We start from the raw sequence: 57,671 nt of genomic DNA, 5'->3' as shown, positions 1-57,671 counted from the left end.
GCAATTGCCTTTGGTTTTTCTACTTATTTGATTATTATTTTGGGAGTGGGACACAATGCTAAAGCCCATGCCATTGGGTATATGCCGATGGTTGTTGCTGGTTTTATTCTTGTTTTTCAACGTAAATATATTGTAGGTGGTTTGGTTACTTTATTTGCTACAGCCCTAGAAATTAATGCAAATCACTTTCAAATGACGTACTATTTGTTGTTGTTTTTGTTGATTTTGGTAGGGTATTATTCGTATCAGGCCATCAAAGAAAAACAATATCAGGATTTAGTAAAAAGTTTTGGGATTTTGGCGATTGCAGGGATAGTTGCAATTGGTGCCAATGCGACCAATTTATTAGCAACTTCTGAATATGCTGCTTTTAGTACGCGTGGGAAAAGTGAATTGACATTTAATCCAGATGGTTCTCCTAAATCGGGAGATAATGGGTTGACTCGAGATTATATTACAGAATACAGTTATGGTATCATGGAAAGCTTTAATTTGATTTCTCCAAGACTCTTTGGTGGTTCGAATAGTGAAGCTGTTGGGAAAGACAGTGCTATGTTTGAATTTATGGTGGGTCAAGGTGTTCCTGAAGATCAAGCTGCCGATTTTGCTAATGGATTACCAACGTATTGGGGTGATCAGCCAATTGTAGCAGCGCCTGCGTATATTGGAGTTGTGGTTTTCTTTTTAGGTATTCTGGCTCTTTTTATTGATGAACGAAAAATCAAATATGTTTTTTTTGGAGGAGCAATGTTTACTTTGATTTTATCTTGGGGTAAAAATTTTCCTTTGTTAACTGATTTCTTCATAGATTATATCCCAATGTACAATAAGTTCAGAGCTGTTTCTTCTATTCAAGTGGTACTCGAGATGTGCTTTCCTGTTTTGGCGATCATGGGGTTACAGTCTTTTTTTACTCTAGAAAAGCCACAACAAACTAAAGGAATTTTGCACACTGTACTATTTGGTTTAGGTGTTATGATAATTCTATTTGTTAGCAAAAGCGCATGGAATTTTGCCGGAGCAAATGATGGCTTGTATTTACAAAACTATGGTCCGGGATTTGTAGACGCACTAAAAGCAGATCGTATGAGTTTGTATAGTGCCGATTTATTGCGTTCATCTTTTTTTATTATTGTAGTAGCCGCTTTGTTGTGGTTGTATACCCAAAAGCGTTTGGCACAAAACACAGCCATAATTTTGGTCGGGATTTTGATGGTTTCAGATCTTTTCTTTGTGGATAAAAAATATGTTTCAGGAAAAGATTTTATGAATGGTAGAGAAGTGGCAGCTCCATTTCAGGAAACTCCTGCTGATATTCAAATTTTGAGAGATCCTTCTAATTATAGAGTTTTTGAGGTAAGTGGAAATCTATCAAGCGCAAGAGCTTCGTACTTTCATAAATCTCTGGGAGGTTATCACGCAGCTAAGCCTAGAAGAATTCAGCAATTATTCGATTATCAAGTCGCTAAAAATAATATTGAGGTTTTAGATTTTTTAAATGTAAAATACATCATTCAGACCGATAAAGAAGGCAAAGAATTTCCAACAGTTAATCCTAATGCGAATGGCAATGCTTGGTTTGTAAGTCAAATTAATGCAGTTTCTTCTGCTGATGAAGAAATGAAAGCTTTAGATAAGTTTGATTCTAAAAATGTGGCAATTGTCAATACAAAAGAGTTTGCTATTCAAAATAAAAACTTTGTAAAAGACACTTCAGCGGAAATAACTTTGGAGGACTACAAACCGAATCACTTAACGTACACTTCAAGTAATGCTAATGCTGGTTTAGCAGTGTTTTCTGAAATGTATTATGCTAAAGGTTGGAAAGCCTACGTTGATGGTAAAGAAACTCCAATTTACAGAGTAGATTATGTTTTGAGAGCTATTGAAATTCCAGCTGGGAAATACAAAGTAGAATTCAAATTCGAGCCACAAGTGGTTCAAACAGGAAGTATTATCGCCTTGGTAAGTTCTATTGGAATGCTATTGCTTTTGGTAGGAGGTATATATGTAGAGAGAAAAAAATCAAGAAAATAGAGTAAAGAAAGAGATGAAAACTAAAGCTAAAATCGATGCTAAAAAGGTTGAATTGCAAAAAATATATTTGGAGCGATTGGAACGATTTATGTCATTGGTCGAACTTTCATATGCTTTAAAACACGCACCTAGAGTTATACAGAAAAAATAATGCTTCCAGAAATAGTAAATATTTGGACAATATTCAACGAAAAAAATGTTCGTTATCTAACTATTGGAGGTCTTGCTGTAAATATTTATGGCTATACAAGAAACACTGGTGATATTGATATATTATTAGACGATACTACTGAAAACAGAATCAACCTTAGAGCCGCTTTTAAACAAATTGGAATAGGAGACTTTCCTCAAATTGAAACGATGCAATTTGTAGCAGGATATACAGATTTTACAATTTCGTATGATTTACGTTTGGATGTAATGACATCTATTAAGGGATTGGAAAATGCAAATTTTGATGAACTACTTCAAAATGCAACAATTGTTTACTTAAACGAAGTTCCTGTGTATTTCATTGATTATGATAGTTTGATACTGGCAAAAAAAGCGACTAATCGATTAAAGGATCAATTGGATATTGAGGAATTAAATAAATTGAATAACAAATAACTTGAAGAAAGATATCAAAAAACTCTTAATCATCACATATTATTGGCCGCCAGCCGGTGGGCCAGGGGTGCAACGTTGGCTTAAGTTTGTGAAATATTTGCCCGATTTTGATATACAGCCGATTGTTTATATTCCGGAAAATCCAACTTATCCCATAGTTGATGCTCATTTGGAAAAAGAAGTGTCGCAACAAGCCATTGTTTTGAAAAAAAGTATTTTTGAACCCTATCAATTGGCCTCTTTTTTTTCTAAAAATAAAACCAAAAAAATAAGCTCTGGAATCATTCCTAATCAAAAAAAGCAATCCTTTTTGGAAGCGTTTTTATTGTGGATACGTGGAAACTTATTCATTCCAGATGCCCGTGTTTTTTGGGTAAAACCTTCTGTTGCTTATTTAGAAAAATACATTGCTGATAATAATATCGATACCATCGTAACTTCAGGTCCTCCGCACAGTTTGCATTTGATTGGACTGGATTTGCAAAAAAAAGTAAACGTAAAATGGTTCGCCGATTTTCGTGACCCTTGGACGACTATTGGCTATCACAAAGCCTTGCGTTTGTCTAGTTATGCAGCCAAAAAGCATAAAAAATTAGAACATCAAGTACTGAATGCTGCCGATACGATAATTGTAACTAGCAAAACGACTAAGACGGAGTTTCAAGCCATTACTTCAAAACCTATTGAAGTTATTACGAATGGCTATGACACGGAAAATGTAGCGCCACAAACGTTAGATGCCAAATTCACATTGGCGCATATTGGCTCGTTTTTATCGGAACGCAACCCACTGATTCTTTGGGAAAGTTTAGTAGAGTTACTTGCCGAAATTCCTGACTTTAAAAAGCAACTTGAAATTAAATTGATGGGTGCTGTTAGTCAGGAAGTATTGGATACGATTACCCGATTTGGACTCAATGACTATTTGAATAATTTAGGCTACGTGTCACACGATGAAGCTGTAGCGCATCAGCGTAAATCACAAGTTTTATTATTAATCGAAATTGATTCAGAAGATACCAAAAGCATCATTCCAGGGAAACTTTTCGAATATATGGTTTCTGGAAGACCAATTATCGCTATTGGTCCCAAAGACTCTGATTTTGCCGAAATTATTACAGGAACCAATACTGGTGTGTTCTTTGAATATGATAAAAAACAGCAATTAAAAGCGACCATTTTATCCTACTATCAACAGTTTTTGGAAGGAAAATTGCAGTCGAATCCTGTTGGTTTACAAAAATATTCCAGAAAAAGTTTAACCAAAGAATTAGCTACTCTTTTAACCTCAAAACAGTAACTTCAAACCTCTAACTTCTAAATTCTACCTTCCAATAATGGGCATTGTTTTAAATCAATCATTAAAGAATACAATAATAACTTACATCGGTTTTGGAATAGGAGGGATAAGTACCTTATTTTTATTTCCACCTATTTTGGGTAAAACCTATTACGGTTTGTCAAATTATATTTTGTCTTGTGCTAATGTGTTGATGCCTTTATTTGCTATTGGTATGCAAAATACTTTAGTGAAATATTATTCGCAATGTAAAAACGAGGAAGAGAAGAATCAGTTTTTGTCTTTTACCATATGGTTTCCGCTTTTGTTAAGTATACCATTGATTTTGATAGGGTTGTTTTTCTATGATGAAATTTTGTTTTTTGTCACCAAGAAAAACCCAATCGTAAAAGACTTTATTTGGTTAATTCCGTTTGTAGGTTTGTCTATGGCGTATTTCGAAATATTTTATGCGTGGGCAAGAGTACATATGCATTCTGTTTTTGGAAATTTCATTAAAGAAGTAGGACTGCGTTTGTTTTCTTTATTAGCTCTTTTGGCTATGTTCTTCAAGTGGATAACGGCAGTTGAGTTTATTTATCTTACGGCTGGAATTTATTTTATTGCTTTTTTGGCGACCATGTTTTATGCGTTTCGAATCAAGAAACCTGTTTTTCAATGGGTTATTCCTGAAAATGCGAAAGGAATTATTGAATATTCCTTTTATATTATCCTCTCAGGAAGTGTAGCCAATTTATTGCTTGATGGAGATAAAATCATGCTCAATCAATACCTTGATATTGGCGATATTGGAATTTACTCTGTTGCCACCTTTATAGCGTTGGTAATATCGGTTCCCAGTCGTGCCATGCATCAAATTGTGTACCCTATTACGGCCAAATTAATGCATGAAAACAAATACGGTGAATTGAATGGTTTGTACAAAAAAACATCGATTAATCTTCAAATAGTCGGTGGTTATGTCATGCTTGGTATTTTTGTAAATATCAATCAGTTGTATGAATTGTTACCCAAAGAATTTGCTGGTGGTATTTTGGTAGTGTTTATGATCGGAATTTCTAAGTATTTCGATTTGATTTTAGGAAACAACAACGCGATTATTTTCAATTCTAAGTATTATCGAATGGTCTTGTTTCTTGGTGTGATGCTTGCTGTACTGACGTTTTTATTGAATTGGTTATTTATTCCACTTTACGGAATCATTGGTTCCGCTTTTGCCACATTATTGTCGATTACAGCTTACAGTTTGGCCAAATTATTTTTTGTAGTAAAGCGTATGCATTTGTATCCATTTAGCAAACAAACGCTTGAATCTATTGGTGTTTCAGTAGTTATTTTTGTGTTGTTTTATTTTTGGCAATTTCCCTTTCATCCTTTACTTGGGATTGCTTTAAAGTCAATATTACTTACAGTGGTTTATGTTTATGTTAATTATAAAATGGTCATTTCGCCCGAAATCAATCAGGTTATCGATACGCTTTTTATTAAATTAAAAATAAAAAAATAGTATTCACTCCGTTTAAATAGTAGAAATTCTGTTAAAAGTATGTTGTTTTGTCGTTATATTTGTTAAGCAAAATTTCATAAAAAATAATGTTTAGGAGCAGTGATCAAAGGATTTTTTGGTCACATCGTCCCGCCATCCGCTATATCTTTGCTTTTTTGGCAGCAAAAAAGCAAAGGATGCCGCTGCTGTCGGGGCTAAAAGGAAGCATTTGGCTTTCTTGTTTGCATTACAATGAAATTACATAGTTTAATTCAAAGACATTCAACTACTATGAATCGCACGAAAGCCTTTAGAATTCTTTTCATTTCATTCATTTTTACTACCATTTTGTGGGGTCAAAATTCAATATCACAACCTGATGTAAAGACCGCTACAACCATTAATTCAGATGTTGTTTCGACTATAAAAGAGCGTTATCCAGTAGCTCCTTTTAAAGACACGCTTTTTTATATTCATAACAAGATTGGTGCTTTCACACCCGAAAAAAGAGCTAGAGCGATTGAGGATCGTATCCGTCAAATTTATAGCGATCCATTATTTGAAGCCGATTCTTTAAAAATTGCTCCTGCTGATATTTCTTTGGATGTTGTTTATAAAGAAAATTTTGTAATACTTTCAATTACCACAACCGATGCAAGTATCGAAAAGATGGATGCTGAAGCGTTAGCTAAAAAAAGAAAGGCCATCATCACTACCGCTATTCAAAATGAAAAGAGCAGTAATACTTCCTTAATATGGCTAAAGCGTATCGGACTTGAAGCATTATTTGTAGGTTGTATTGTATTGCTTTTATATGCAATTAACGTGGCATTTAAACGGTTCATGTTTTATCTCATGAAAAACGATGAACGATTTTTTAAAGGCGTACTTTTAAATAATTATCATGTTTTAACACCTAGAAACCAACTCTTTTTTACTTTAAAATTGATAAAAACGCTTCGTTTGGTGTTTTACGGTTTAGTTTTCTATCTGTCGATTCCCTTACTTTTTAGTGTTTTTCCTTCAACGGAAGGTTATGCCACAAAGTTGATGTATTGGATTTTGAAACCTGCAAAATATTTTGTTTCTAGTTTTTTAGCATACCTTCCTAATTTGTTTTCAATATTGGTAATCTTTCTGGTATTTCGATATTTGGTAAAGATTTTACGTTTTTTTGTAATTGAAATTCAAAAAGGCAAAATTCAAATTAATGGGTTTTATAGTGATTGGGCGCAACCTACCTTCAATATAATTCGTGTTCTTTTATATGCGTTTATGTTGGTGATTATTTTTCCCTATTTACCGGGTTCAGATTCTCCTATTTTTAAAGGAGTTACTGTTTTTGTAGGGGTGTTGTTTTCCATCGGTTCGTCTAATGCCATTGCCAATATGGTGGCTGGATTGGTTATCACATACATGCGACCTTTTAAAACCGGCGATTTTATAAAAATTGGAGAGGTAAGTGGCGAAGTTATTGAAAAAACAGCCTTGGTTATTCGGCTGAGAACTACAAAAATGGAAGATGTAACGATTCCAAATGCCACAGTTTTATCGAGTTCTTCTATCAATTTTTCTTCAAATACGGATAAGAATACATCGGGTTTGGTGATTCATAGCACGGTGACGATTGGTTATGATTGTCCTTGGCGTGAAGTTCACAAAGCCTTACTTGAAGCAGCAAGCCGAACAGAATTAATTGAAAAAGATCCTATTCCTTTTGTATTACAAACTAGTTTGGATGATTTTTACGTGTCATACCAAATTAATGCTTTTACAAAATCGCCTAAAAAACAGCCCATAATTTATTCGAGTTTGCATCAAAATATTCAAGATTGTTTTAATGAAGCGGGCATCGAAATTATGTCACCACATTACAAAGCCCTTCGTGATGGAAATCAATCAACAATTCCTGAAGCGTATTTAACAGAACACTATAAACCCACTTCTTTTGGAGTAACTATTGAAGATAAAAAGCAACAAACCGAGTAAATGAATTTTTTGTAATAATGAACTTTGTAATTTCTTGTTTTTTTCTAAAATATCACTAAAAGTGGGTATTGTTTAAGCGCTGTTGTTATGGTAGATTTGCGGTATAAAATTGCTATGTACCGAAACAGAAATACAAAATTAACCAACCTATGAGTGCGCAAGAATTAGCCAGATTTACCGAGTCTATCAACTCTAAGTTAGAGCAAGGATTTGTTTTAGAAGAAAAAAATGATACGCTACCTTTTGCCGTTTTATCTAAAAAACGTAAAAGAGTAAACCATAAATTTAACTTTAGATTGTCTTGTTTAACGCTTGGCGTTTGGTCTTTCGTTTGGTTGTATTTGAGCCATATTTCTAAAGCCAAGAAAATTGTAGTGGGTATGGACGAAGATGGCAATATTTTTCAGGAAAACTGTTATATGGGATCTTAGTTAATTATACTTGTAGAAGAGTAAGCCACGAATTGAGATATGTTGTATCTGAATTCGTGGCTTTTTATTTAGAATACTATTATTTCAATTTGTCTTTTAAATATTTAGCTGTAACCGATTTTTTGTTGGTAACGATTGCCTCAGGTGTACCAACTGCTAATAATTGCCCTCCATTTTCGCCACCTTCAGGTCCCAAATCAATAATCCAATCGGCACATTTTATCAAATCGAGATTGTGTTCGATCACCAAAATCGAATGTCCTTTGTCAATCAAAGCTTCAAAGGAAGCGAGTAGTTTTTTGATATCATGAAAGTGTAGTCCAGTTGTAGGTTCATCGAATACAAACAACGCTTTTTCTTTGGTAGCTCCTTTCACTAAAAACGATGCTAATTTGATGCGTTGTGCTTCGCCACCTGACAAAGTCGAAGAAGATTGCCCCAATTGTACATAGCCCAAGCCAACATCTTGCAAAGGTTGAAGTTTTTGCATGATTTTGCTTTGTTTGTGTTGGGTGAAAAAGGAAATCGCATCATCGATGGTCATCGTTAAGATGTCATGAATGCTTTTTCCTTCGAAGGTAACTTCTAAAACCTCTTTTTTAAAGCGTTTTCCATTGCAGGTTTCACAAGGCAATTGTACATCGGCCATAAAGACCATTTCTACATTGATGCTGCCTTCTCCTTTGCAGGTTTCGCAACGACCGCCATCCACATTAAAAGAAAAATGTTTGGCTTGGTAGCCTCTTACTTTGGAAAGCTTTTCTTTGGCAAACAAATCACGAATGTCGTCGTAGGCTTTGATGTACGTTACAGGATTAGAACGAGAACTTCTTCCTATCGGATTTTGATCCACATATTCAATGTGTTTGATGTGCGAAAAGGAGCCTTTTATTTCGGTAAATTGACCGGCTTTTTCGCCAATGTTTTCCAGTTTTTTTTGCATGGCCGGAAACAGTATCTTTTTGATTAAAGTACTTTTGCCACTTCCTGAAACCCCAGTAATCACGGTCAGTACATCAAGTGGAAAAACAACATCAATGTTTTGAAGATTGTTTTCTCTAGCGCCAATAATTTCGATATAATTTTTAAAGGGTCTTCGTTTTTTAGGCGTCTCAATAGTTTTGGTGCCACTCAAATAATGAGCAGTTAAGGAGTCCGCTTGTAAAATTTCAGTATACGTGCCTTGAGCTACAAGATTTCCTCCCAAAGTACCGGCTTCGGGACCAATATCAATAATCATATCGGCGGCTTTCATGATATCTTCGTCATGTTCTACCACAATCACGGTATTTCCTAAATCACGTAAGGAAAGTAAAACGGTAATTAAGCGTTCAGAATCTTTAGGATGCAAACCAATGCTAGGTTCGTCCAAAATATACATGGAACCCACTAAACTGCTTCCGAGCGAAGTAGCCAAGTTAATACGTTGTGATTCTCCTCCCGATAAGGTAGACGAGTTGCGATTTAAAGTTAAATAATCCAGCCCTACCTCGGTTAAAAAGGCCAATCGATTATTGATTTCAATAAGTAAACGTTTGGCAATTTGTTGTTCGTAACTATCTAATTGGATGTTTTGGAAAAAGGCTACCAGATTTTTAATGGGTAAATCTACCAAGTCTGAAACGGTTTTGCTATTGATTTTAACGTAGGATGCTTCTAGGCGTAAGCGTCTTCCTTTACACGTTGGACATTTGGTTTTTCCTCGGTAGCGAGAAAGCATGACGCGATTTTGTATTTTATAATTCTTTTCTTCTAACTCTTTAAAGAAGTCATTCAACCCTTGAAAGTATTGATTTCCTGTCCAAATGAGTTCCTTTTGTTCAGGAGTTAATTGAAAATAAGGTTTATGAATCGGGAAATCAAATTTGTAAGCGGTATTGACTAATTCATCTCTAAACCAACTCATACTTTCGCCACGCCAAGGATAAATGGCATTTTCGAATACAGAAAGTGTGGTGTTGGGTACGACTAAATCTTGATCGATACCTATTATATTGCCATAGCCTTCGCAAGCCGGACAGGCGCCATAAGGATTATTAAAACTAAACAAATGCACATTGGGCTCTAAGAATGAAATGCCGTCCAATTCAAAATTATTCGAAAAAGAGATTCGATGGGTTTGATTTAGTTCTTGTAAAAAGCATTCGCCTTTTCCTTCATAAAATGCAGTTTGGACAGCATCAGCCAAGCGATTATAGAATTCCTCTTCGTCTTTTACCACGATACGATCAATTACCAATTCGATGGCTAATTTTTCTACTTCTTTTGGTTTTTTATCGGCAATTGAAGCTATGAAATCGTCTAAACGGAGCATTTCATGATCGACTAAAACCCTTGCGAAGCCCTGTTGCTGTAGTATTTTTAATTTATCGTCAATTTTTCTTCCTTCTTCCACATGTAAAGGAGCAAGTAGCAGCCATCTGCTGTCAGGCGCCAATGTTTTAACACTATTAACGACGTCGGTTACTGTGTTTTTTTTGACTTCTTGTCCAGAAATTGGAGAATACGTACGACCAATTCGGGCATACAATAATTTAATATAGTCATAAATTTCAGTAGAAGTTCCCACAGTAGAGCGTGCATTAGTAGTATTTACTTTTTGCTCAATGGCAATAGCAGGTGCTATACCTTTGATATATTCCACTTTGGGTTTGTCTAACCTACCAAGGAATTGTCTGGCGTAGGACGATAAACTTTCTACATAACGGCGTTGACCTTCGGCGTATAAGGTGTCAAAAGCCAAACTTGATTTACCAGAACCTGAAAGACCAGTGATGACCACCAATTTATTTCGAGGAATCACCACATCCACATTTTTTAGATTATGAACTTGAGCGCCTTTGATAATTATATTTTTTTTGGGGTCTAGTGTAGTAAGATCAATCGACATAATAAAAATGAATTTGTACAAAAGTAAACAATTTTGGTTGGGATGCTGCTTTAGAAAAGTTCGGTAGCGGTACAAAATGATCTTTTTTTAAACTATTGATTTTTATTTGTATTAATATTTTTTTCTTTTCTTATAGCTCCTTTTTAATCTTATTAAAGGTTTTTATGTATAATTTTACAGAAATCATACTACTATGCGTTTACTTCAAAAGATACTGTTGCTTACTTTTTTTACTTTTTTAAATGTATCTGCACAGGAACTTCCACCCATTATAAAACATTCTCCAATAAGTTATGGAGGAGGTAATCAAAATTGGATGATTGCTCAAGATCAAAATCAATATTTGTATTTTGCCAATAATGAAGGTTTGCTCACTTTTGATGGTTCAAAATGGGACTTGTATCCTTCTCCCAACGAAACGATTTTCCGATCAGTGAAAGTAATAGGTGAGCGAATCTACACGGGCTGTTACATGGAATTTGGATATTGGATTCGACATAAAAACGGTCGCTTACTGTATACTTCGTTAAGCAAGAAAGTTTTTAGTAAAATTCAATCGGATGAGCAGTTTTGGAACATTCATAGTTATGATCATTGGGTTGTTTTTCAGTCTTTGAACAAGATTTTTATTTTTGATACTAAAAAAAATACATTTAAAATAATCCATCCAAAATCGGGTATTTTAAAATCGTTTAGAACTTCTAGTGCTATTTGTTTTCAAACGAACGATAATGAATTGTATGAAATTGTAAGTGGTAAAGCCATTAAAATTTCTAATGATCCTATCTTGAAGCGCAATAAAATTATTAATGTTTTTGCCATAGAGAAAGGGTTGTTGATACAAACTCAGGACCAAGGTTTTTATACTTTAATTGAAGGTACGGTTTCTAAATTTACAACTTCTATTGATGCGCAATTGTTTTCTAGCAAAGCTTATAGTAGTTGGAGGTTGTCCAATGGAGCAATTGCCATCGGAACCATATCGAACGGTGTTTTTATCATTGATAAGAATGGCGCATTGCAACATCACATCAATCAGAGTAACGGATTAAGTAATAATACCGTTTTGTCGTTGTTTGAGGATAATGATGCGAATTTGTGGTTAGGTTTGGATAATGGTATCAATTGCATCAACTTGAATTCACCTGTTAAAACTTTTTCAGATAACTCGGGTGTTTTGGGAACCATTTATGTTTCAAAGAAAATAATCGATTTTTTGTATGTAGGAACCAATCAAGGTCTTTTCTTTAAAAAATACAATTCTAATGATTCTTTTAGGTTTGTTTCTGGAACGAAGGGTCAGGTCTGGTCCTTGTTTGCTTGGAATGGTGAATTGTTTTGTGGACATGATTCAGGGACATTTGTAGTGAAAGGCGCAATTGCAGTTCCTATTTATAGAGGTTCAGGTACTTGGAAGTTTAGTACTATTCTCAATAAGAAAGATGTTCTTTTACAAGGTGATTATAGAGGTATTTCAGTACTCCAGAAAATCAATAATCAATGGGTGTATAAAAATAAAATTGAAGGATTTAATTATTCGGCTAAGAATTTTGAAATCACTCCTTCCCTTGAGGTGTATGTTAGCCATGAATACAAGGGAATATTTCGATTACAGTTGGATCGGCAATTGACTAAAACCAAGTCTTTTTATACGTATTCCTCGCCTAAAAAAGGAAAGAACGCAAGTTTGATTAAATACAATGGCGTTATTTACTATGCCTATAAAGAGGGAATCTTTAAGTTAAATCCAAAGACCAAACAATTTGAAAAAGATGCTTTCTTAAGTGCTATTTTTAAAAAAGAAGAATATACTTCCGGAAGAATGATAGTGGATGATGCCAACCGTTTATGGTTATTTACTAAAAATTATGTTCATTATTTGTCACTAAGCAAACTCGATGCACAATTAAAAGACAATGCCTTTCCAATGCCTTTAAACATCACCAATTCTATGGTGGGTTACGAAAATTGCACGCAACTCTCTAATTCTGTTTATTTATTTGGTACGGTTGACGGTTATTATACTTTAAATTTAGATGACTTAAAGCTAAAGAAATACAAAGTAGCCATTACTAATATTACAGTGAATCGGTTGAATGAAGAAGCTGAAGCGTTTTCAACAGAGGCTGAAGGAGAATATAACCACAAACTCAATAATTTTTTATTCAATTATACTGTACCTGAGTATAATAAGTTTATGAAAGCTGAATACCAATATATGTTGGAGGGATTGGATGCGCGTTGGAGTAGTTGGAGTGCTAAATCTTCAATAAATTTCAAAAATTTACCACCAGGTGATTATGTTTTTAAAGTACGTGCTAAATTTTCGGATAATAGATTGGGAACGACTGCTCAATATAAATTTTCAGTTTTAAAACCATGGTATTGGACTAATTTAGCTGTATTCATTTATTTCATTTTGGCCTTGGTCATGGGCTATTACATTCATGCTGCTTACCAAAAAAATTACGCTAAACAAGAAGCAAAATTAATTGAGGAAAACAATTTTTTACTTGAAATTAAAGAATTGGAGAACGAAAAGGAATTAATGCGCGTTCGAAATGAGCAACTATCACAAGATGTAGATTCCAAAAGTCGTGAATTGGCTGTTTCCACCATGAGTTTGAATAATAAGAATGAATTGTTAGAATTTATCAAAGAAGATTTAAAAAAGTCTGCATCCCATTCTACCTCAAACATACGTACAGTGATTTCGACTATTAATAAAAATATTACTAAAGATGATTCTTGGCATGTGTTTAAAGAGGCGTTTGATAATGTAGATAAAGATTTTCTAAAGAAGGTAAAAGTATTGCATCCAACATTAACGCCAAACGATTTAAGACTCTGTGCTTACCTTAGAGTGAACTTGTCCTCTAAAGAGATTGCTCCTTTGTTAAATATATCGGTACGTAGTGTGGAAATTAAAAGATATCGTTTGCGTAAAAAAATGGACTTGTTACATGAACAAAGCTTGGTAGATTATATTTTGAAAGTTTAAAATGTTAATTAAATCTAAAAATTACCTATACAACACCTCAACATTTATAAAATGCGAGGTGTTTTTTGTTTCCGGATGCCGGATGATTTAACTTTTGTAAGGCTATTAAATACAAGGCTTTCCGTTGTTTTTTTTGTTTTTTTTAGGATTGTATGTTTTTTGTTGAGGTACTTTTTGGAACTACAACGTGATAGTTAGCTAATTTTAACAAATCAATAAAAAAAACAAAGTATGAAATCGAAACTACTATTTATTTCATTTATGTTGCTATCCATTTTAGGATATTCGCAATCAAATGAAATCAGCGGAACTGTTTTAGATGCCAAAACGGGATTAGCACTGCCAGGTGTTAATGTTAAGGTAAGCAACAGTAATCAAAGTACCTCAACGGACTTTGATGGAGGCTTTAAATTATTTAAAGTGGCTCCAAAATCAACTCTAATCTTTAGTTATATAGGTTATGTTGATTACAAAGTTACCGTTTCAGGTAACGAAAAATTAGTTATTAAAATGAATGAAGAATCCAATGCCCTCAAAGAAGTAGTGGTTATTGGATACGGAAGTCAAAAGAAAAGAGAAGTAACAGGAGCCGTTTCGGTTTTGGATGCTAAATCTCTGGATGTGATTAAACCTATTAAAGTAGAGCAAGCTTTACAAGGAACGGTTTCAGGAGTAAACGTAACGGCACAATCAGGTGCGCCTGGAGCTGGGTTAGACATTCGAATTCGTGGTATTGCTACAAACGGTGAAAACAGACCAACTACCATTATAGATGGTTACATTGGTGAGTTAGGTTTACTAAACCCAAATGATATCGAAACCATTACGGTATTAAAAGATGCTCAAGCAGCGATCTACGGTACGATTGGTGCTAATGGTATCATTTTGATTACTACCAAAACAGGTAAAAAGAATGCTAAAACAAAAGTAAACTTCAACACTTATGTTGGTTTTCAAGAAGCCTCAAGATTATTACCTACTTTGAATGCCACAGAATATGCTTTGTTACTAAACGAAAGCTACGCTAATGGCGGACAAACCATTCCTTATCCAAATGTATCTGGGTTAGGAAAAGGAACTAACTGGCAAAAAGAAGTTATCAAAACGGGTGTTCCAATTATCAACCATGATTTTACCATCTCTGGTGGTGCCGAAAAAATGACGTATGCCATTAGTGCTTCTCATTTAGACCAAGAAGGTATCGTAGGAAATGATAAATCTGGGTTTTTAAGAAACACTGCTAGAATTTCTCTTGGTGCAGATTTAACTGATAAATTAAAGTTGAAAACCAATGTTATTTATACCTATTTCAATAGAAAAACATTAAATGAGAACGGTTTAGGATCTGTATTGTTCAACGCTTTGAACGTTCCTTCTACTTTAAAACCATATGATGCTCAAGGTGATTTTACACTTGTTCCAAGTACTGCAGGATTAGGAAATGAAATTATTAATCCGCTTGAGCAAATTGACAATACATACAATGATTACAATTTCAAAAAATTGAATGGTAATTTTGGTTTAGATTACAAAATGTTTGACGGATTTGTACTTTCTGCTACAATGGGTTTCAATACCGCTCATAGCGATTCTAGAAACTTTGCCAAACAAGTAAGCTACGGTGGAAAAGTATTTGATGTAGTGCGTAGCTCAGTAACACAAGGAAAAGTAAATGATAACGATTACTCTTTCGATATTTATGGTACGTACACTAAAAAAATTGGTGAAGATCACAACTTAGTAGCTACCTTGGGTAATACTATTTTTAAACAATGGGGAAGCGGATTATCTGCTACAGGTTACGATGTACCAAACAACTCTTGGGATTTTGCCGATATTTCATTGACTACCGGATTTTTGGCAGCAAAAACCAATAGTTCTTATGTGTATGATGAGCGTAGATTGTCTTATTTTGGTAGAATGCAATACGACTACAAAGGAAAGTATTTATTATCTGCGATGTTAAGACGTGATGCTTCTACTAAATTTGGCCCTAACAATAGAGTAGGTTATTTCCCTTCTTTTACTGCAGGATGGATTATCTCAGATGAAGGTTTCTTTGGTGAGCCAAAAGCATTCAACTTCATGAAATTAAGAGCGAGTTATGGTACTTTAGGTAACGATCAAATTCCTAACAATGGATATTTAGGATTTTTAAATGGTGAGGCTTCTTATGTTTTTGATGGCATATTAACCAATGGTACTGCCGTAGGACAAACCCCTAATTCCGACCTAAAATGGGAAGAAGCACGTAAATTTGACGTAGGTTTGGATTTCAAATTTTTAGACAATAAATTATCAGTTATTGCCGATTATTTTATAGATACTCGTAAAGATTTATTAATTCCAAATATTCCAGTTTCTGGTATTATTGGTACCAATGCGCCAGGTGCTAGTTCACCAACAATCAATGCTGGTACCGTTCGTAACTCTGGTTTAGAAATGTCTTTTGATTATAAAAAAACATTTAGTAATGATTTATCTTTAAGTGTTGGGTACAATGTTACTTTCTTGAATAATGAAGTATTAGAGGTAAACAACGGTACAGGTTTTATTGAAGGAGGTTCATTTGGAGTAGGTCAACCCGCTCCGTCAAGAATGGAAGTAGGAAAACCAATTGGCTATTTTTATGGATATAAAACCGATGGTGTTTTTCAAAATCAAGCCGAAGTTGACGCACATCCATCTCAATTAGCTCTAGGTGCTAATGCTGCTCCTGGTGATATTCGTTTTGTAGATAACAATGGCGATGGTGTGATTGATACTAAAGATAGAACCAATATTGGTGATCCAGTTCCTGCTGCAACCATGGGATTCAATGTGCAATTGAATTACAAAAATCTTGATTTTGCTGTGTATACTTTTGCTTCAGTGGGTAATGATATGGTGCGTAATTACGAAAGAACATTATCTGATGCCAACCGTTTGAATTATGTTTTAGACCGTTGGACTGGCGAAGGTTCTACCAACACAACGCCAAGAGTAACAACTGGTGCTACTTCTAACAATGTTTTCTCTGATTATTTCGTAGAAGATGCTTCGTATTTAAGAATTCAAAATATTCAAATAGGGTACTCGTTAAGTCCAAATTTTACTGAAAAAATCGGAATCTCAAAATTCAGGTTGTACACAGGAGTAAACAACTTATACACCTTTACTAAATACAAAGGTTATGATCCAGGAGCGTCTGATGGAAAACCTATTGGAGGAGGAATTGATTACGGGTTTTACCCAATACCAAGAACCTATTTGTTAGGGTTAAACATTAATTTTTAATTGCCATTACAATGAAAAAATATCTTTTTATATCGATTGTAACACTTATCGTTACTTCGCTCTCCGTTACTTCTTGTACGGATGAGTTTGTAGATCGTCAGCCAGAATATTCAATTGATTCTGAAAATTATTTTAATTCTAAAGAAGAATACGACAGAGCTTTAATTGCAGCTTATGACTTATTGCAATCTTCGTATGTGAATGTTTTATTAGGTGAAATTGCCTCTGATAATACATTGGCAGGTGGTGAAAGTCCAACAGATGTCATCGGTTTTCAACAAATTGACGACATGATTCATACTCCCGTAAATAACAACCTACGTGATATTTGGAATTGGATGTTTGCTGGAGTGCAAAGAACTAATTATATCCTAGAATTTAAGGACAAAACTAATTTTACTGGGAAAGAGCAAATTATTGCTGAAGCTCGTTTTTTAAGAGCATATTACCATTTTGAGTTGGTAAAATGGTTTGGTGGAGTTCCAATGAAAGGAGATGCTCGTTTTAAAATTGGAGACGAAAAAACCATCAAAAGAAGCACACCAGCAGAAGTATATGCTGCTATTGAAGCCGATTTGATCTATGCTTCTCAAAACTTGGCAGCCATTCCTTCTGAAAGAGGAAGAGCCACCAAAGGAGCAGCATTAGCATTATTAGGAAAAGCGTATTTGTATCAAAACAAATTTTCGCAAGCAGCTACAACTTTAGAGAGTTTAATTACTACCAATACGTACTCTTTGGTTACAGATTACAACTCTATTTTTGAAATGGCAGGAGAAAACAACGCTGAGTCTGTTTTTGAAGTTCAGTATACTGATATTAAAGGTGCTGGTTTTGGATGTTTACAATGTAGTGAAGGTAACGTAGCAGTAGGGTTTAATGGTGTGAGAAACTACTCAGGTGGTTTATTCACTTCAGGGTTTAGCTTTAACGTTCCTACTAAAGAGGCTTTTAACGCTTATGAAGGTGGAGATAACCGAAAAACGGTTGCCATTCTTGATATCGAAGCTTGGGCTGCAAGTACTGGAGCTACTTTTGGAAAAGGAAACGAACACACAGGATATTTTAATAGAAAGTATTTACCAAGAAAACGTAGTGCTGATGCTGCAGGAGATTTGAACTTGACTAATCCAAACAATTACAGAGCGATTCGTTATGCCGATGTGTTGTTAATGGCAGCCGAAGCCTTTAACCGTGGAGGAATTGATGATACCAAAGCAAGATTGTATTTAAATAAAATACGTCAACGTGCTTTTGCGGATGATAATCACAATATTACTGCTTCTGGTGCAGCATTAACTGATTTCATTTACAGAGAAAGAAGATTAGAATTATTAGGCGAAGGGCACCGTTTCTTTGACTTGGTACGTACTGGAAAAGCAGCAGGAGCCATTCCAAACTTTAAAGCTGGAAAAAACGAAATTTTCCCTTTACCTATCGAAGAAATTCAATTTTCAAACGGCAATTGGGAGCAAAACCCTGGATACTAAACAATAAATATTATGAAAAAAATAGTATATGTTATAAATATGTTAGTGCTTGCCATCATGGTGGGTTGTACTAACGAGAATGATGTAGTCGATATCAATGGATTGGAAAACCCAAAGAACATTTCGGCATTAACCACCGTAACACAAGACAATACGGGATTGGTTACCTTCTTGCCTCGCGGGGAAGGAGTTACACGTTACGAAATTTATTTTGGGGACGGTACCAAAGAACCTGCTTATGTTGTGCCAGGTGGAACGGTTGATCACAAATACAAAGAAGGCGTTTATGATGCTAAAATTGTGGGTACTACTTTAAATGGAAATAAAACTGAAACCATTCAAAAAGTAGTGGTTTCGTTTAAAGCTCCACAAAATTTGGTGGTGACAATTGAAAACGATAAGCAAGTTTCCAAAAAAGTAACCGTTACTGCCAAAGCTGATTTTGCTTTGTTCTATGATGTTTATTTTGGAGAAGCTGGGAAGCCTAATCCAATTTCTGGAAACAACGGAGAAGCGGTTTCTTATACTTATGATCAACCGGGTGTGTACAAAATTCGTATAGTATCCAAAAGTGCTGCTATTCAAACCACGGAGTTTAGTCAAGATTTTACAGTGACGGTAGTTAACAAGCCTTTTGCTGCTGCACCAACACCTCCAAACCGTCAAGCTGGAGATGTGATTTCTATTTATTCTGCCAAATATACCAATTTAGCGGGTACTGATTTCTTTCCAAATTGGGGGCAATCTCAAGCGGGTTATGCTGCTACTGAGTTTGATTTAAATGGCGACAAAATGCTAAACTATATTAACTTGAGTTATCAAGGTACTCAATTTGCAAACAATGTTGACGTTTCTGGTATGGAGTTTCTTCATATGGATGTTTGGACTGCGGATGTTCAAAAATTCACGACTTTCTTAATCAGTAAAACTAGTGGTGAAAAACCAGTAGTTAAAGATCTTGTAGCAGGCCAATGGACTAGTATCGAAATTCCAATTACTGCCTTCACGAGTCAAGGTTTAACAGTGAAAGATATTTTCCAATTCAAGTTTGAAGGAACTCCTTCTGGAAAAGGATCAGTATTTATTGATAACATCTATTTTTATAAAACTCCGGGTGCTTTATTAGAATTCCCTATTGATTTTGAGTCTTCATTGTTGACTTATGGATGGGAAGGTTTTGGAGGTATTGAAGGAAAAGCAAAAGTAATTGCTAATCCTGATAAGTCTGGAGCTAATGTATCAAATAAAGTAGTATCTATTGAAAAACCTTCTGGTGCTCAAACATGGGCTGGTGCTACTATTGAGTTGGATTCTAAAATTGATTTCTCCAAAGGAACTAAAGTAAAAATTGCCGTATGGTCTCCAAAAGTTGGTGCAACTATTTTATTCAAAATGGAAGATAAAACCAACGGTGGAATCAATTTTGAGGTAAAAGCAACAACCACCGTTGCTAATGCGTGGGAAGTGCTGACCTTTGATTTGGCAGGTAAATACGATGCTACTAAAACGTATAACAAGGTAGCTGTTTTTCCTGATTTCGATGTGGCAGGAACAGGAGCGACTTATTATTTCGATGATTTGAAACAATCTAATTAATTCAAAAGAACATGAAAAAAATATTTTTAAATATAATAGCGTTCTTCAGCTTACTAGCTTTAGTAAATTGTCAAGACGATAACGTAGAGTTTGGCGCTTTGGGCGCACCTACTAACTTGGCTGTAACCTTTGATATAGTTGGTAAAACGGCACAAACTCCAGATGGAGATGGCTCAGGAAAAGTGAAATTTACAGCCAAAGCTGATAATGCAATTTCTTATAAATACGTTTATGGAGACGGCGTTTCAGAAATTGCTCCTTCAGGAACGGCAGAACATGGTTTTACCACGGTAGGAATCAATACCTATACCGTTACTGTAATTGCCAACGGTAAAGGCGGTGTAACTTCTTCTGTCACTGTAGATGTAAAAGTATTCAGTAATTTTAGTGATGAAAAATCTACTACTTTACTTACTGGCGGAACGGCTGCTGGTAAAAAATGGTACATTGCTGCTAACGAAGCAGGGCATTTTGGAGTAGGCCCCAATAGTACAGATGAAAAACAAAATTATTTCCCGCTTTGGTATAGTGCTGGTCCTTTTGAAAAAGGAGCTACTTGCTTTTATGATGGAGATTTTACTTTTGCTCTGGTAAATGGCAAAATTCAATACACTCAAGACAACAAAGGCAATACGTTTTTCAATAAATTATATAAGAGTGTTGGCGGTGGTACTAATGGTGGTGATGATCAATGTCTACCTTTCAATTCAGCAGGGACTAAAGTTGTTGCTTTAGCACCATCTACTTCTTTTGTTACTAAAAACAAAGAAGCAGCGACACAAACTACAGGAACAGTGATGAACATTTCTGACGGAGGTTTTATCGGTTATTATGCTGGTGCCACACAATTCGAAATCCTTTCTATCACAGAGAATAGAATGGTTGTTCGTTTTGTGCATGGAAGTGTACCTGCAGAAGCATGGTATTTAATTTTGACCACTACAAAACCTACACAAGCCCCCGTGGATAATTTCAACAAATTAATCTGGGAAGATAATTTTGATACTGCTGGTGCACCTAACACGGCTAACTGGTCGTATGAATTAGGTGCTGGAGGTTGGGGCAATAGTGAATTGCAAACCTATACCAATAAAGCTGAAAATGTAAAAGTTGAAGGCGGAATGCTTAAAATTACAGCAATAAAAGACGGTTCTAATTACACCTCTGCTAGAATTAAATCCGAAGATAAAGTTAAGTTCAAATACGGTAAAGTTGAATTTAGAGCCAAAATGCCAGCAGGTGTAGGTACTTGGGGAGCAGTTTGGTCGTTAGGACAAGATCATAAAACAGTAGGCTGGCCTAATAGTGGCGAAATTGATTTCTTAGAATATGTTGGAAAAAATCCAAATGAAGTAATCGGTGCGTTCCATTTTCCTGGCAATTCAGGAGGCAATGCTATTGTAGGTAAAACGACTATTTCTAATGCAGCTACTGAGTTTCATGTGTACAAAGCTATTTGGACTGAGACTTCTATCAAATTGTATGTAGATGATAAATTGTATAGCTCATTAGACAACAATGCTGCTACTGTTTACAACAAAGATTTCTTCTTAATCTTGAATGTGGCTATGGGTGGAACTCTTGGAGGACCTGTTGAATCCTCATTCACTCAGTCTACCATGGAAGTAGATTATATTAGAGTATATGGTAAATAATAGTTTTTAAGTAATCAATAACGAGTAAGTTGTACAAGCAGCTTACTCGTTTATTGATACTATAATCAAAAGCAGTTTTGTGTTTAGTTTTGACACCTGTTTTTGAAGCTTTTTTTATAATGTAGTACGATACAATACTGCTTAAATCATATTTTCCAACCATTTTTTTTAATGCTTTTTTCAATTTCTAAGGATGTTGAGAAAAACATTGCAATAAAATATCAAAAAATTACATGAACAAAATTATTGTAGTAGTTGTTTTTTTAATCGGCTCATTATCTTTTTATGCTCAAAATAACAAGGTAGTTGTACATCAAGACAAGACAGGTTTAGCACTTCAAGTAGATGGAAAAAAATTCATGGTCAATGGCATGAATTGGGATTACTTTCCAATAGATAAAAATTATTCCTACATCTTGTGGGAACAACCCGAAGCTTTTATTGTTAAGGCTTTGGATCATGAAATGGGGCTGTTAAAAAACATGGGTGTAAACACCATTAGAGTGTACACTGGAATCCCCAAAAAATGGATAGAATACATTTATTCAAAGTTTGGAATTTATACCATGCTCAATCATTCTTTTGGTCGTTACGGCGTGGCTGTGGATGGAAATTGGATGCCAAATACCGAGTATGCCGATACTAAAGTTCGGGAATCACTCCTGAAAGAAGTCCAACAGTTAGCCCTAGAATATAAAGACACCAAAGGATTGTTATTGTATTTATTGGGGAATGAAAATAATTATGGTCTTTTTTGGGAAGGTGCCGAAACCGAGAATATTCCCGTTGAAGACAAAAAATCAACCAAACGCGCTAGAGCCATGTATCAGCTTTTTAATGAAGCGGCAGTTGCTATGAAAGCGGCAGACGTAGCGCATCCAGTTGCTATTTGTAATGGTGATGTGTTGTTCCTTAATATGATTAAGGAAGAGTGTACAGCCGTTGATATATTAGGCATCAATGTCTATCGCGGCATTTCTTTTGGTGATTTGTTTGAAACAGTCAAATCATTCGGAAAACCGGTAGTATTTACCGAATTCGGATCGGATGCTTTTAATGCCATCACCCAAAAAGAAGACCAAAAAGCTCAAGCCGAAATTCTAAAAGGCAATTGGAAAGAAATTTATGAAAATGCCGCTGGAATGGGAAAAAGTCAAAATTGTATTGGCGGTTTCACTTTCCAATTTAGTGATGGTTGGTGGAAAATGGGACAAACCACTAATTTGAATGTGCATGATACCCACGCATCATGGGCCAACGGAGGATATGTTTTTGACTTCGAAAAAGGAAAAAACAACATGAACGAGGAATGGTTTGGGATTTGTGCCAAACAAAAAGCTGCTGACAATGATGTCTATGGACTACAACCGAGATTGGCCTATTATCTTTTGAAAGAAATACACCAAATTAATCCGTATGCCAAAAACTTCTCGAGGGCAAAACTTCAAAAGAAGATGAAAGCCATTGAAGTCAATAAAATAAAAATAAAATAATTGGAATAATACCAGAAGTAATTTGTTTCTGATATCCAAAACAATTGAACTAAATAGATAATAAATTAAAAATAATATCTCATGACTCTAGTAGAATTAGAAGGAGAAAAATATTATAAAATAGAAAATAGCGACGAGTTAAGACCGTTTTTTATGAGCATCGTTAGCGATTCCGATCACTGGATGTTTATTTCCAGCAACGGTGGTCTAACCGCAGGTAGAAAAAACGCCCAATTTGCTTTGTTCCCTTATTATACCGATGATAAAATTACCGAATTAGTAGATACTACCGGAAGTAAAACGATTGTTCAAATGCATTTGGACGGACAAACGCAACTTTGGGAACCTTTCAGCGATCGTTTCAACGAAAAGTACACTTTGACCAAAAATTTGTACAAAAGTTTCTATGGCAATAGCATCATTTTTGAAGAAATCAATACCGATTTGAAATTGACCTTCCGTTACCAATGGAGTTCTAGCGATCGTTTTGGATTTGTAAAAAAATCATCTGTTATCAATAGCTCGGATAAAGAGTATCAAATTACCGTGTTAGACGGTCTTCAAAATGTCATGCCATATGGGGTGCATAGCGATTTACAAAACAGCACGAGCAACTTGGTAGATGCCTACAAACGTTCCGAATTGCACGCAGAAAGCGGTTTAGGTATTTTTGCCTTAAGTGCCATCATTGTGGACAGGGCCGAACCTAGCGAGGCGCTGAAAGCCAATGTAGTATGGTCATTAGGTACTGAAAACCCAACGTACTTAGTGTCTTCAAAACAATTGCCTGCTTTTAGAAAAGGGCAAAAAGTAACTCAAGAAACCGATAATAAAGGTGAAAAAGGCGCTTATTTTGTAGTAAGTGAACTTTCAATAGCCGCGAATGCTACCAAATCTTGGAAGTTCGTGACCAATGTGAATCAAAATCAAGCACAAGTAGTGGCCCTTTGCGAAGCGATTACTACCGATGCTTCGCTAGAAAATCAGTTGGACCAAGATGTCGTGTTGGGTACCCAAAATTTAATGGCGCTCAATGCCGCCTCTGATGGCTTACAATATACCGCTGACAAACGTTCCGATGCGCGTCATTTCTCTAATGTACTGTTCAACTGTATGCGTGGCGGAATTTTTGACGAAAATTATCTGATCGGAAAAGACGATTTTGTGTCTTATTTTGAAAAAGCCAATGCCGAAGTTTTTGCCAAAAACCAAGCTTTCTTTGATAATTTAGGACAAGAATTCAATTATACCGACTTATTGCAAAGCCTAGAAAATCAAGAAGATCAGGATCTAGTGCGATTGTGTACCGAATATTTACCGTTAAAATTCAGTCGTCGTCATGGCGATCCAAGTCGTCCGTGGAATAAATTTTCCATTAACACCCGCAACGAGTCAGACGGTTCCAAAGTACTAGATTATGAAGGCAATTGGAGAGATATTTTCCAAAACTGGGAAGCCTTAGCCTATGCCTATCCTAATTTCATCGAAGGTATGATTCATAAATTCTTGAATGCTTCTACTTTTGATGGCTACAATCCGTACCGTGTGACCAAAAGTGGTTTCGATTGGGAAGCCATAGAACCCGATAATCCTTGGTCCTACATCGGCTACTGGGGCGATCATCAAGTGATTTACTTGCAGAAATTTTTAGAATTTGCCGAAAAATACTACCCTGGAAAACTACAAGAGTATTTTGATAAAAATTGCTTCGTATATGCTGCCGTGCCGTATACCATCAAACCTTACCAAGACATTTTAAAGAATTCAAAAGAGACCATCGATTACAGTCACAGTTGGGAAAAAGTAATTCTCGAGCGTAAAGCCCAATTAGGAGCTGATGGCGCTTTGTTGGTGACGGCTAAAAATGAAATTCATCATGTTAATTTCATCGAAAAGATGTTGGCGATGATCTTAGCCAAATTATCCAACTTTATACCCGAAGGTGGAATTTGGATGAACACACAACGTCCAGAATGGAATGATGCCAATAATGCTTTAGTGGGGAATGGCGTGTCTATGGTGACCCTGTATTATTTACGTCGTTTCATGACTTCATTCGGTACGATGTTGGCTGCTTATCCAAAGGAAAGTGTAGCAATTTCTAATGAATTGTTGCAGTTTTTTGCTGGTATTTCAGAATGTTTCATCGAAAATGAAAAGGGGCTGGCAGGAAAAATTGACAATGTACAACGCAAAGCCATCTTGGATGAGTTGGGTGAAGCCGCTTCAAAATACCGTTTGCACATTTATAGTTTTGGTTTCTCTGGGCAAAAACACGCCTTGCAAGTGTCGGAATTAGTAGATTTCACGGCTTTAACGTTACGCTTTTTAGATCATACTATCAAAGCCAATGAACGTACAGACGACTTGTACCACGCCTACAATTTGATGTCTATCGAAAATGAAGGCGTAACGATTTCTTACTTAAGCGAAATGCTAGAAGGGCAAGTGGCGGTTTTAAGTTCGGGCTATTTGAGTTCAGAAGCGGCGCTAAAAACGATTGATGCAATGCGAAACAGTGCTTTGTATCGCGCAGATCAAAACACCTACATGTTGTATCCGAACAAAGACTTACCTAAGTTTTTAGAAAAAAACTGTATTCCAGCACAAAGCGTTCAAAAATCAAAATTGCTTTCCCAATTATTAGCCGATGGAAATGGGGCTATTGTGAATCAAGATAGGAAAGGGGTGTATCATTTTAACGGTAATTTCCATAATGCCGATGATGTGAAAAAATCCTTAGCACAACTTCAGAAAAAGGAGCAATACAGCGCTTTAGTGGCACAAGAATCGGCACTGATCTTTCAAATTTTTGAAGAGGTATTCAATCATAAAGCTTTTACAGGACGCTCCGGGACATTCTTTGGTTATGAAGGTTTAGGTTCTACATTCTGGCACATGATTTCGAAACTGCACGTAGCGGTTCAAGAAGTGCTGCAAAAAGCCACCGAAGAACAAAAAGAACCAACGCTAGTTGGGGCTTTACGCGAGCATTATTATGGAGTGAAAGCCGGAATTGGCGTACATAAAACCACGAAATTGTATGGTGCGTTTACCACCGATCCGTATTCGCATACACCATCACACCGTGGCGCACAACAACCGGGTATGACGGGACAAGTAAAAGAGGATATTTTGACCCGAAAAGGCGAATTAGGATTGCAAGTCAAAGCTGGTGTTTTGTCATTTGCTCCTACCTTTTTAGATAAAAATCAGTTCTTGACGCAAACGGAAGAAGTAACGTTTTATGATCTTCATAATGAGAAATACACCCTGACGTTACACCCTGAAAGTTTGGCTTTTACGGTGTGTCAGGTGCCTGTAGTGTACCAATTGGCGGAGCAAGAGGCAATCGAAGTACATTTTAAATCAGGAGCCAAAGAAAAGTGGGACGGTACTACCTTGACCCACGAGTTAAGCCAAAAAATTGCCAACAGAACTGGTGAAATTAGGCTGCTTACGGTTTCTTTAAAGTCCATTTAAAATGAAAAAAAACAGCCCAATTATTGTAGTCCTACTGCTAACGATGGCTTTTTTGAGTTGTAAATCCACCCAAACTTCCTTACCCAAAGAAGTTTCGGCGGCAACGCTCTTGGGCAATCCCAACTACCAAGCCATGTGTTATGGTGGGTACCGAACCAATTCCAGAGAAGTGGTGCCTACGTTGGCGCAAATTGCAGACGATTTGAGGATACTTTCGGCTATGAATGTTAAAGTCTTGCGCACCTATAATGTGCATTATGCGGAAACGGCCCGTCTGTTAGAAGCCATTCGATTGCTCCGAAAGGAAAACCCAGCTTTTGAAATGTACGTGATGCTAGGCGCTTGGATTGATTGCAAGAATTCATGGACCGATCAGCCTTTGATTCGTAATCAAGACAGCGAACGTAATCCTATCGAAATTGCCGAAGCCGTTCGCTTGACAAAATTGTATCCCGACATCATCAAAATAATTGCCGTGGGCAATGAAGCCATGGTCAAATGGGCCTACGCCTATTATGTAGAACCCAATATTATTTTGAAATGGGTGAATCATTTGCAAGCCTTAAAGCAAAAAGGCGACCTACCCAAAGACCTTTGGATTACCAGCTCCGACAATTTTGCCTCTTGGGGCGGGGGCGACAAAGAATATCATGTGGAAGACTTGACCCAATTGATGAAAGCGATAGATTATATTTCAGTGCACACCTATCCGATGCATGATACGCATTACAACCCACAATTTTGGGGAGTGCTGCCAGAGGAAGCGAATCTTTCTGAAAAAGAAAAAATTAACAAGGCGATGGAACGCGCTCGAGACTATGCCATTTCGCAATTTTCGAACGTAAAAAAATACATGACCTCCTTAGGCATCAACAAACCAATGCATATTGGCGAAACAGGTTGGGCCAGTGTGTCGAACGAGTTTTATGGTACCGAGGGCTCCAAAGCTACCGACGAATACAAAGCCGCAGTCTATTTCCAACTTATGAGAGACTGGAGTACAACCACAGGCGTGTCACTTTTTTACTTTGAAGGGTTTGACGAACAATGGAAAGATAGCAAAAATTCTTTGGGGTCTGAAAATCACTTTGGATTGATCAATTTACAAGGCCAAGCCAAATATGCACTATGGAATTTAGTAGATCAAGGCGTTTTTAAAAACCTTACCCGTGATGGAAAGTCCATTACAAAAACTTACGATGGAAACGAAGCAGCGTTGTGGAAAGAAGTTAAAACTCCCGCAATGAAGCATTAATTAAAGTAACGAAAAGTAATGGAATGTTGATGAGGTAAAACTGCTTCGATATGATAGCTCATTACTTTTTTAAATAAAAAAAATATGAATAATACTAGTAAAAGCTTGGTCAATAAAGTACCGATGGGACAAAAAATAGCTTTTGGATTGGGGATGTTAGCCAACCAAATGTTTCCTGCGGCACTGGGTATATTTATGGTGGTTTTGGTAGAGAATTTAGGCATGCCCTCTTGGATGTGGGGAGTATTGTTTTTTGTACCACGAATTGTCGATGCGTTTTTCGACCCTATCATGGGATTTATTTCAGATAATACCAAATCAGTTTGGGGCAGAAGAAGACAGTATGTTTTTTTGGGTTCCATAATTATGGGGATTTCATTTATAATTATGTGGCAGTTATATCGAGAAGATAGTGTGTTGTATAATTTTACTTTTTTCCTGATTTGGTCGCTTATTTTTCACATCGGACTATCTATTTTTAGTGTTCCTTATGTAGCCATGGGGTATGAGATGAGCGATGATTTTCATGAGCGTACATCCATCATGGCTGTTTCACAATGGATTGGTCAATGGGCATGGGTAATTGCGCCTTGGTTTTGGGTAATTATGTACGACCCTTCATGGTTTCCTAATGCCGATACTGCGACTAGAACTTTAGCAGTTTGGGTGGGTATTGTGTTCATGATTTTGGCTATGGTACCAGCTATTTTTATCAAAAGTAAATCCACACAATTTGATGATAAATTAGAGCCATTAACCTTCAAAACCATTGGAGGAAGTATGAAAGAAATCTTGTTGAATTTTAAAGAAGCCTTTCGTAATAAACCGTTTAGAAAGTTGTGTATTGCTACCTTCTTTATCTTTAATGCCTTTAATACAGTAGCAGGATTTACTTTTTTTATTGTGGTCTATTATTTGTTTAATGGAGATACCGCGGCTTCGGGTATTTGGCCTACACTTTTTGGTTGTATTGGGGCATTGTCGACCACTTTTATCGTCATTCCGATTGTAGCCTGGATGTCTAAGAAAATCGAAAAAAAGAAAACCTTTTTAATTTGTCAAGGTATTTCCATTTTTGGCTATATTTTGCTTTGGTTTCTCTTTATTCCAGGTAAACCTTATATGTTTTTGTTTGCCTTGCCTTTCTTCTCCTTTGGTATCGGAAGTTTATTTACCATGATGATGTCTATGACAGCCGATGTGTGTGATATGGATGAATTAGCTTCAGGAAAAAGAAGGGAAGGAGTGTTTGGAGCTATTTACTGGTGGATGGTAAAGTTTGGTTTTGCTATTGCAGGGCTTTTAACAGGAGTAATTATGTCGGCTGTGGCCTTTGAAGCAGGTGCTGCTACTCAATCAGAAGGCGCTGTTACTGGTTTACGACTTTTCTTTTCAGGAATTCCTATATGTGGGACCTTGATCGCCATGTGGATCATGAAAGACTATGATTTGAGCGAAGAAAAAGCCAAAGAAATTAAACAAGCATTGGATCAAAGGAAAGCCTTAACAAAGTAGGAAAACATACTTCATTTAGTCAAAAAAATGATAAAGTTATAGTGCTGCTTCCTTTATTTGTAAATTATTCGTTTTTTTGTTCAAGGAGCAAAGAAAAAAAACAATACTATGCAAGTAGTATTGTTTTTTGCATTTAAATAAATAAAAGTTTGTTGTAAGATGTGACTTCGGATGTATTCTACATGATTTACAATATTTGGAACACTAATAAACTTGGAAAGAAATTGAATCTAATTAAATATAAACAAATGAGAAAAAAACAAATACTATTGATACTTATGAGTTTGATACTGCAAATTAGTAGTGTTTTGGCTCAAAATAAATCCAAATACACTGCGGTTAGTTTAGACAAAAAGGTGTCAGGGTTATTAAAAAAAATGACACTCGAAGAAAAAGTGGGACAATTGAACCAATACAATGGTTTTTGGGATGTTACAGGACCCAAACCACAAGAGGGTAAAGCGGCCAAGAAATATGACGATTTAAGAAAAGGCTATGTTGGCTCGATGCTTAATGTTAGAGGGGTAAAAGACGTGCGTGCCTTGCAAAAAATTGCGGTAGAAGAAACCCGTTTAGGTATTCCTTTATTATTTGGTTTTGACGTGATTCATGGTTACAAAACCATAAGCCCTATTCCATTAGCGGAAAGTGCGAGTTGGGATTTAGAAGCCATTAAAGCCTCGGCGGCCATGGCTGCGGAAGAGGCTGGAGCCGTTGGTATCAACTGGACCTTTGCGCCCATGGTGGATGTTGGTAGAGACGCGCGTTGGGGACGCGTAATGGAGGGAGCAGGAGAAGATCCTTATTTAGGTAGTTTAATTGCCAAAGCTAGAGTCGAAGGTTTTCAAGGCGATTTCAGTTCGAATAAAAACATTTTGGCCTGTGCCAAACATTTTGCTGGCTACGCTTTTGCCGAGTCTGGTAGAGATTATAATACGGTAGACATTGGCGAATCAACGCTTCACAATATAGTGATGCCTCCTTTTAAAGCAGCGGTAGATGCAGGAGTGTTGTCGTTTATGAATTCATTCAATGAACTCAACGGAATTCCTGCAACGGGTAATGCATATTTACAACGTAAAATTTTAAAAGGCGATTGGGGATTTCAAGGATTTGTCGTTTCTGATTGGGGATCTATTCTAGAAATGCAATTGCACGGTTATGCCAAGGATTTAAAACAATCAGCCGAATTTGCTCTAAATGCTGGATCGGATATGGACATGGAATCCTATGCCTATGTTGATCATTTGGCACAATTGGTTCGCGAAGGAAAAGTAAAAGAAAGCTTGGTAGACGATGCGGTGAAACGTATTTTAAGAACCAAATTTTTATTAGGCCTGTTTGATGATCCGTACAAATATTGTGATGAAGCGCATGAAGCCGCCACGGTAGGGAAACCCGAATTTCAACAAACCGTTTTGGATATGGCCAAAAAATCTATTGTTCTATTAAAAAACAATAATGAGTTGTTGCCTTTGAAAAAATCAGGTCAAAAAATTGCTTTAATTGGCGCTTTGGCTTCGGATAAAACCAGTCCGCTGGGCAACTGGCGCTTAGCTGCTGACGAAAATTCAGCTGTATCGGTTTTAGAAGGAATGCAAGCCTATACCGAAAATGAATTGATTTTTGCCAAAGGAGCTGAGGTAGTGACCGAAGAACCTAAATTTGTTTTTGAAGCCAAACTTAATACCACTGACAAAAGTGGTTTTCCAGAAGCCATTGCGGCTGCCCAAAAAGCTGATGTAGTGGTGATGGTTTTGGGCGAACACGGACTACAATCAGGTGAGGCGAGAAGCAGAGCCGATATTACCTTACCAGGTGTGCAACAAGAATTATTAGAAGCGATTTATGCAGTCAACAAAAATGTTGTTTTAGTATTACAAAACGGACGTCCTTTGGCTATTCCTTGGGCAGATGAAAACATTCCAGCCATTGTTGAAGCTTGGCAATTAGGAGCTCAAAGTGGGAATGCCATTGCACAAGTGCTATACGGTGATTACAATCCGAGTGGAAAATTACCCATGACCTTTCCACGTAGCGTAGGCCAAGTCCCAATTTATTACAATCACAAAAACACAGGACGTCCTTATGCATTAGATCCTGGTACCGTTTTTTGGTCGCATTTTATTGACGAAAAAAACACGCCTTTGTACCCTTTTGGCTATGGTTTAAGTTATGCTAAGTTTGATTATGCGGATTTGAAATTATCTGCTCCTACTTTAAAATCAAATGGAACAATTGAAGTGTCTGTTGTGGTAACCAATTCAGGAAAAGTAGCAGGAAAAGAAGTGGTACAATTGTATATTCATGACTTATTTGCCAGCGTAACGCGTCCAGTACTGGAACTAAAAGGTTTTGAAAGGATTGAATTACAACCTAACGAATCCAAAAAGGTAACCTTTACCATTGACGAAAAAATGTTAGAATTTTATTCTGCCAATAATAAATGGGAAGCTGAAAAAGGGGAATTTAAAGTGTTTGTAGGAGGCAACTCGGCTCAAACGTTACAAGCTGATTTTCAATTAATCAACTAGTATTTAAATAGGGGCATTCAATAAAACCGTCTTAAGGAAATCTCAGGATCAAAGGTTGATCGCGATATTTTCTTAAGACGGTTTTATATTTTTATTATTTCCTATTAGGCTTTTGTTGCAATGGGAATAATTATATAAATAGGAGAATTCATAAACTACTTTTTTGATGGCAGTACTTGTATTGTTTCAAAGAATTGCTTTTTATTAAAAAAGTTAAAAAAAACAGTTTGTTTTTGGGAAAAATAGTTAAATTTGACACAATTAACCAACCAAAATTTTGTAGAGCCTATAGCATAAAATTACTTTTTTAGAAAATTCCCCAAATTTAATTCAACTAAAAAGTATAGTTATGGCAACTAAAAACTTCACAGACGCATATTTAGTGCAAGCTTATGTTTCAGGCAATGAAGCAGCATTAGAATTGTTAATTAAACGCCATGAATCAAAAATATTTGGATTCATCTATTCCAAAATTCCCGACAGAGACTTGGCCAATGATATCTTTCAAGATACCTTCATGAAGGTAATTCGAACCTTAAAAACAACCACATACAACGAAGAAGGGAAGTTTCTGCCTTGGGTGATGCGTATTGCCCATAACTTGATTATAGATCATTTTAGGAGAAATAAAAAAATGCCATTATTTCGTGAAACAGAGGATTTTTCAATCTTTTCCATCATGTCAGATGATAGCTTGACAATCGAAAATCAATGGATAACTAATCAAGTAGAAAGAGATTTGAGACGTATTATTGAAGAACTTCCAGCAGATCAAAAAGAAGTCGTGATGATGCGCATGTATCAAGACATGAGTTTCAAAGAAATATCAGAATCTACAGGAGTTAGCATCAACACAGCACTAGGAAGAATGCGCTATGCCTTGCTTAATTTGAGAAAAGTGATAGACAAACATCAAATTATTTTAACGAATTAATACTAAAAGCTAATTATTGTCGTTATTTTAGAGTTATTTAATTTTTTAACTCATAATTATTGCAATATATGGCAAAACTTTACTCTAAAAAAAAGGCAGTTATCCAAGAAATGAAACCGAAGGCAACCGTAGTTTCTTTTCTTTTAGATTACTCCAAAGCCCTTAGCGTTGTAAAAACCGCTACAAAAAGCTATCAAATTCTAAAGAATTAAAATCCTTATTCCAGAGAGGTGGTCTATAAACAGACGACCTCTTTTTTGTTTTATCAACGAATATTCAGATCATTATTTTCCTTTATAATAATCTTCAAGAACGGATTTGCGCCCAATCGTTTTTGTGATAATGTCTTTTTCCATGTCCCATCCTCTTGCGGGCGAATATTGCCGACCGTACCAAATAATTTGTAAATGCAAATCATTCCATCGCTGTTTTGGAAACAAGCGTTTGGCATCTTTCTCCGTTTGCACTACATTTTTTCCGTTGGTCAAATTCCATCGGTACATCAAACGATGAATGTGCGTATCTACGGGAAAAGCCGGTACACCAAAAGCCTGAGACATCACCACACTGGCCGTTTTATGTCCCACAGCAGGCAATTCCTCCAGCAGTTCAAAACTCTCAGGGACTTGCCCATTGTGTTTTTCGATCAAAATCTCCGATAATCCGTAAATACCTTTTGATTTCATGGGCGACAAGCCACAGGGGCGAATAATTTCTTTAATTTCCTCCACCGAAAGTTTTACCATATCATACGGATTATCGGCTTTAGCAAACAAAAGGGGCGTAATTTGGTTCACTCTCACATCCGTACATTGTGCCGAAAGTAGTACAGCAATCAATAATGTATACGGATCTTTATGATCTAATGGAATGGGAATTGTAGGGTATAAATCTTGTAAAGTTTCAATTACAAAGTCAACTTTCTCCTGTTTGGTCATAGTACTATTTTATAAAAAATAAGGTTTTATCCTTAATTGTGTGGTTTTTAAAAAGTAATAACTTAATTTTCTTAGTGGTAGAAAAAAAAATCACTTCTATTTCCTGCCCACTTAATTCGGAGTAAAAACCAAAAGTAAAAATAGTCTATTTTTTATAATGTGCCTAATCCAGCTATCCGTTACAAGTCCTCCCTCCAAACTGTCTTTTTCTAAGGCCCAAAAGGAGCTTCCGTTGGTCGCTCTTTTGAGCCAAGAAAAAAGGCAGTTTGGAGGTCCGGGCTTTCCACTACTATCTGGGGCATAATAGAAGAACGAGAAGCAAAGTGGATAGAAGAACGATCTTTAGGGGACGCATTTGACGAATCAATCCTCCTAGAGCAAAAGTACTTTTTTAGTATATTTACCAATAAATATTTTAAACAATCATGAAGTTAGACATACTAGCCTTTGGCGCACACCCCGATGATGTGGAATTGGGCTGCGCGGGAACCATTTTAAAAGAAATAGCTTTAGGAAAAAAAGTAGGTATTGTAGATCTTACCCGTGGCGAATTAGGCACGCGAGGATCAGCTGAAATTCGCGATCAAGAAGCCACTGCAGCCGCCAAAATATTGGGTGTTTCCGTACGAGAAAATTTAAGTTTTAGAGATGGATTCTTCATAAATGATGAAGCCCACCAACTCGAAGTCATAAAAATGATCCGAAAATACCAACCCGAAATCGTACTTTGTAATGCCGTAGACGACCGTCATATCGATCATGCCAAAGGGAGTCAGCTGGTTTCAGACGCATGCTTTCTGTCGGGTTTGGTGCGTATCGAAACTACTCTTGATGGGCAATTGCAAAAAGCTTGGCGCCCTAAAGTGGTTTACCATTACATCCAGTGGAAAAATATCGTGCCAGATTTTGTAGTAGATGTTTCAGGTTTTGAAACGGAAAAAACTGCCGCTATTTTGGCTTATCGTTCTCAATTTTACGATCCAAATTCTAAGGAACCGGAGTCACCCATATCAAGTAAAAACTTTTTAGAAAGCCTAAATTATCGCTCCCGCGATTTAGGTCGCTTAACAGGCGTAGAACATGCTGAAGGTTTTACAGTCGAAAGGTATTTGGCAGTCAATAGTTTAAGTGATTTGAAGTAATTTTATTGTATTTTTTTTCAAAAAACCTTTGCAGAAGCAAACAATTGTTCTATATTTGCAACCGCTAAGCAAAAATGGTGGTTGTAGCTCAGCTGGTTAGAGTAGCGGTTTGTGGTGCCGCGGGTCGCCGGTTCGAACCCGGTCAGCCACCCAGAATAAAAGCCTTGAAGAAATTCAAGGCTTTTTTTGTGTCTTTATTTTTTTACTTCTTTTTGTAGGGTTTCAAATAATAGGGGATCATTCGGATTAAGACATAATTCTCAAAAAAAATCACGGGTATTTATTCAAAAATCTTGTAAACTCTTTGTAATGTTGGGTTTCTAAAAATAGCAAATGATCGCCTTTCATTTTTTGGTTATATGTGCTATATTGCATGAAAATCCAAAATTGGTTTATGGTTGAGCAAAATACTTATAACGAAGACAATATACGTTCACTCGATTGGAAAGAACACATCCGAATGCGTCCTGGAATGTATATCGGGAAGCTGGGAGACGGTTCGTCGCCGGATGACGGTATTTATATCTTATTAAAAGAAGTTTTAGACAACTGTATTGATGAGTTCGTAATGGGCGCTGGGAAATCTATCGAAGTGACCATTAAAGACAAAACGGTTGCGGTTCGCGATTATGGCCGAGGTATTCCTTTAGGAAAAGTAATCGACGTGGTTTCTAAAATGAATACTGGTGGAAAATATGACTCTCTGGCCTTCAAAAAATCGGTAGGATTGAATGGAGTAGGAACCAAGGCGGTGAATGCTTTGTCCAATTATTTTAGAGTTGAATCGGTTCGTGATGAGAAGCAAAAAGCGGCTGAGTTTTCAGCAGGGAATTTGGTTTTAGAAGAAGATATTATCGAAACCACCAAACGTAAAGGAACCAAAGTTACTTTTATCCCCGATGAAGCCATTTTTAAAAACTATAAATTCAGAAATGAATATATAGTCAAAATGCTAAAAAATTATTGTTACCTAAATACTGGGCTAACAATCATCTATAACGGTGAAAAATATTTTTCTGAAAATGGATTAAAAGATTTATTAGATGAAAATATTGCCGAGGAAGATATGGTGTACCCTATTATCCATCTCAAAGGGGATGATATTGAGGTAGCCATGACCCACAGTAAATCGCAATACAGCGAGGAATACCATTCTTTTGTAAACGGTCAAAATACGACGCAAGGTGGAACGCATCTTGTAGCTTTTAGAGAAGCCGTAGTCAAAACCATACGTGAATTTTACAATAAAGCCTTCGACCCTTCGGATATTCGTAAATCCATTGTGAGTGCGGTTAGTATCAAGGTGATGGAACCTGTTTTTGAATCCCAAACCAAAACGAAATTAGGTTCTACAGATATGGGTTCTGAGCCAGGAATGGCATCGGTTAGAACGTTTGTGAATGACTTTGTGAAAAATAAATTAGACAATTTTTTACACAAAAATCCAGAAACAGCCGATTTGTTGCTTCGAAAAATTCTACAAGCCGAGCGCGAGCGTAAAGAATTATCAGGGATTCGAAAATTAGCGAAAGACCGAGCTAAAAAAGCCAGTTTGCACAATAAGAAGTTGAGAGACTGTCGTGTGCATTTACCAGATATCAAAAATCCAAGATATTTAGAAAGTACGTTGTTTATCACCGAGGGAGATTCGGCTTCGGGGTCGATTACCAAATCGCGTGATGTGAATACACAAGCGGTTTTTAGTTTGCGTGGTAAACCTTTGAATTCTTACGGAATGAGTAAGAAGATTGTGTATGAAAATGAAGAATTCAATTTGTTGCAAGCGGCTTTGAATATCGAAGAAGATATGGGTGACTTGCGTTACAACAATATTGTAATTGCAACCGATGCTGATGTCGATGGAATGCACATTCGCTTGTTGTTGATTACCTTTTTCTTGCAATTTTTCCCTGAATTAATCAAAGAAGGGCATTTGTATATTTTGCAAACGCCACTTTTTAGAGTTCGAAATAAAAAAGAAACCATTTACTGCTACTCTGATGAAGAGCGCAGGGATGCCATTGAAAAATTAAAACCCAAACCAGAAATTACGCGATTTAAAGGACTAGGGGAAATTTCGCCAGATGAGTTCAAAAATTTCATTGGAGAAACCATCCGATTAGATCCTATTATGATGGATAAAAATACCTCAATTGAGCAATTATTGTCTTTTTATATGGGTAAAAATACACCAGATCGACAAGATTTTATCATCAAAAACTTGAAGGTAGATTTGGATGTGATTGAGAAAGAGTAATATTTTAGAAATGAACAAGAAAACAGTAGTACTCATTATATTAGCTTTTGCCCTAGGTTTTGGTGGGACATTTTTTATTATCAGAAGCAATGATCATAAAGAATGTGGAATAGTTACCAAAAAAGTGAAAGACAAAAACGGAAATTTGGTGACCACAGAAGAACATATTTGCAAAGAAAAGTATTCTTTTTAGTGAACTTCAATTTAATTTTTTTAGTTGTGACAAATGACTCCAACTAGATAAAGTTCCAATAATAAAATTTTGTTTCTGTTTAATGGAAGACATTGAAAATATATCAATTCAAATAGAGAATATTCATTCTTATTTCAGCGATTACGCAAATCGTCAGGTCAATTATGCGTATACATTGCGTAATTGGTTGATTGGTATGTATTTGTTTCAAATTGAACAAAAGGGAAAAGAAAGGGCTGAATATGGTGAAAAAATATATAAGAATTTAGCAAAAAAATTAAAAGAGAAAAACATAAAGGGTATGTCCTTTATGATGTTGCATAGTTTTAAAAACTTCTTTTTGACCTATCCCTCAATTATTCAATTAGTCACTGAGCAGTTTCAAAGTTTTGAAAATGAAAAGCTTGTAATTATCCAATCAATGATTGGAGAATTCAATTTAGAAAAAAAAGCCATTCGACATTCAGTAATTGAACAAACTAGAAGTAAAGAAGAGGTAAAATCTATTGCAGTCGAAAATCCGGGTCTATTCATTAGTAAAATAAGTTTTACACATATATTAGAGTTTATTAAAATAGAAAATGCTTTACAAAGAAGTTTTTATGAAATTCAGACTGTAAAAAACAATTGGACGGTTAGACAACTTCAACGAGAAGTAAATTCACTGCTCTACGAGCGAATTGGATTGAGTACCAATAAAGAATTACTTTTAAATAAACTTAAAAATGATCATTTTAGTACTTTTTCTGACATAGTAAAAAATCCTTATATTTTAGAATTCTTGAATATTCCTGAGATATCCTCTTATTCAGAAAATGATTTAGAACAAAGTATTATCAATCATTTACAACAATTTCTGATAGAATTGGGACGCGGATTTTGTTTTGAAGCGAGGCAAAAAAGAATTTCATTCAATAACAAGCATTACAGGATAGATTTGGTTTTCTATCATCGAATACTAAAATGCCATATATTAATTGATTTGAAAATCGGAGAGTTTGACCATTCAGATGCTGGACAAATGAATCTTTATTTGAATTATTTCAAAGAAAATGAAAGGACAGAAAACGATAATCCTCCTATAGGTATTATTTTATGCAGTCAAAGAGATGCTGCTTTGGTACATTATGCTACGGGTGGATTATCACAAGAAGTTTTTGTAAGCAAATATAAATTACAACTTCCAACAGAGGATGAACTTAAAGAATTAATTAAGAGCGATGTGGAATCTTTTCAAAATAGCGATTAAATATACCATAAATGAAAGACGAAGAAGAAGATAACATCCTTTCCAACGAAGACGAAAACAACGACGCCAGTTTTGATGCTAATGATCAAGAGGGTTTTGATGACATTTCGACTTCAAGTGGGATGCACCATTTTTACGAAAATAATGCAGACGAGCACGATACCATTACCAAAGTTACAGGAATGTACAAAGATTGGTTTTTGGATTATGCTTCGTATGTAATCTTAGAACGTGCCGTACCCGCTATCGAAGACGGATTCAAGCCGGTACAACGCCGTATTATGCATTCGTTAAAAGAATTAGACGACGGTCGTTATAACAAAGTAGCGAATGTGGTGGGACACACTATGCAATACCATCCTCACGGGGATCAGAGTATTGCTGATGCAATGGTGCAAATTGGTCAAAAAGATTTATTGATTGACTGCCAAGGAAACTGGGGGAATATTTTAACGGGAGATGGAGCAGCTGCTTCTCGTTATATCGAGGCGCGTTTGTCCAAATTTGCCTTAGAGGTATTGTATTCGCCTAAAATTACGGATTGGGGCGTATCCTATGACGGTCGTCGTGCAGAACCGAACAATCTTCCAGTGAAGTTTCCGTTGCTTTTGGCACAAGGAGCTGAGGGAATTGCGGTGGGACTTTCTACTAAGGTTTTGCCTCATAACTTCAATGAATTAATCGATGCTTCCATAAAAATTCTGAAAGGAAAGCCATTTACTTTGTATCCAGATTTTATGACACAAGGTATCGCTGATGTGTCCAATTATAATGACGGAATGCGTGGTGGACGCGTAAGGGTACGAGCCAAAATAGCGCAGTTGGATAAAAATACCTTGGTGATTACACAAATTCCGTTTTCGACCAATACATCTAGTTTGATTGATAGTATTTTGAAAGCCAATGAAAAAGGGAAAATCAAAATCAAGAAAATCGAAGACAATACTGCTGCCGAGGTTGAGATTTTAATCCATCTTTTCCCAGGTGTTTCTCCAGATAAAACCATCGATGCCTTGTTCGCTTTTACCGCTTGCGAAACGTCTGTGGCGCCATTAGGTTGTGTGATTGAAGACAACAAACCGCTTTTTATCGGGGTTTCGGATATGTTGAAAATTTCGACAGACCGCACGGTAGATTTATTGCGTCAAGAACTCGAAATCCAATTAGAGGAATTAAAAAACAAATGGCATTTCTCTACTTTGGAGAAAATTTTCATTCGTGAAGAAATGTACATTGACTTCAAATTGTACTCAGATAGAGAATCGCTGTACAAATATATGTATGATCGTTTTGAGCCTTTCAAAGCGTCCTTTGTGAGAGAAATTAACGATGATGATTTGCAAAAACTAACGCAAATCCCAATGATTCGTATCACACGTTTTGACTCAGATAAAGCCGATGATTTCATTGCGAAATTGGAGGACGAAATGAAGGAAGTACAACATCATTTGGATCACATCATCGATTTTGCGATAGCTTATTTTGCCAAGCTTAAAGAAAAATACGGTAAAGGAAGAGAACGCCAAACCGAACTCCGCATTTTTGATGACATCGAAGCGACCAAAGTGGTTTTGCGTAATACCAAATTATACGTCAATCGCGAAGAAGGATTTGTGGGTACTAGCCTTAAGAAAGATGAATATGTAGTAGATTGCTCTGATATCGATGATGTAATTGTTTTTCTACGTAATGGAACGATGATGATTACCAAAGTCGATGCTAAGACATTTGTTGGTAAAGACATTATTCACGTTGCTATTTTTGACAAAGGCGATAAACGCACGATTTACAATTTGATTTATCGTGATGGTAAATCTGGACCTTCTTATATTAAACGATTCAATGTTTCTGGGGTAACTAGAGATAAGGCCTACGATTTAACCAATGGAGCTACAGGTTCGCAAATTCTTTATTTTTCATGCAATCCAAATGGTGAAGCTGAGGTTATTAATATTATTCTGCGTCAAGTAGGAAGTATTAAAAAACTGAAATTTGATATTGATTTTGCCAAATTAGCGATAAAGGGACGCGCCTCAAAAGGAAATTTGGTCAGCAAATATCCCATCAAAAAAATTGAATTAAAAGAGAAAGGGATTTCTACTTTATTACCTAGAAAAGTTTGGTTTGACGATACCGTTCAGCGCTTAAATGTCGATGGAAGAGGCGAGTTGTTGGGCGAATTTAGACCAAGCGACAAGATTTTGATTATTTCTCAAGCGGGAAAACTCAAAGTCATCATTCCTGAACTCTCTACTCATTTTGATGAAGATATGATTGTGTTGGAAAAATGGAATCCCCAAAAACCAATTTCTGCTCTTTATTTTGATGGCGAAAAAGAGCGCTACTTTTTAAAACGTTTCTTGGTGGAGGTAGAAAATAAAGAAGAATCGTTTATTACGGATCACCCCAATTCAAAATTAGAAATTGTTGCCACCGATTATCGTCCGGTAGTAGAGTTGATTTTTGCTAAGGTAAAAGGTGTTCAAAAGGAAAGACAAGAAATCGACGTTGAAAGTTTTATTGCTGTTAAAGGCTTTAAGGCCCTAGGGAATCAAGTGACCTCCGACAAATTGAAACAGGTTAATTTGTTAACCCCTTTACCTTATGAAGAACCAGAAGAAGAACAGCCCGAGCAGACGAAATTAGATAGTGATCCAGTAGATGATGGAGCGATACAATTAGAAGACGATGGGCAAGTGACCTTATCTTTAGAGTAAATAAAAAGCCGTTTCTTATTGAAACGGTTTTTTTTAAACCTGATTTTTATCGTGTTTTATGTTTTGAATTTGGTTTATTTTTGCAGAATAAACAAAAACTAATTCAATTAGTATGAAATTATTTCCTTCAGATATAGAAATTGCTCAAAAAAGCAAGATTTCTTTAATAAAAGACATTGCGCAAAAACTACAAATAAACGAAGACGATTTGGAGTTGTACGGTAAATACAAAGCCAAATTACCATTACACTTGCAAAAAGAGCAACCTAAAGGAAAATTAATTTTAGTTTCGGCTATGTCGCCAACTAAATATGGTGAAGGCAAAACCACCATGACAGTGGGATTAACAGATGGGTTAAGTAGCCTTGGCAAAAAAGCAATCGCAGTTTTACGTGAACCTTCTTTGGGACCTGTTTTTGGTTTAAAGGGAGGAGCTGCTGGAGGAGGTTATGCTCAAGTTTTGCCTATGGAAGATATTAATCTTCATTTTACTGGTGACTTTTCAGCCATTGAAAAGGCCAATAATTTGCTTTCTGCCATCATTGATAATCATTTACATAATCCATCACCGGAATTAGATTTAGATCCTAAATCTATTGTTTGGAAACGTGTTATGGATATGAATGATCGTGTGTTGCGACAAATCATAGTTGGTGTTGGTGCCAAAGGAAATGGCGTGATGCGTGAGGAAAATTTCAATATTACTCCTGCCTCTGAAATTATGGCTATTTTATGTTTGTCCAAAGATATAGCTGACCTCAAAAAACGTTTAGGGAATATTTATGTGGGAAAAACGGTAGAAGGTACTCCTGTTTTTGCCAGTGATTTGAAAGTGGTAGGGGCAATGGCTGCTTTGTTGAAAGATGCTATTAAACCTAATTTGGTGCAAACTATCGAAGGAAATCCAGCCATCATCCACGGAGGACCTTTTGCGAGTATTGCACAAGGAACCAATTCGGTGATTGCTACCAAAATGGGATTATCTTTGGGGGAATATGTGGTTACCGAGGCAGGTTTTGGAGCCGATTTAGGTGCTGAAAAATTTTTTCATATCAAATGTGAACAATCTGGGTTGCGACCGGATGCAGTGGTTTTGGTAGCTACCTTAAAAGCCATAAAGCATCACGCAGGTTTGACAGCAGAAGAATGTAAAGCACCCAATGTTGAGGCCATAAAAAAAGGCTTTTGTAATTTAGAAAGACATATTGATAATATTCAAAAGTTTGGCATACAACCTGTGGTTTGTATCAATGCTTTTCCTACTGATACACAAGAAGAATACGAAGTGTTAATGGCATTATGTGCTAAAAAAGGAGTTAAGGCAGCTGTGAGTACTGCTTTTACAGATGGAGGCAAAGGTGCAGCTGCATTGGCTGAAACTGTATTGGCTGAAATAGATGGCAATTCGGCAAATTATAAAGCTTTATATCAAGTATCTGATGCTATTGAATCCAAAATTGAAACGATTGCAACTGAGATCTATGGTGCTGCTGAGGTAGATTATTCGACAAAAGCCAAAAAACAATTGCAGACAATTAAAGAATTAGGTTTTGGTCATTTTTCAATTTGTATGGTCAAAACGCCCGCTAGTTTTTCTGATGATGAAAAAATGATAGGAAGCCCCACGGGTTTTACAGTAACCGTGCGGGAATTTGAATTTGCCAGTGGTGCTGGTTTTGTAATTCCATTGCTAGGCGATGTAATGCGCATGCCAGGCTTACCAAAATTGCCCAACGCTACCCGAATTGATATTGATGATGCCGGAGTGATTTCTGGCTTGTCATAAATTTTATAGAACTAAAAAAGAGAGGCTGTATTTTGTCATACAGCCTCTCTTTTTATTATTTCTTTTTGGTTTTCATATTCAATATTTCGACGAATAGAGAAAATGAAATAGCAAAGTACAAATAGCCTTTAGGTACTGGCGTCACGTGACTTCCGAAGATTAAGGCATTGGATAAATGAGCACTTTCTGTCAATAGCATAAAGCCAATCAAAATCAAAAAGGATAATCCCAAGATTTGAATAGAGGGATGTTTGTTTACAAAATTACCTACCGGAACAGCAAATTGCATCATGATGAAAACCGAAACAATTACAGCTGTTATCATAATGTAAATTGCACCAGGAACGCCATTGGTCATCCCAACTGCGGTAAGAATACTGTCGAAAGAAAAAACCAAATCAATCATAATAATTTGTAGAATGACACTTTGGAAAGATTTGGTAGCTGCTTTGCCGAGTTCTTGTTCTTCATGTCCTCTTTCATCTACTTTTTCACGGATTTCGTTGGTGCTTTTATAAATTAAGAATAGGCCTCCTAATAATAATATGATACTTTGTCCAGTAATTCCTGCTTGAAACCATCCCCAATCGATAGTGAGCCAAGGCTTTTTCATCTGAATCAACAAATTGATTCCAAACAACAAAGCGATTCGCATAAACATGGCCAAAAACATTCCAATTTTGGTGGCTTTTTTGCGTTTTTCTGGGGCCAATTTGCTGGTCGCAATCGAAATAAAGATAATGTTATCTATACCTAAAACAATTTCTAGAAATGTTAGGGTCAATAAGGCAATCCAGGCATCAGGATTTAGAAATACTTCCATGTTGGTTAAAATTTAGTTTTTTTTTGAATTAAATTAAAGTTTCGTAACGGTTCCTGTTTGTTTCGCATCGGAACCTACCATTCCGAATTCGAAAGTGTAGGAATTAGCAGTTGTGGTTAAAATTTTCATTTGAATGGCTTTTTCTTCTGCCATGTTTTTAGGCTGCTTTTTTTGTAAAATATACTCGCAATCGTTGACCCATCGAATAGTGGCTGTATCGGTTTTACCTTCAAAAGTCTCAATTTCTATGCTGTCTTTGCGTTCAAAATAGGTGGTTTTTTTTATGCCATTTACTTCGTATTCAAACTTGAATTTCCCAGTTTTAAAATCGGAGCATTTTCGTTCTACATTATAACAGGAAAACAAAAGTAAAAGAGGTGAGAGGTAAAGTATTTTTTTCATGTGTAGTTCAATTTTTATTCAATTTTAATATCGTATTTATCCAAAAGGCCCACGATTCCTTGTGTAGTAAATTTAGCTTTTTTCATCGGATTGAATTCGGGGTCGATGCTGTAATTGTAGGCGGTTCTAAAATCGGCTCCTGCCAATTGAGTATCATTAAAAATCGCACGGTCAAGATTGCAATTATCAAACACACTATTGTTCAGTTGTGTCCCAATGAAAGTTACTTCTTTGAGCGAACACCCTGAAAATTGGGTTTTCGGCATTTTTTTATTGGCAAAAGACGCGTAATCCAATACGCTATCTTGAAAACCCACATCGAATAAAAAATCGTCACATCCTTGAAATTGAATGCCCAAGAGTTTACAGTTTTTGAAACGAACGGTTTTTAAACTACTGCCTGCAAGTTGTACCATAGATAAATTGCAGTCTATAAACTCGCAATCCATAAAGGTGTTGTTGCATAAATCACTATTGGAGAAATCACAGTTTTTAAATACACAATCTTCAAACTCGCGATGGTTTATTTTTTGATCAACAGCAATGATTTTTTCGAAGGTTTTTTGAACGTTAATTAGGTTTTCCATGGTAATTTTTTAGATTTTCTAGCAGTATGTCTTATCCGAAGAATTTGAATGGTTGAGTCGGATATTCTATATGAAATGCTGTAATCATAAATGTAATATACTCTAAAGGTTCCGTCGTTGTTAACTTTGTTGCTGTCGAGTTTGTAAATTTCGGGTTGAGTTTTTAAAATTTCCGTACTGTCAAAAATGGTTGCAATTACTTTATCTGCAATGTGAATCGATTTACTTTCAAAGAAAATGTAAAAATGGATATCCTCTAATTGTTCTAAAGCATTTTTTGACCAAATTATTTCCTTCCCCATTTTTTTGCAAGATTTTTTGCGTCTTCTTGAGTGTAGTATGCACCATCATTGATGCTTTTTAAAGCGGCATCGATATCTGCATTGTATTCAGCAGCAGTAGCTTCTTTGGAAGTGTTGATTGTTTCTAAAAGATGTTTTATTTTTTCAATAAAATTAGGGTCTTTTACCTTATCGATTTCTTGATGAATCCAGTTTATGTCAGCACGAATATCCATATGATACAATTTTTGTAAATATACAATTTATCTTTATTATTCAGTATTTTGAGAAAGCCCCTTTTTTTAATAAGGCTCTAACTTCTTCAATCCTTGAATAAAGCTTTCATAATCCATCTAAGGCCTGTGAAGATTAAGTACATCGATGCCAAACACGCTATAATTCCTATACCGAGCACCAAATAATGCCAATTCGTATGTTGGTTCATAAAGGCGTTATAAATGATAGACGGACCAAGGAAGAGTAGGGGCAAAGCTCCCGATAAATATTTGATTCCTTTGGATAAAAAGTCTTTGTTGGTTGCCATTTAAAGTTAGAAGTGAGAGGTTAGAAGTAAGAATTTAATTTTGAGGGTTGAAGTTGTCTACCGCTTTTCGGACACTTCCGTATTTGGCCAATAATTCGGATGCTTTTTCGTAAGAAACAGGAATTTCTCCCATAATCATTTTAACGCCACGGTCTACCAACTTGGCGTTGCTTAATTGCATATCGACCATTTTGTTGCCTTTTACTTTGCCTAGCTGAATCATAGTAGCCGTCGAAATCATATTGAGAACTAATTTTTGAGCGGTGCCTGCTTTCATTCTCGAACTTCCTGTTACAAATTCTGGACCGACAATGACTTCGATTGGGAATTTTGCGGTTTGTGACAACGGACTTCCTGCATTGCAAGAAATACTTCCAGTACTGATTTGTTTCTCGTTGCAGGCTTTTAAACCGCCAATTACATATGGAGTTGTGCCAGAAGCAGCAATACCTATGACCACATCGTTTTCATTGATGTTGAATTGTTGTAAATCTATCCAAGCTTGTTCTGCGTCATCTTCGGCATTTTCTACGGCTCTTCGGATGGCTTTGTCACCACCCGCTATGATGCCTACAACTAAATCAAAAGGAACTCCAAAAGTAGGTGGACATTCCGATGCGTCGACCACACCTAATCGTCCAGAAGTCCCAGCTCCAATATAAAAAAGGCGTCCTCCTAGTTTCATTTTGGTTACAATTTCGTTTACCAAGGTTTCGATTTGAGGTAAGGCTTTTGCAACTGCTAAAGGAACTGTTTGGTCTTCTTGATTGATATTGTGTAGCAATTCCTGAACCGACATTTTTTCTAAATGTTCGTATTTTGAGGATTGTTCGGTGGTTTTAGTGAAGGTCATAATTAAATAAAACTTTTTCGTGTAAAAATAGGAATTTATTGGATACCATTTTCTTTTGTGAGGGATTGCAGCTAGCTACCGAAGTAGCGCGGAAAGACCGACCCCATAGCGCAAAGGGGCTTTATAAACGGCGTTATAAGTAAGCCCCTTTGCGCTATGGGGGCACGCCCAAATTATTTTTTAAATGAAAAAAGCTAGGGCAATTCCTAGAATAATCATTGATATTTTGGCGACGTTGAATTTGTGTCCCTCGCTACTTTCGAAAATGATGGTGGAGGAGATGTGAAACAAAATTCCAACCACGATGGCAGTGATTTCGGTGGTGTATTCTTGTAATTCAGGGATAAAGTCGGAAGCCAATGTGCCTAAGGGTGTCATCATGGCGAAGGTTATCATAAAGGCAAAAATGGCTTTGGGATGGAGTTGGGCTTGTACGAAAAAAGTAGTCAAAATAATAGCAATAGGCAGGTGGTGAATAGCAATTCCGATGGCTAAGTCATGATGATGCCCTATTGGAAAGCCTTCTAAAAAGGCATGTATGCAAAGGCTGATGAACAACAACCAAGGTATTTGACTCATTTTGTCATGACCATGTACATGACCATGTTCGGCTCCCTTGGAAAAAAATTCTAAAATGATTTGAAATAAAATCCCCATCATAATAAATATGCCGATAGACTCATTATGATGATGATAGATTTCGGGCAAAAGATGAATTACAGTAATTGACAGCAAAAATGAGCCGCTAAAAGCCAATAAGAGTTTTAAATTGGATTTCTTTTTCGGTTTGAAAACTAAAGCCAAGACATAGCCAAGGATTACTGCAATTAAAGGCAAGAGGTAATTCATTTTTGTTATTTAAAATGTTTAAAAGTTTTTAGAATGAACTATTTGAAAATCATAATCAAACGTTCACTATCGGTTTTATGGAATTTTTTGAGTTTATAATCTCCAAAAATATCCAACAAATATATGCCAGCTTCATCCATTAGCTCTTGGAAATCTTTTAAACTAAAAGCTCTTACTTTTTCGGTAAAATGGAAGTGCTGTCCTTGGTCTTCAAAGCTGATTTCTTTGTAAATATGTCCTTCTTTTACATATCGCTTGATGTGAAAATCGATTTGGTCTACCGTTTTAACTTCTTCAGGAACTAGCGTTTCAATCACTTGATTCACATTCATAAAATCAATTACAGCAAAACCTGTTTCGGATAGGCTTTCTTTGATAGCAATTAAAGTTTTTAGATTATCGGCTTCGTCTTCAAAATAGCCAAAACTGGTGAATAAATTGAAAATAGCGTCAAATTTTTCTTCAAAAGGTTCGCGCATATCGTGCACTTTGAAGGACAAATGAGTGTTGCTGTTTTTGCTCGCCTCAGCAATGCTGTTTTCGGACAAATCCGCTCCCAAAACGTTGTATCCTAATTGGCTCAAGTAAATAGCGTGTCGTCCTTTGCCACAGGCCAAATCTAAGACTTTTGCATTATCAGGTAAGTTGAGATACTGCGTCAAATTATCCATAAAAACCTGAGCCTCACGGTAGTTGCGTTCTTTATAAAGAATATGATAGTAAGGTGTATCAAACCATGATGTGAACCAGTTTTTGGTAGAAAGCTCTAGGTTATTTGTTGCGGGTTTTTGGTCTTCAGACATTTATTCGTTTTCAATTAATTTAAGTCCGGCAAAATTAGTGTATTTTTGCAGAAAATATACTATTTCAAATCGTTTGGAGTTTGGAATTTAATACTTGGAATATAGCATAGCAATGGAGAATTTTAAAATGGTAGCCAAAACCTTTTTTGGTTTTGAAGAAATATTGGCCAAAGAGTTGCGTCAATTGGGCGCTCAAGAGGTTGAGCAAGGCATACGAATGGTGAGTTTTAAGGGAGATAAAGGATTTATGTACAAGGCCAATTTGTCTTTGCGTACTGCATTAAAGGTGTTAAAACCAATTTATTCTTTTAGAGCCAATAATGAAGCAGCTTTGTATAAAGGTATTGCAAGTGTGAATTGGTCAAAATACCTTAATGCCAATCAAACGTTTGTGATTGATGCAACGGTGCATTCGGATCATTTTAACCATTCGGAGTTTGTGTCTCAAAAGTGTAAAGACGCGATTGTGGATCAGTTTAGAGAACGCACTGGGCAACGTCCAAGCATTGACAAAGCTTTTCCTGATTTACGAATCAACATTCATATTGGCAAAGACCAAGTTTCGGTGGCATTAGATACTTCTGGAAATTCCTTGCACCAACGTGGTTATAGAACAGCGACGAATATTGCTCCTATCAATGAAGTTTTGGCAGCGGGAATTTTATTATTATCAGGTTGGGAAGGACAAGGGCACTTTTTGGATCCGATGTGTGGTTCAGGAACATTTTTGGCCGAAGCCGCAATGATAGCTTGTAATATTCCAGCCAATATCAACCGAAAAGAATTTGCTTTTGAAAAATGGAAGGATTGGGATAATGATTTGTTTGACCAAATTATGGACAGTTTGCTGAAAAAAGTAAAAGAGTTTCATTACACGATAACAGGCTATGATAAAGCGCCAAGTGCGGTTCAAAAAGCCAAAGACAATATCAAAAATGCCAATTTAGACGAATACGTAACGGTTGCTGAAGAAAACTTTTTTGATAGCGAGAAAACTACTGAAGGCAAATTGCATATGGTTTTCAATCCGCCGTATGATGAGCGATTGGATATTCACATGGAAGAATTTTATAAAAATATCGGGGATACGTTGAAGAAAAATTATCCAGCAACCAATGCTTGGTTTATTACTGCGAATTTAGAAGCCTTGAAATTCGTTGGATTAAAACCTTCGAGAAAAATAAAATTGTTTAATGCTAGTTTAGAAGCACGTTTGGTAAAATATGAAATGTATGAGGGAAGCAAAAGAACCAAGTTTAATAGCCCTCTAACCCCCGAAGAGGGAATATAGTCCTGCAAGTAAAGTTGAAAAAGATTTTTATAAATTAGATAGTCAAATATAAAAACCTATTTACCCCTAATAGGATTTCTCGCCGCGCGGGATAGGGGACAGATATGACGAAATTACAAGTAAGAGCATTTTTATATCAATTGGGTTGTTTTGCTATTTTGTTTATTGGTTTTCGTTTTCTAGTGGAAAACTACACTAGTTTAACTGGATTTTGGATTCCATTGACAGCCTTTGCGGTGGGGACTATTTTAGCTCCAAAATTTCAAGCTGTTAAAACCAAAGACGGCGAAAAACTTTTTATGTCTTGGATTTTTTTAAAAGGGGTACGACAAATAGGGTAACACTTTATGGTTTTAATAGTTTCTTTCAATTTGAATTAAAAGAAAGTAATAGAAGAAAAATTGATTAGGAGCTCGTCTTTCAGATGAGCTCTGTTTGTTTATTATTACACTGGTGTTCACTTAAAATAAGTTGAATAGTGTATAAAATATAGACCGTAATCTCAAGAAATAGTTGAAGTTTATTACCAAATAAACAAAAACAAAAGCCGGAGTTGTATGTGAAACAAAGGTAAAAGTACCAGAGCCCGATTCTAACCACTACAATTACCCTACAGCGACTTAAGAAGAAAGGCTATCATCAATGTTGGAGATTTACATGGAACTCAACCCATCACTTTGCGAACCGCCGTATACTTGATTAGCGGTTCGGCATTCATTTCTGTCTTTAATTTTTATTAGTTTTAAGTTTAGCGTAAATATCCAAACTTATAAATTTCCCGTTCTTAATTTCACAGTCTCTCATTGTACCTTCGGATTGAAAGTCAAGTTTAGTCATTGCGTTTTTAGAATTAATATTTTCGGCTGCTACAAAGCCTTCAATTCTGTGAAGTCCGAGTTTGTTAAAACCAAAGTCACAGATTTGTGGCATTGCTTCTTTCATTATTCCTTGTCCCCAATAGTCGGGCAACAACCAAAAACCAATTTCAGTTTTTTTATGTTCCTTGCTTATACCGTTAAGTCCGCCTGCACCAAAAAAAAAATTATTGTCTAACAAACAAACAGCAAACCACATTCCAGTTCCACTTTTTTCAAGTTCAGAAAACCAAGCCATTTGTTCTTTAGTTGACTCTAAAGTGTCAAAACTAATTCAGTAATGTTTTATAATTTTCGGGTGAGAAAGACCTTTGAATACATTTTCAATATCGCTTTCCACGAATTGTCTAAGCAGAAGTCTATTTGTTTTTATTGCTGTTAATTCAGTTGTCATTTTTACTCAATTCATTTTGTCTGTTCGCGTGTCGTTTTATGCTGACCGCTAACATTCCGACGATTAGCGTGGTTGCGAACTTCGGAACCGATTATTATCTATAAAAGATGAAATTTCTTGCGAAATGTAAATGTGTATTTACCACAAAATTCGCAATCTTGCTAAACACCTGTTAGTCGTTCGCCTTTTTCAATTCTGTCAATTATAAAAAGGGTAATCTGTATATCCTCTTTTGTCCCCACCACCAAATAAAGTATGATTATCTGAAATTTCATTCATTGGCGCATTTACTTTTACTCTTTCGGGATAGTCGGGATTGGTTAAAAACTTTCTACCGAAACCAATTAAGTCAACCAAATTTTCTTGTAATAATTGTTCGCCTTCTTCTGGTGTTTTATTGCCTGTAGCAATAATTGTGTTTTTGAAATTAGTTCTTAATACTGTTCTAAATTCATTAGGAATTTGAGGAGCGTCGTCCCAATCGGCTTCACATAAATGAATGTATGCAATATCTAATTTATTTAATTCTTTTGAGGCAAGCATTATCGTTTCCAATATTTCTGGGTCGTTCATATCTTTAAAACTAATGAATGGTGACAAGCGAACACCCGTTTTTTGGCTGCCTATTGCTTTGGCTACGGCTTCAGTAATTTCTATTATGAATTGTATTCTCTTTTCTTTACTTCCTCCATATTCATCCGTTCTTAGGTTTGAATTAGTTCTCAAAAATTGGTCAATTAAATAACCATTGGCTCCGTGAATTTCTACACCATCAAAACCTGCTTCGATGGCATTTTTGGCACCTTGAACAAACTCCTTAATAACGTTTTTAATATCAGATTTTGACATTTCTCGTGGTTCTTCTACAGGAACAAAAGTAGCATCGCCATTGGGCGCACCATCAAAAATATACACAGATGTATCTTTAGCAATTTTGGCTGATGGGCCTATGGGTTGTAAACCATTTACTTTCGATGAAGATACTCTTCCGACGTGCCATAATTGCAAGAAAATTTTTCCTCCTGCATTATGAACCGCATTGGTAGTTAGTTTCCATCCTTCAATTTGTTCTTGTGAATAAATACCAGGGGTTTTGGCATAACCCATTCCTTGTAAGGAAATTTGTGTAGCTTCGGTAATGATAATGCCTGCACTTGCTCTTTGTGCATAATATTCTGCCATTAACGAATTGGGTACATCAGCTGGTTGACTACTTCTGCTACGAGTCATTGGCGCCATTAAGAAACGGTTTTTTAATTCAATTCCGTTTAAATTATATTCTGAAAATATTTTATTCATGTCTTATTTCTTTTATTTTTTATCAAAATAGGTTTCTGTTTTATTTAGCCAATCCATTCGTAAAGGTGTAAACATATCCATATCTAACGTATCTTCTAATGCCCAAAACTCATGTTCTACATTGGGTGGAATAATTAACACATCGCCTTTTTTTACAATGTATTCCATACCATTGATTGCCACTTTTACTTTTCCTTCTAAAACATGCGTAATTTGTTCGTTGGGATGTTTATGTTTTGATATGTGTGCACCTTTTTCTAGTTTGAAATAAGCTATCATTCCCATACTACCATATGCGTATTTACGGTCTATCTTGTCCATCATTTTTTCATACTTTAATGTGTCCATAGAAAAATGATTGACTTCGTTTCCTTTTTGTGCACTGGCTTTAATGACAGAAAAAGTTACTATTGTTACAAGAGCTAATTGAAATAGTTTCATACTTTTATTTTTAAAATGTGATGGCAATTTTTCCGATTGCTTTTCCGGATTCTGATAAACGATGGGCTTCTTTAAAACTTTCGGCTGTTAATCCTTTGATGGTTGTATTTAATGTCGTTTTAATAGTTCCGTTGTCTAACAAATCGGCTAACTTGTTTAAGATGTTATGTTGTTCTATCATATCATCGGTTTGAAACATCGATCGGGTGTACATCAACTCCCAAGAAAAACTTACGCTTTTTGTTTTTAATTTGTTTAATGCCACAGGTTCGGCACTTCCAGTAATAGATGCAATGTGACCTTGTGGTTTAATTAACTCCGCCATAGCATCCCAATAGACATTGGTATCTACAAAATCAACAATAAAATCAACTTGTTGAAATCCGGCCTTACGAACTTCATTAATTAAATCCTTGTGATTTACAACAACATCAGCTCCTTGTTTTTTGCACCATTCTATTGTTGCTGGTCGTGATGCCGTAGTTATTACTTTTAAACCTGCTACTTTTTTTGCTAATTGAATAGCAATAGAACCTACACCACCGGCACCACCAATAATTAATATGGTTTTGCCTTTATCTTTTTCGTTAATTCGAATTCTATCGAATAAAATTTCCCAAGCTGTTAATCCTGTTAAAGGCATTACTACAGCTTCTTCATTACTCAACGAAGTTGGTTTTTTACCTACAATGTGTTCGTCAATTACCTGATATTCGGCATTGCTTCCTTGCTTGGTAAGGTCACCCGCATAATATACTTTGTCGCCAATTTTGAATAAACTTACTTTATCCCCAACTGCTTCTACAGTTCCTACAGCGTCCCAGCCAATAATTTTTGGCGTATCAAGTACCGTGTTTTTAGCAGCCGATTGTCGAATTTTAAAATCAACTGGATTTACGGATACGGCATCAATTTTTACTAATAATTCGTGCTCAGAAGGTATTGGTTTTTCTATTTCAAATGCAATGAAGCTATCTTGCTCCTCAATGGCTAATGATGTTTTAAATCCTATTGCTTTCATTTTCCTTTTTTATAAAGTTAGTTATTATATTTTTCTTCTGCATTATCCACTGGTGTAGCGGGGTCGTTCTGAATCATTTTAGCAATTTCATCTTTACGCATATACATTACACCAGTTTTTGTTTTTGTGTATTCAATAAAATGTTCCATTGCATTCGTCATTGCTGGTTGCCCACCAATACGGTCGTGAAAACTTATACTCATCATTCTTCTTTTGGTAGCACCTTCGGCATATAATTGATCAAACTCCATTTTTAATTGTGTTAAAAATTGATCGGGACTCCAATGCTTACCTTCAATATTTACAATATCATTATTGCGTAAGGTATATGGCATTACTACAAAGTTCTTTCCATTTACTTTTGTAATAAAAGGCTCGTCTCTGCTTAAATCATCAATATGATACAAAAAACCTAATTCTTGCAAAACCTTTAATGTATTTGGGCTTCTACGCAACCAATTCGCATTATAACCCACGGCTCTTTTGCTTGTAATTTTTTCTACAGCATCTACACCATCTTTTACAAACTTTAATTCATCGGCATAATGTTTATCCCATTGATTGCTCCAAGCTATTCCGTGTGCTGCTATTTCGTGGCCTTCATTAGCCATACGTTTGGCAATTTCGGGGTACTTTATGGCAGCGTCGCCTACTACGTGTGAAGTAACTTTAATGTTGTGTTTTTTCCACAAATCCATCATTCTATCCATGCCTTCATTGGCACCATATCTAAACCAAGATTCGGCTGGTAAATCTGGATTTCCTTTTGGTAGTGGGTTACCACTAAATGGACTTTCGGCACCTTCGGGTTGGCCACCTGTTTCAAACTGCATTGAAACAGAAATGACCAATTGTGCACCATTAGGCCAATGTTTACCTTTACTTGTGTTTTCTTTTTTCTTATTAGAATTACATCCTATTAATAATAAACTTGTTGTAATAATACAAATAACTGATTTGATTTTATTTTTCATTTTTATTTGTTTTTGAATTGAGATGACAAAATTAAGATGATAATTTCATTTAATTATGTAAATTTTCATTGTAAATTTGTACAAATCAATTATGTGTTATATGAAAAGGTTTAATAGTTTCCATTCAATAAATATTTTTGCACTTGAACTCGAAAAATGGGATTATGAACTGCATAAACATAATTTTTATGAGTTAATATTTGTTGAAAAAGGCAGTGGAGAACATATATTAAATGGGATATCATATTCTTTCAAACAAGATGATGTTTTTTTATTAACTCCAGACGATGCTCATGAATTTAAAATTGAAAACAAAATAAAATTCATTTATTTAAAATTTACCGAACAAGTTTTTCTTGAAAAATTAAACACTAACAGAAAAACGTTTTGGAATGAAGCTTTAAGAAATGCACTTGTAAAAGTTGATAATGCTGTTACAAGTATTATTTGTTGTAAAGAGGATAAACATAATTTAAAAGCTTTGTTACATATTATGTTGTATGAATACACAAATAAAGCTTTGTTTAATAATGAAGTAGTTTTAGAATTGTTTGGTTCTATAATGGCTATTATAACTCGTAACTTAAATCAAAATGTAATTAATGTAAATGATAATAAAGCTGTTGAAAAAATAAATAATATTCTTACATATATTCGCATTAATGCTGTTGACAATGAAAAAATGGATATTAGAAAAATGGCAAGTTGTTTTTTTATGTCTCCTAACTATATTAGTGTTTTTGTTAAGAAACATAGTGGATTATCAATTCAGCAGCATATTGTTCAAACTAAAATAAAATCTGCAGAGAAATTATTAAAACAAAATAGATTTACTATAAATGAAATTGCTGACCGATTGGGGTTTACGGATGCCAGCCATTTTAATAAAATTTTTAAGAAGTATAAAACTATATCACCAAGTGAATTTCAAAAGAATAGTTAAATATGCGAATCAAGAGTTGAAAAAAGCGAAATAAAAAACAAAAAATTTCTTTCTTAAAATTAGATTAATAGCTTGAAAATCAGTACATTTAAAGTGTATTCGACGCGCATTTAAACATATGATTATTCAGACTAAAGCCTTAAAATTAATAAAAATCTATTCAACGATTTGTGGCACGTTCCAATTTTCTTGCATTACCTACAACGTCTTGCTAGTAGGCGATGGTCGGGCTAAGTAAAAACAAATTTTCGGATTATCACTAATTTGCCAAATACAAAACCATATTTCCATTAAGCCTAATTCCCGACTATTGCTTACTAGCTGTTGTGCGTAGTTTTTTTTATTTTATTTCTTAATGGTTTTTCGAAGTATACATAACTTAAAGATGACAATATAATTAAAATAAAAAGTCTAATTATAAACGAACTTGTAAAGTCGGATTCTTTATGAATAGAAAAATATTTTTCCATTCTATAGTCTGAAAATATTGTCCAAACAGGGGCTTGTAAAATATAAATGCCAAAGCTAATTTCGCCTAAAAAAACAAATTTATAATTGGTGAATATTTTAGTAATCTTGTCAGTACTTAAAGAAATCAGGAATATTAAAGGAACAAATATTATAGCAAGAAATCCATTGTGAAAGTTTAAACCAATTGGAAATTTCAATAGAAATATTAGAAATAAGATTGTTAATAATATATAAGGAAGATAGTTATTTTGGTTATTTTTTAGTTTTGTTATAAAAAACAAACCTGCTAAATTTCCAATCAAAAATTCGTTGAGATGCATAAATGGATTATATGAAATATCTTTTATTTCATAATAAGGAATTTTAAGATTATTATGTGTAATTAAATGAAATACTAATTGGCTAATTATCCAAAATAAAATTATCCAAATCGTGTTATTTTTTAATTTTTGTGTAGAATATACTTTGTTTATTAAAAAGGGAAAAGTAATATAAAAAAATAATTCTACGGATAAAGACCATCCTGGATAATTGATTGTTAGTGCTTTTTGAGGAATCCAAGATTGAATCATAAATATGTTTAGGAATAAATCTGTAATATTTACATTTCTAAAGATTTTAATTCCAAGTATAAGAAAAATAGCTAATAAATATACTGGATAAATTCGGGCTAATCTGTTTTTAATGTATTCTACAAAATTTATTTTTTCCTGATTTTTATATGCAATAATCATTACAAATCCAGATAAAATAAAAAAATAGCTGACGCCAACATTTGCTTGTTTAAAAATAAAGGAAACATATTGGTTGTTAAATAAAAAGCTATTTTGTCCGTAATGGAAAATAACTATTGATATCGAAGCTATAAATCGAGTAAATGTTAATTGTTCAATTCTCAAATTAAAGTAATTTTTAGGTTTTTTTTCGTTTTTCGGTAAAATTACGCACAACGTTCTCGCGCTACAAGCAGTTTGGGACTAAATTAAGCCCATTCTTCGGATTTGTCAAATCTTCCAAATACAAAACCAACTTTAAATTAAGCCTAATACCCAAATTGCTTGTAGCGTGTGTTATGGGCAGTTATTATTAAGTTACGTTTTTATATTCTGCTAATAACTTTAAAATTTGGACGTTTTCAGAATGGGATGTTCCTCCATTTGAAGATTTACTTGCATATTCTTTTAAAGAGTCCAATTTATCCGTATCATAACTATTTGGATTATAGTTAATTTCTTGAACCACAATCGAAAATAAGATGGCTCTCATTTCAAATTTATCTCCCCAATAATTTGCAAAATATATTGGCGTTTTTGGATTTCCCCAATATGCTTCTACTGTTTTCTCGAATAACATTCCGTAATCAATTGTACTCATAGCTGATTTTTTAAATTATTTGTCATAGCTATCCGAAAGTCTAAAATAAAAAATGCCTGAGAATCCCGTATTTTTGATTTTGCGAAACAAATAATACTTTATGGGACTCTTCAGGCGAAACAAAAATATCAAAAAACCAGTTATTCGACAAATTATTGACCTTGTTCCTCGATGGATGCTTGAATCTTGT

At 35.6% G+C, this 57,671-nt stretch carries 44 protein-coding genes and 1 tRNA gene (1 of these 45 running past the window's edge); 27 read left to right on the top strand and 18 right to left on the bottom strand.

Translation table 11 applies throughout. The annotated features are described in order from the left end of the window. The 6 genes from AO58_RS0101720 to AO58_RS0101685 all read left to right on the top strand — a co-directional run. Positions 1 to 2,037, top strand: partial view of a YfhO family protein gene (locus AO58_RS0101720; RefSeq protein WP_024980051.1) — the 3' portion only. The gene continues 375 nt to the left of window position 1, outside the view; the window shows 2,037 of its 2,412 coding nt (coding positions 376–2,412); its start codon lies off the left edge, out of view; it ends in the stop codon at positions 2,035 to 2,037. Between the two features lie 150 nt (positions 2,038 to 2,187). Further along, positions 2,188 to 2,646 carry a hypothetical protein gene (locus AO58_RS16825; RefSeq protein WP_035717231.1) on the top strand — a complete coding sequence of 153 codons (459 nt, stop codon included), beginning with the start codon at positions 2,188 to 2,190 and terminating at the stop codon, positions 2,644 to 2,646. A 1-nt stretch (position 2,647) separates the two neighbouring features. Continuing rightward, positions 2,648 to 3,946 (top strand): glycosyltransferase family 4 protein, encoded by a 1,299-nt coding sequence (locus AO58_RS0101705; protein WP_035717230.1) that lies wholly within the window; start codon positions 2,648 to 2,650, stop codon positions 3,944 to 3,946. A gap of 37 nt (positions 3,947 to 3,983) precedes the next feature. Beyond that, positions 3,984 to 5,453 carry an oligosaccharide flippase family protein gene (locus AO58_RS0101700; RefSeq protein WP_024980049.1) on the top strand — a complete coding sequence of 490 codons (1,470 nt, stop codon included), beginning with the start codon at positions 3,984 to 3,986 and terminating at the stop codon, positions 5,451 to 5,453. A 270-nt stretch (positions 5,454 to 5,723) separates the two neighbouring features. After that, a complete protein-coding gene (locus tag AO58_RS0101690) occupies positions 5,724 to 7,421 on the top strand; it encodes a mechanosensitive ion channel family protein (RefSeq protein ID WP_051536574.1) in 1,698 nt (565 codons plus the stop codon). A gap of 149 nt (positions 7,422 to 7,570) precedes the next feature. Continuing rightward, positions 7,571 to 7,852: a hypothetical protein gene (locus AO58_RS0101685; RefSeq protein ID WP_024980047.1), complete on the top strand. Its 282-nt coding sequence runs from the start codon at positions 7,571 to 7,573 to the stop codon at positions 7,850 to 7,852. Between the two features lie 79 nt (positions 7,853 to 7,931). Here the strand turns inward: AO58_RS0101685 and uvrA are convergent, their stop codons facing one another. Next, complete coding sequence (uvrA, locus tag AO58_RS0101680) at positions 7,932 to 10,742, bottom strand: excinuclease ABC subunit UvrA (RefSeq protein WP_024980046.1); 2,811 nt, start codon at positions 10,740 to 10,742, stop codon at positions 7,932 to 7,934. Positions 10,743 to 10,935: 193 nt separating this feature from the next. On the opposite strand from uvrA, the gene AO58_RS0101675 reads away from it, so the two are divergent. The 11 genes from AO58_RS0101675 to AO58_RS0101620 all read left to right on the top strand — a co-directional run bounded on the left by AO58_RS0101675 (position 10,936) and on the right by AO58_RS0101620 (position 32,974). Continuing rightward, the gene (locus AO58_RS0101675) at positions 10,936 to 13,743 is read left to right on the top strand and encodes a helix-turn-helix and ligand-binding sensor domain-containing protein (RefSeq protein ID WP_024980045.1); all 2,808 of its coding nucleotides are present in this window, start codon (positions 10,936 to 10,938) and stop codon (positions 13,741 to 13,743) included. 231 nt (positions 13,744 to 13,974) lie between these two features. Then, entirely contained in the window at positions 13,975 to 17,019 is a 3,045-nt protein-coding gene (locus AO58_RS0101670) for a SusC/RagA family TonB-linked outer membrane protein (RefSeq protein WP_024980044.1), read from the top strand. Between the two features lie 11 nt (positions 17,020 to 17,030). Further along, entirely contained in the window at positions 17,031 to 18,509 is a 1,479-nt protein-coding gene (locus tag AO58_RS0101665) for a RagB/SusD family nutrient uptake outer membrane protein (RefSeq protein WP_024980043.1), read from the top strand. A gap of 12 nt (positions 18,510 to 18,521) precedes the next feature. Continuing rightward, entirely contained in the window at positions 18,522 to 20,105 is a 1,584-nt protein-coding gene (locus AO58_RS0101660; RefSeq protein ID WP_024980042.1) for a hypothetical protein, read from the top strand. 11 nt (positions 20,106 to 20,116) lie between these two features. Next, positions 20,117 to 21,760, top strand: a complete 1,644-nt coding sequence (locus AO58_RS0101655) for a family 16 glycosylhydrolase (protein WP_024980041.1) — start codon at positions 20,117 to 20,119, stop codon at positions 21,758 to 21,760. A 233-nt stretch (positions 21,761 to 21,993) separates the two neighbouring features. After that, on the top strand, positions 21,994 to 23,253 hold the full coding sequence (locus AO58_RS0101645; RefSeq protein ID WP_024980039.1) for a glycoside hydrolase 5 family protein: 1,260 nt from the start codon (positions 21,994 to 21,996) through the stop codon (positions 23,251 to 23,253). 81 nt (positions 23,254 to 23,334) lie between these two features. Continuing rightward, complete coding sequence (locus AO58_RS0101640; protein WP_024980038.1) at positions 23,335 to 26,736, top strand: 1,3-beta-D-glucan phosphorylase, GH149 family; 3,402 nt, start codon at positions 23,335 to 23,337, stop codon at positions 26,734 to 26,736. 1 nt (position 26,737) lies between these two features. Then, on the top strand, positions 26,738 to 27,991 hold the full coding sequence (locus tag AO58_RS0101635; RefSeq protein WP_244530687.1) for a glycoside hydrolase family 17 protein: 1,254 nt from the start codon (positions 26,738 to 26,740) through the stop codon (positions 27,989 to 27,991). Between the two features lie 84 nt (positions 27,992 to 28,075). Beyond that, on the top strand, positions 28,076 to 29,506 hold the full coding sequence (locus AO58_RS16820; protein ID WP_035717229.1) for an MFS transporter: 1,431 nt from the start codon (positions 28,076 to 28,078) through the stop codon (positions 29,504 to 29,506). Positions 29,507 to 29,754: 248 nt separating this feature from the next. Continuing rightward, positions 29,755 to 32,040: a beta-glucosidase BglX gene (gene bglX, locus AO58_RS0101625; protein WP_024980036.1), complete on the top strand. Its 2,286-nt coding sequence runs from the start codon at positions 29,755 to 29,757 to the stop codon at positions 32,038 to 32,040. Between the two features lie 349 nt (positions 32,041 to 32,389). Then, positions 32,390 to 32,974 (top strand): sigma-70 family RNA polymerase sigma factor, encoded by a 585-nt coding sequence (locus AO58_RS0101620; protein WP_024980035.1) that lies wholly within the window; start codon positions 32,390 to 32,392, stop codon positions 32,972 to 32,974. A 284-nt stretch (positions 32,975 to 33,258) separates the two neighbouring features. On the opposite strand, the gene AO58_RS0101610 is transcribed toward AO58_RS0101620, so the two are convergent. Further along, positions 33,259 to 33,912 carry an endonuclease III domain-containing protein gene (locus AO58_RS0101610; RefSeq protein WP_024980034.1) on the bottom strand — a complete coding sequence of 218 codons (654 nt, stop codon included), beginning with the start codon at positions 33,910 to 33,912 and terminating at the stop codon, positions 33,259 to 33,261. Between the two features lie 425 nt (positions 33,913 to 34,337). On the opposite strand from AO58_RS0101610, the gene bshB1 reads away from it, so the two are divergent. From bshB1 to AO58_RS0101565, 7 genes are all read left to right on the top strand, one after another. Next, positions 34,338 to 35,054, top strand: a complete 717-nt coding sequence (gene bshB1 / locus AO58_RS0101600; protein ID WP_024980033.1) for a bacillithiol biosynthesis deacetylase BshB1 — start codon at positions 34,338 to 34,340, stop codon at positions 35,052 to 35,054. Positions 35,055 to 35,131: 77 nt separating this feature from the next. Further along, positions 35,132 to 35,205: transfer RNA gene (locus AO58_RS0101595), tRNA-His, on the top strand. 243 nt (positions 35,206 to 35,448) lie between these two features. Continuing rightward, positions 35,449 to 37,311: a DNA topoisomerase IV subunit B gene (locus AO58_RS0101585; protein ID WP_024980032.1), complete on the top strand. Its 1,863-nt coding sequence runs from the start codon at positions 35,449 to 35,451 to the stop codon at positions 37,309 to 37,311. Between the two features lie 10 nt (positions 37,312 to 37,321). Continuing rightward, on the top strand, positions 37,322 to 37,504 hold the full coding sequence (locus AO58_RS0101580) for a hypothetical protein (protein WP_024980031.1): 183 nt from the start codon (positions 37,322 to 37,324) through the stop codon (positions 37,502 to 37,504). An 82-nt stretch (positions 37,505 to 37,586) separates the two neighbouring features. Continuing rightward, positions 37,587 to 38,753 carry a PDDEXK nuclease domain-containing protein gene (locus AO58_RS0101575; RefSeq protein ID WP_024980030.1) on the top strand — a complete coding sequence of 389 codons (1,167 nt, stop codon included), beginning with the start codon at positions 37,587 to 37,589 and terminating at the stop codon, positions 38,751 to 38,753. An 11-nt stretch (positions 38,754 to 38,764) separates the two neighbouring features. Next, complete coding sequence (locus AO58_RS0101570; RefSeq protein ID WP_024980029.1) at positions 38,765 to 41,470, top strand: DNA gyrase/topoisomerase IV subunit A; 2,706 nt, start codon at positions 38,765 to 38,767, stop codon at positions 41,468 to 41,470. Positions 41,471 to 41,582: 112 nt separating this feature from the next. Then, on the top strand, positions 41,583 to 43,256 hold the full coding sequence (locus AO58_RS0101565) for a formate--tetrahydrofolate ligase (RefSeq protein WP_024980028.1): 1,674 nt from the start codon (positions 41,583 to 41,585) through the stop codon (positions 43,254 to 43,256). Between the two features lie 55 nt (positions 43,257 to 43,311). Here the strand turns inward: AO58_RS0101565 and AO58_RS0101560 are convergent, their stop codons facing one another. From AO58_RS0101560 to AO58_RS0101520, 9 genes are all read right to left on the bottom strand, one after another. Next, positions 43,312 to 44,079, bottom strand: coding sequence for a TerC family protein (locus AO58_RS0101560; protein ID WP_024980027.1), 768 nt, complete (start codon positions 44,077 to 44,079; stop codon positions 43,312 to 43,314). Positions 44,080 to 44,112: 33 nt separating this feature from the next. Then, positions 44,113 to 44,481 (bottom strand): hypothetical protein, encoded by a 369-nt coding sequence (locus AO58_RS0101555; RefSeq protein WP_024980026.1) that lies wholly within the window; start codon positions 44,479 to 44,481, stop codon positions 44,113 to 44,115. A 14-nt stretch (positions 44,482 to 44,495) separates the two neighbouring features. After that, a complete protein-coding gene (locus AO58_RS0101550) occupies positions 44,496 to 45,068 on the bottom strand; it encodes a pentapeptide repeat-containing protein (protein WP_024980025.1) in 573 nt (190 codons plus the stop codon). Next, positions 45,056 to 45,370: a type II toxin-antitoxin system RelE/ParE family toxin gene (locus AO58_RS0101545; protein WP_024980024.1), complete on the bottom strand. Its 315-nt coding sequence runs from the start codon at positions 45,368 to 45,370 to the stop codon at positions 45,056 to 45,058. Before AO58_RS0101545 ends, AO58_RS0101550 begins: the two co-directional genes overlap by 13 nt. Beyond that, positions 45,355 to 45,585 carry a hypothetical protein gene (locus AO58_RS0101540; RefSeq protein WP_024980023.1) on the bottom strand — a complete coding sequence of 77 codons (231 nt, stop codon included), beginning with the start codon at positions 45,583 to 45,585 and terminating at the stop codon, positions 45,355 to 45,357. The genes AO58_RS0101545 and AO58_RS0101540 overlap by 16 nt, the downstream gene beginning before the upstream one ends. A gap of 86 nt (positions 45,586 to 45,671) precedes the next feature. Beyond that, positions 45,672 to 45,893 (bottom strand): DUF6095 family protein, encoded by a 222-nt coding sequence (locus AO58_RS0101535; protein ID WP_024980022.1) that lies wholly within the window; start codon positions 45,891 to 45,893, stop codon positions 45,672 to 45,674. A gap of 34 nt (positions 45,894 to 45,927) precedes the next feature. Next, positions 45,928 to 46,746, bottom strand: a complete 819-nt coding sequence (gene murQ, locus AO58_RS0101530) for an N-acetylmuramic acid 6-phosphate etherase (protein WP_024980021.1) — start codon at positions 46,744 to 46,746, stop codon at positions 45,928 to 45,930. Between the two features lie 180 nt (positions 46,747 to 46,926). After that, on the bottom strand, positions 46,927 to 47,595 hold the full coding sequence (locus AO58_RS0101525) for a ZIP family metal transporter (RefSeq protein WP_024980020.1): 669 nt from the start codon (positions 47,593 to 47,595) through the stop codon (positions 46,927 to 46,929). Between the two features lie 38 nt (positions 47,596 to 47,633). After that, positions 47,634 to 48,398 carry a class I SAM-dependent DNA methyltransferase gene (locus AO58_RS0101520; RefSeq protein WP_024980019.1) on the bottom strand — a complete coding sequence of 255 codons (765 nt, stop codon included), beginning with the start codon at positions 48,396 to 48,398 and terminating at the stop codon, positions 47,634 to 47,636. Positions 48,399 to 48,510: 112 nt separating this feature from the next. Here AO58_RS0101520 and AO58_RS0101515 point away from each other — a divergent pair, with 112 nt between their 5' ends. Both AO58_RS0101515 and AO58_RS0101510 read left to right on the top strand, forming a co-directional pair. After that, a complete protein-coding gene (locus AO58_RS0101515; protein ID WP_024980018.1) occupies positions 48,511 to 49,689 on the top strand; it encodes a THUMP domain-containing class I SAM-dependent RNA methyltransferase in 1,179 nt (392 codons plus the stop codon). Between the two features lie 104 nt (positions 49,690 to 49,793). After that, positions 49,794 to 50,030 carry a hypothetical protein gene (locus tag AO58_RS0101510; RefSeq protein ID WP_024980017.1) on the top strand — a complete coding sequence of 79 codons (237 nt, stop codon included), beginning with the start codon at positions 49,794 to 49,796 and terminating at the stop codon, positions 50,028 to 50,030. A gap of 385 nt (positions 50,031 to 50,415) precedes the next feature. On the opposite strand, the gene AO58_RS16815 is transcribed toward AO58_RS0101510, so the two are convergent. From AO58_RS16815 to AO58_RS0101485, 5 genes are all read right to left on the bottom strand, one after another. Further along, entirely contained in the window at positions 50,416 to 50,838 is a 423-nt protein-coding gene (locus tag AO58_RS16815; protein ID WP_306372104.1) for a GNAT family N-acetyltransferase, read from the bottom strand. A 318-nt stretch (positions 50,839 to 51,156) separates the two neighbouring features. Beyond that, on the bottom strand, positions 51,157 to 52,257 hold the full coding sequence (locus tag AO58_RS0101500) for an alkene reductase (protein WP_024980016.1): 1,101 nt from the start codon (positions 52,255 to 52,257) through the stop codon (positions 51,157 to 51,159). Between the two features lie 12 nt (positions 52,258 to 52,269). Further along, complete coding sequence (locus AO58_RS16810; protein ID WP_024980015.1) at positions 52,270 to 52,698, bottom strand: cupin domain-containing protein; 429 nt, start codon at positions 52,696 to 52,698, stop codon at positions 52,270 to 52,272. A 10-nt stretch (positions 52,699 to 52,708) separates the two neighbouring features. Beyond that, positions 52,709 to 53,719, bottom strand: a complete 1,011-nt coding sequence (locus AO58_RS0101490) for a zinc-binding alcohol dehydrogenase family protein (protein WP_024980014.1) — start codon at positions 53,717 to 53,719, stop codon at positions 52,709 to 52,711. A gap of 17 nt (positions 53,720 to 53,736) precedes the next feature. Next, positions 53,737 to 54,693 carry a polysaccharide deacetylase family protein gene (locus AO58_RS0101485; RefSeq protein ID WP_024980013.1) on the bottom strand — a complete coding sequence of 319 codons (957 nt, stop codon included), beginning with the start codon at positions 54,691 to 54,693 and terminating at the stop codon, positions 53,737 to 53,739. 100 nt (positions 54,694 to 54,793) lie between these two features. Here AO58_RS0101485 and AO58_RS0101480 point away from each other — a divergent pair, with 100 nt between their 5' ends. Further along, on the top strand, positions 54,794 to 55,636 hold the full coding sequence (locus AO58_RS0101480; RefSeq protein ID WP_024980012.1) for an AraC family transcriptional regulator: 843 nt from the start codon (positions 54,794 to 54,796) through the stop codon (positions 55,634 to 55,636). A gap of 317 nt (positions 55,637 to 55,953) precedes the next feature. On the opposite strand, the gene AO58_RS17700 is transcribed toward AO58_RS0101480, so the two are convergent. Both AO58_RS17700 and AO58_RS0101470 read right to left on the bottom strand, forming a co-directional pair. Next, positions 55,954 to 57,006: an acyltransferase family protein gene (locus tag AO58_RS17700; protein WP_081764638.1), complete on the bottom strand. Its 1,053-nt coding sequence runs from the start codon at positions 57,004 to 57,006 to the stop codon at positions 55,954 to 55,956. A 187-nt stretch (positions 57,007 to 57,193) separates the two neighbouring features. Continuing rightward, positions 57,194 to 57,481, bottom strand: a complete 288-nt coding sequence (locus AO58_RS0101470) for a hypothetical protein (protein WP_024980010.1) — start codon at positions 57,479 to 57,481, stop codon at positions 57,194 to 57,196. Between the last annotated feature and the right edge of the window lie 190 nt (positions 57,482 to 57,671).

The sequence above is a fragment of the Flavobacterium succinicans LMG 10402 genome (genome assembly GCF_000611675.1).
GTDB classification, from domain to species: Bacteria; Bacteroidota; Bacteroidia; order Flavobacteriales; family Flavobacteriaceae; genus Flavobacterium; species Flavobacterium succinicans.
Note: the sequence above shows the minus strand (reverse complement) of the source record. Positions and strands in the feature narration are given on the sequence as shown.

Bases quoted from the DNA above. Each gene is read 5' to 3' on its own strand.
- AO58_RS0101560 (WP_024980027.1), bottom strand. From the start codon at position 44,079: ATGGAAGTATTTCTAAATCCTGATGCCTGGATTGCCTTATTGACCCTA.
- AO58_RS0101645 (WP_024980039.1), top strand. From the start codon at position 21,994: ATGAACAAAATTATTGTAGTAGTTGTTTTTTTAATCGGCTCATTATCT.
- AO58_RS0101580 (WP_024980031.1), top strand. From the start codon at position 37,322: ATGAACAAGAAAACAGTAGTACTCATTATATTAGCTTTTGCCCTAGGT.
- AO58_RS0101575 (WP_024980030.1), top strand. From the start codon at position 37,587: ATGGAAGACATTGAAAATATATCAATTCAAATAGAGAATATTCATTCT.
- murQ (WP_024980021.1), bottom strand. From the start codon at position 46,746: ATGACCTTCACTAAAACCACCGAACAATCCTCAAAATACGAACATTTA.
- uvrA (WP_024980046.1), bottom strand. From the start codon at position 10,742: ATGTCGATTGATCTTACTACACTAGACCCCAAAAAAAATATAATTATC.
- AO58_RS0101655 (WP_024980041.1), top strand. From the start codon at position 20,117: ATGAAAAAAATATTTTTAAATATAATAGCGTTCTTCAGCTTACTAGCT.
- AO58_RS16825 (WP_035717231.1), top strand. From the start codon at position 2,188: ATGCTTCCAGAAATAGTAAATATTTGGACAATATTCAACGAAAAAAAT.
- AO58_RS0101545 (WP_024980024.1), bottom strand. From the start codon at position 45,370: ATGGGGAAGGAAATAATTTGGTCAAAAAATGCTTTAGAACAATTAGAG.
- AO58_RS0101535 (WP_024980022.1), bottom strand. From the start codon at position 45,893: ATGGCAACCAACAAAGACTTTTTATCCAAAGGAATCAAATATTTATCG.
- AO58_RS0101540 (WP_024980023.1), bottom strand. From the start codon at position 45,585: ATGGATATTCGTGCTGACATAAACTGGATTCATCAAGAAATCGATAAG.
- AO58_RS0101585 (WP_024980032.1), top strand. From the start codon at position 35,449: ATGGTTGAGCAAAATACTTATAACGAAGACAATATACGTTCACTCGAT.
- AO58_RS0101635 (WP_244530687.1), top strand. From the start codon at position 26,738: ATGAAAAAAAACAGCCCAATTATTGTAGTCCTACTGCTAACGATGGCT.
- bglX (WP_024980036.1), top strand. From the start codon at position 29,755: ATGAGAAAAAAACAAATACTATTGATACTTATGAGTTTGATACTGCAA.
- AO58_RS16810 (WP_024980015.1), bottom strand. From the start codon at position 52,698: ATGAAACTATTTCAATTAGCTCTTGTAACAATAGTAACTTTTTCTGTC.
- AO58_RS0101525 (WP_024980020.1), bottom strand. From the start codon at position 47,595: ATGAATTACCTCTTGCCTTTAATTGCAGTAATCCTTGGCTATGTCTTG.
- AO58_RS0101620 (WP_024980035.1), top strand. From the start codon at position 32,390: ATGGCAACTAAAAACTTCACAGACGCATATTTAGTGCAAGCTTATGTT.
- AO58_RS0101520 (WP_024980019.1), bottom strand. From the start codon at position 48,398: ATGTCTGAAGACCAAAAACCCGCAACAAATAACCTAGAGCTTTCTACC.
- AO58_RS0101550 (WP_024980025.1), bottom strand. From the start codon at position 45,068: ATGGAAAACCTAATTAACGTTCAAAAAACCTTCGAAAAAATCATTGCT.
- AO58_RS0101675 (WP_024980045.1), top strand. From the start codon at position 10,936: ATGCGTTTACTTCAAAAGATACTGTTGCTTACTTTTTTTACTTTTTTA.
- bshB1 (WP_024980033.1), top strand. From the start codon at position 34,338: ATGAAGTTAGACATACTAGCCTTTGGCGCACACCCCGATGATGTGGAA.
- AO58_RS0101700 (WP_024980049.1), top strand. From the start codon at position 3,984: ATGGGCATTGTTTTAAATCAATCATTAAAGAATACAATAATAACTTAC.
- AO58_RS16820 (WP_035717229.1), top strand. From the start codon at position 28,076: ATGAATAATACTAGTAAAAGCTTGGTCAATAAAGTACCGATGGGACAA.
- AO58_RS0101670 (WP_024980044.1), top strand. From the start codon at position 13,975: ATGAAATCGAAACTACTATTTATTTCATTTATGTTGCTATCCATTTTA.
- AO58_RS0101685 (WP_024980047.1), top strand. From the start codon at position 7,571: ATGAGTGCGCAAGAATTAGCCAGATTTACCGAGTCTATCAACTCTAAG.
- AO58_RS0101690 (WP_051536574.1), top strand. From the start codon at position 5,724: ATGAATCGCACGAAAGCCTTTAGAATTCTTTTCATTTCATTCATTTTT.
- AO58_RS0101500 (WP_024980016.1), bottom strand. From the start codon at position 52,257: ATGAATAAAATATTTTCAGAATATAATTTAAACGGAATTGAATTAAAA.
- AO58_RS0101490 (WP_024980014.1), bottom strand. From the start codon at position 53,719: ATGAAAGCAATAGGATTTAAAACATCATTAGCCATTGAGGAGCAAGAT.
- AO58_RS0101485 (WP_024980013.1), bottom strand. From the start codon at position 54,693: ATGAAAAATAAAATCAAATCAGTTATTTGTATTATTACAACAAGTTTA.
- AO58_RS0101665 (WP_024980043.1), top strand. From the start codon at position 17,031: ATGAAAAAATATCTTTTTATATCGATTGTAACACTTATCGTTACTTCG.
- AO58_RS0101555 (WP_024980026.1), bottom strand. From the start codon at position 44,481: ATGAAAAAAATACTTTACCTCTCACCTCTTTTACTTTTGTTTTCCTGT.
- AO58_RS0101565 (WP_024980028.1), top strand. From the start codon at position 41,583: ATGAAATTATTTCCTTCAGATATAGAAATTGCTCAAAAAAGCAAGATT.
- AO58_RS0101640 (WP_024980038.1), top strand. From the start codon at position 23,335: ATGACTCTAGTAGAATTAGAAGGAGAAAAATATTATAAAATAGAAAAT.
- AO58_RS0101610 (WP_024980034.1), bottom strand. From the start codon at position 33,912: ATGACCAAACAGGAGAAAGTTGACTTTGTAATTGAAACTTTACAAGAT.
- AO58_RS0101515 (WP_024980018.1), top strand. From the start codon at position 48,511: ATGGAGAATTTTAAAATGGTAGCCAAAACCTTTTTTGGTTTTGAAGAA.
- AO58_RS0101510 (WP_024980017.1), top strand. From the start codon at position 49,794: ATGACGAAATTACAAGTAAGAGCATTTTTATATCAATTGGGTTGTTTT.
- AO58_RS0101660 (WP_024980042.1), top strand. From the start codon at position 18,522: ATGAAAAAAATAGTATATGTTATAAATATGTTAGTGCTTGCCATCATG.
- AO58_RS0101570 (WP_024980029.1), top strand. From the start codon at position 38,765: ATGAAAGACGAAGAAGAAGATAACATCCTTTCCAACGAAGACGAAAAC.
- AO58_RS0101470 (WP_024980010.1), bottom strand. From the start codon at position 57,481: ATGAGTACAATTGATTACGGAATGTTATTCGAGAAAACAGTAGAAGCA.
- AO58_RS0101480 (WP_024980012.1), top strand. From the start codon at position 54,794: ATGAAAAGGTTTAATAGTTTCCATTCAATAAATATTTTTGCACTTGAA.